Origin of the sequence: Streptomyces sp. NBC_00019, assembly GCF_045041015.1 — a bacterium.
Lineage (GTDB): Bacteria > Actinomycetota > Actinomycetes > Streptomycetales > Streptomycetaceae > Streptomyces.
In genome coordinates this window covers 3,686,379-3,742,370 of the sequence record NZ_CP108302.1, presented here as the reverse complement: position 1 = coordinate 3,742,370, position 55,992 = coordinate 3,686,379, and the positions used below count along the sequence as shown (strand labels likewise).

The 55,992-nt window shown below is 70.2% G+C and carries 52 protein-coding genes and 2 pseudogenes (2 of these 54 running past the window's edge); 29 read left to right on the top strand and 25 right to left on the bottom strand.

Features of this window, described 5'->3' with window-relative positions:
- A protein-coding gene (gene tnpB, locus OHU89_RS17800) for an IS607 family element RNA-guided endonuclease TnpB (protein ID WP_405644093.1) crosses the window boundary here: on the top strand, positions 1–1,399 show its 3' portion. It extends 59 nt beyond the left edge of the window; the window shows 1,399 of its 1,458 coding nt (coding positions 60–1,458); the start codon falls outside the window, past its left edge; its stop codon occupies positions 1,397–1,399.
- 67 nt (positions 1,400–1,466) lie between these two features.
- Positions 1,467–2,429, top strand: coding sequence for a GTPase Era (gene era / locus OHU89_RS17795; protein WP_405644091.1), 963 nt, complete (start codon positions 1,467–1,469; stop codon positions 2,427–2,429).
- Here the strand turns inward: era and OHU89_RS17790 are convergent.
- Entirely contained in the window at positions 2,426–3,277 is an 852-nt protein-coding gene (locus tag OHU89_RS17790; RefSeq protein WP_405644089.1) for a helix-turn-helix transcriptional regulator, read from the bottom strand. The genes era and OHU89_RS17790 overlap by 4 nt on opposite strands.
- Before the next feature lie 119 nt (positions 3,278–3,396).
- Here OHU89_RS17790 and OHU89_RS17785 point away from each other — a divergent pair, with 119 nt between their 5' ends.
- Positions 3,397–4,251 carry an NAD-dependent epimerase/dehydratase family protein gene (locus OHU89_RS17785; protein WP_405644087.1) on the top strand — a complete coding sequence of 285 codons (855 nt, stop codon included), beginning with the start codon at positions 3,397–3,399 and terminating at the stop codon, positions 4,249–4,251.
- 22 nt (positions 4,252–4,273) lie between these two features.
- Here the strand turns inward: OHU89_RS17785 and OHU89_RS17780 are convergent, their stop codons facing one another.
- The 4 genes from OHU89_RS17780 to OHU89_RS17765 form a co-directional block, all read right to left on the bottom strand.
- Positions 4,274–5,512 (bottom strand): MFS transporter, encoded by a 1,239-nt coding sequence (locus OHU89_RS17780; RefSeq protein ID WP_405644085.1) that lies wholly within the window; start codon positions 5,510–5,512, stop codon positions 4,274–4,276.
- Positions 5,509–6,843, bottom strand: coding sequence for a GH1 family beta-glucosidase (locus OHU89_RS17775; protein WP_405644084.1), 1,335 nt, complete (start codon positions 6,841–6,843; stop codon positions 5,509–5,511). The genes OHU89_RS17780 and OHU89_RS17775 overlap by 4 nt, the downstream gene beginning before the upstream one ends.
- A 74-nt stretch (positions 6,844–6,917) precedes the next feature.
- Positions 6,918–7,184, bottom strand: coding sequence for a protealysin inhibitor emfourin (locus OHU89_RS17770; protein ID WP_266892595.1), 267 nt, complete (start codon positions 7,182–7,184; stop codon positions 6,918–6,920).
- 21 nt (positions 7,185–7,205) lie between these two features.
- Positions 7,206–8,276 carry a M4 family metallopeptidase gene (locus OHU89_RS17765; RefSeq protein WP_405644082.1) on the bottom strand — a complete coding sequence of 357 codons (1,071 nt, stop codon included), beginning with the start codon at positions 8,274–8,276 and terminating at the stop codon, positions 7,206–7,208.
- A gap of 319 nt (positions 8,277–8,595) precedes the next feature.
- On the opposite strand from OHU89_RS17765, the gene leuA reads away from it, so the two are divergent.
- From leuA to OHU89_RS17740, 5 genes are all read left to right on the top strand, one after another.
- Positions 8,596–10,317 carry a 2-isopropylmalate synthase gene (gene leuA, locus OHU89_RS17760; RefSeq protein ID WP_405644080.1) on the top strand — a complete coding sequence of 574 codons (1,722 nt, stop codon included), beginning with the start codon at positions 8,596–8,598 and terminating at the stop codon, positions 10,315–10,317.
- Positions 10,318–10,594: 277 nt separating this feature from the next.
- On the top strand, positions 10,595–11,290 hold the full coding sequence (locus OHU89_RS17755) for a TerB family tellurite resistance protein (protein WP_405644078.1): 696 nt from the start codon (positions 10,595–10,597) through the stop codon (positions 11,288–11,290).
- A 175-nt stretch (positions 11,291–11,465) separates the two neighbouring features.
- On the top strand, positions 11,466–13,592 hold the full coding sequence (locus OHU89_RS17750) for an MMPL family transporter (RefSeq protein ID WP_405644076.1): 2,127 nt from the start codon (positions 11,466–11,468) through the stop codon (positions 13,590–13,592).
- A gap of 84 nt (positions 13,593–13,676) precedes the next feature.
- Positions 13,677–14,876, top strand: coding sequence for a sensor histidine kinase (locus tag OHU89_RS17745; protein WP_405644074.1), 1,200 nt, complete (start codon positions 13,677–13,679; stop codon positions 14,874–14,876).
- Positions 14,873–15,553 (top strand): response regulator, encoded by a 681-nt coding sequence (locus OHU89_RS17740; protein ID WP_405644073.1) that lies wholly within the window; start codon positions 14,873–14,875, stop codon positions 15,551–15,553. The genes OHU89_RS17745 and OHU89_RS17740 overlap by 4 nt, the downstream gene beginning before the upstream one ends.
- A 14-nt stretch (positions 15,554–15,567) precedes the next feature.
- Here OHU89_RS17740 and OHU89_RS17735 read toward each other — a convergent pair whose 3' ends face one another.
- Positions 15,568–16,503, bottom strand: coding sequence for a dihydrodipicolinate synthase family protein (locus tag OHU89_RS17735; RefSeq protein WP_405644071.1), 936 nt, complete (start codon positions 16,501–16,503; stop codon positions 15,568–15,570).
- Positions 16,504–16,520: 17 nt separating this feature from the next.
- On the opposite strand from OHU89_RS17735, the gene OHU89_RS17730 reads away from it, so the two are divergent.
- Together OHU89_RS17730 and OHU89_RS17725 are read left to right on the top strand one after the other, a co-directional pair.
- Entirely contained in the window at positions 16,521–16,643 is a 123-nt protein-coding gene (locus OHU89_RS17730) for a hypothetical protein (RefSeq protein WP_405644069.1), read from the top strand.
- 41 nt (positions 16,644–16,684) lie between these two features.
- Positions 16,685–17,134: a protein phosphatase gene (locus OHU89_RS17725; RefSeq protein WP_405644067.1), complete on the top strand. Its 450-nt coding sequence runs from the start codon at positions 16,685–16,687 to the stop codon at positions 17,132–17,134.
- Here the strand turns inward: OHU89_RS17725 and OHU89_RS17720 are convergent.
- Positions 17,108–17,680 (bottom strand): class I SAM-dependent methyltransferase, encoded by a 573-nt coding sequence (locus tag OHU89_RS17720; RefSeq protein WP_405644065.1) that lies wholly within the window; start codon positions 17,678–17,680, stop codon positions 17,108–17,110. The genes OHU89_RS17725 and OHU89_RS17720 overlap by 27 nt on opposite strands.
- Before the next feature lie 56 nt (positions 17,681–17,736).
- Here OHU89_RS17720 and OHU89_RS17715 point away from each other — a divergent pair, with 56 nt between their 5' ends.
- Positions 17,737–18,504 carry an AraC family transcriptional regulator gene (locus OHU89_RS17715; protein ID WP_405644064.1) on the top strand — a complete coding sequence of 256 codons (768 nt, stop codon included), beginning with the start codon at positions 17,737–17,739 and terminating at the stop codon, positions 18,502–18,504.
- 4 nt (positions 18,505–18,508) lie between these two features.
- Here the strand turns inward: OHU89_RS17715 and bla are convergent, their stop codons facing one another.
- A complete protein-coding gene (bla, locus tag OHU89_RS17710; protein WP_405644063.1) occupies positions 18,509–19,330 on the bottom strand; it encodes a class A beta-lactamase in 822 nt (273 codons plus the stop codon).
- 194 nt (positions 19,331–19,524) lie between these two features.
- Between bla and OHU89_RS17705 the strand changes: the two genes are divergently transcribed.
- The gene (locus OHU89_RS17705) at positions 19,525–20,673 is read left to right on the top strand and encodes an abortive phage infection protein (protein ID WP_405644061.1); all 1,149 of its coding nucleotides are present in this window, start codon (positions 19,525–19,527) and stop codon (positions 20,671–20,673) included.
- On the opposite strand, the gene OHU89_RS17700 is transcribed toward OHU89_RS17705, so the two are convergent.
- Entirely contained in the window at positions 20,661–22,136 is a 1,476-nt protein-coding gene (locus tag OHU89_RS17700) for an alpha/beta hydrolase (RefSeq protein ID WP_405644059.1), read from the bottom strand. The two genes, OHU89_RS17705 and OHU89_RS17700, sit on opposite strands and share 13 nt — an antisense overlap.
- A gap of 157 nt (positions 22,137–22,293) precedes the next feature.
- Here OHU89_RS17700 and OHU89_RS17695 point away from each other — a divergent pair, with 157 nt between their 5' ends.
- From OHU89_RS17695 to OHU89_RS17670, 6 genes are all read left to right on the top strand, one after another.
- A complete protein-coding gene (locus OHU89_RS17695) occupies positions 22,294–23,175 on the top strand; it encodes a hypothetical protein (RefSeq protein WP_405644058.1) in 882 nt (293 codons plus the stop codon).
- A gap of 338 nt (positions 23,176–23,513) precedes the next feature.
- Positions 23,514–23,729, top strand: coding sequence for a hypothetical protein (locus tag OHU89_RS17690; protein ID WP_266892625.1), 216 nt, complete (start codon positions 23,514–23,516; stop codon positions 23,727–23,729).
- Between the two features lie 25 nt (positions 23,730–23,754).
- Positions 23,755–24,381 (top strand): DUF1266 domain-containing protein, encoded by a 627-nt coding sequence (locus OHU89_RS17685; RefSeq protein ID WP_405644056.1) that lies wholly within the window; start codon positions 23,755–23,757, stop codon positions 24,379–24,381.
- 137 nt (positions 24,382–24,518) lie between these two features.
- A complete protein-coding gene (gene recO / locus OHU89_RS17680; protein ID WP_266892629.1) occupies positions 24,519–25,265 on the top strand; it encodes a DNA repair protein RecO in 747 nt (248 codons plus the stop codon).
- A 23-nt stretch (positions 25,266–25,288) separates the two neighbouring features.
- Complete coding sequence (locus OHU89_RS17675; RefSeq protein WP_405644054.1) at positions 25,289–26,140, top strand: isoprenyl transferase; 852 nt, start codon at positions 25,289–25,291, stop codon at positions 26,138–26,140.
- Between the two features lie 76 nt (positions 26,141–26,216).
- Positions 26,217–27,569, top strand: coding sequence for a histidine-type phosphatase (locus tag OHU89_RS17670; protein ID WP_405644052.1), 1,353 nt, complete (start codon positions 26,217–26,219; stop codon positions 27,567–27,569).
- Here OHU89_RS17670 and OHU89_RS17665 read toward each other — a convergent pair whose 3' ends face one another.
- The 4 genes from OHU89_RS17665 to OHU89_RS17650 are packed head-to-tail and all read right to left on the bottom strand — an operon-like array spanning position 27,570 to position 30,701.
- Positions 27,570–27,983 carry a Fur family transcriptional regulator gene (locus OHU89_RS17665; RefSeq protein ID WP_405644050.1) on the bottom strand — a complete coding sequence of 138 codons (414 nt, stop codon included), beginning with the start codon at positions 27,981–27,983 and terminating at the stop codon, positions 27,570–27,572. It lies immediately after the preceding gene.
- 59 nt (positions 27,984–28,042) lie between these two features.
- Positions 28,043–28,945, bottom strand: coding sequence for a metal ABC transporter permease (locus OHU89_RS17660; RefSeq protein WP_266892637.1), 903 nt, complete (start codon positions 28,943–28,945; stop codon positions 28,043–28,045).
- Positions 28,945–29,691: a metal ABC transporter ATP-binding protein gene (locus tag OHU89_RS17655; protein ID WP_266899629.1), complete on the bottom strand. Its 747-nt coding sequence runs from the start codon at positions 29,689–29,691 to the stop codon at positions 28,945–28,947. The genes OHU89_RS17660 and OHU89_RS17655 overlap by 1 nt, the downstream gene beginning before the upstream one ends.
- A 50-nt stretch (positions 29,692–29,741) precedes the next feature.
- Positions 29,742–30,701 (bottom strand): zinc ABC transporter substrate-binding protein, encoded by a 960-nt coding sequence (locus OHU89_RS17650; RefSeq protein ID WP_405644048.1) that lies wholly within the window; start codon positions 30,699–30,701, stop codon positions 29,742–29,744.
- A gap of 186 nt (positions 30,702–30,887) precedes the next feature.
- Here OHU89_RS17650 and OHU89_RS17645 point away from each other — a divergent pair, with 186 nt between their 5' ends.
- Complete coding sequence (locus OHU89_RS17645; RefSeq protein ID WP_266892641.1) at positions 30,888–32,270, top strand: glycine--tRNA ligase; 1,383 nt, start codon at positions 30,888–30,890, stop codon at positions 32,268–32,270.
- A gap of 103 nt (positions 32,271–32,373) precedes the next feature.
- Here the strand turns inward: OHU89_RS17645 and OHU89_RS17640 are convergent, their stop codons facing one another.
- On the bottom strand, positions 32,374–33,147 hold the full coding sequence (locus tag OHU89_RS17640) for an SDR family NAD(P)-dependent oxidoreductase (protein WP_405644046.1): 774 nt from the start codon (positions 33,145–33,147) through the stop codon (positions 32,374–32,376).
- Positions 33,148–33,285: 138 nt separating this feature from the next.
- Between OHU89_RS17640 and OHU89_RS17635 the strand changes: the two genes are divergently transcribed.
- The 3 genes from OHU89_RS17635 (at position 33,286) to OHU89_RS17625 (ending at position 35,610) form a co-directional block, all read left to right on the top strand.
- Positions 33,286–33,897: a LysE family translocator gene (locus OHU89_RS17635; protein ID WP_266892644.1), complete on the top strand. Its 612-nt coding sequence runs from the start codon at positions 33,286–33,288 to the stop codon at positions 33,895–33,897.
- A gap of 83 nt (positions 33,898–33,980) precedes the next feature.
- Complete coding sequence (locus tag OHU89_RS17630) at positions 33,981–34,994, top strand: aldo/keto reductase (protein WP_405644044.1); 1,014 nt, start codon at positions 33,981–33,983, stop codon at positions 34,992–34,994.
- A 25-nt stretch (positions 34,995–35,019) separates the two neighbouring features.
- On the top strand, positions 35,020–35,610 hold the full coding sequence (locus OHU89_RS17625; protein ID WP_267015936.1) for a TetR family transcriptional regulator: 591 nt from the start codon (positions 35,020–35,022) through the stop codon (positions 35,608–35,610).
- Here the strand turns inward: OHU89_RS17625 and OHU89_RS17620 are convergent.
- The 5 genes from OHU89_RS17620 to OHU89_RS17600 form a co-directional block, all read right to left on the bottom strand.
- Positions 35,607–36,782: a sialidase family protein gene (locus tag OHU89_RS17620; protein WP_405644042.1), complete on the bottom strand. Its 1,176-nt coding sequence runs from the start codon at positions 36,780–36,782 to the stop codon at positions 35,607–35,609. The genes OHU89_RS17625 and OHU89_RS17620 overlap by 4 nt on opposite strands.
- The gene (locus OHU89_RS17615; RefSeq protein WP_405644040.1) at positions 36,770–37,324 is read right to left on the bottom strand and encodes an RICIN domain-containing protein; all 555 of its coding nucleotides are present in this window, start codon (positions 37,322–37,324) and stop codon (positions 36,770–36,772) included. Before OHU89_RS17615 ends, OHU89_RS17620 begins: the two co-directional genes overlap by 13 nt.
- A gap of 112 nt (positions 37,325–37,436) precedes the next feature.
- The gene (locus OHU89_RS17610; protein WP_405644038.1) at positions 37,437–38,444 is read right to left on the bottom strand and encodes an AraC family transcriptional regulator; all 1,008 of its coding nucleotides are present in this window, start codon (positions 38,442–38,444) and stop codon (positions 37,437–37,439) included.
- Complete coding sequence (locus OHU89_RS17605; RefSeq protein WP_405644036.1) at positions 38,441–38,638, bottom strand: hypothetical protein; 198 nt, start codon at positions 38,636–38,638, stop codon at positions 38,441–38,443. The genes OHU89_RS17610 and OHU89_RS17605 overlap by 4 nt, the downstream gene beginning before the upstream one ends.
- 9 nt (positions 38,639–38,647) lie before the next feature.
- Positions 38,648–38,854, bottom strand: a complete 207-nt coding sequence (locus tag OHU89_RS17600) for a hypothetical protein (protein ID WP_046262677.1) — start codon at positions 38,852–38,854, stop codon at positions 38,648–38,650.
- A 263-nt stretch (positions 38,855–39,117) separates the two neighbouring features.
- On the opposite strand from OHU89_RS17600, the pseudogene OHU89_RS17595 reads away from it, so the two are divergent.
- Positions 39,118–39,714 (top strand): annotated as a pseudogene (locus OHU89_RS17595) (RNA-guided endonuclease InsQ/TnpB family protein); the annotation flags it as partial.
- A gap of 298 nt (positions 39,715–40,012) precedes the next feature.
- Here OHU89_RS17595 and OHU89_RS17590 read toward each other — a convergent pair.
- Entirely contained in the window at positions 40,013–41,458 is a 1,446-nt protein-coding gene (locus tag OHU89_RS17590; protein ID WP_405644034.1) for an MFS transporter, read from the bottom strand.
- A gap of 97 nt (positions 41,459–41,555) precedes the next feature.
- On the opposite strand from OHU89_RS17590, the gene dusB reads away from it, so the two are divergent.
- The gene (gene dusB, locus OHU89_RS17585) at positions 41,556–42,710 is read left to right on the top strand and encodes a tRNA dihydrouridine synthase DusB (protein WP_405644032.1); all 1,155 of its coding nucleotides are present in this window, start codon (positions 41,556–41,558) and stop codon (positions 42,708–42,710) included.
- A 70-nt stretch (positions 42,711–42,780) separates the two neighbouring features.
- Positions 42,781–43,125 (top strand): annotated as a pseudogene (locus OHU89_RS17580) (helix-turn-helix domain-containing protein); the annotation flags it as partial.
- 15 nt (positions 43,126–43,140) lie between these two features.
- Here the strand turns inward: OHU89_RS17580 and OHU89_RS17575 are convergent.
- The 3 genes from OHU89_RS17575 to OHU89_RS17565 all read right to left on the bottom strand — a co-directional run bounded on the left by OHU89_RS17575 (position 43,141) and on the right by OHU89_RS17565 (position 48,363).
- Positions 43,141–44,796 carry a CDP-alcohol phosphatidyltransferase gene (locus OHU89_RS17575; protein WP_405654535.1) on the bottom strand — a complete coding sequence of 552 codons (1,656 nt, stop codon included), beginning with the start codon at positions 44,794–44,796 and terminating at the stop codon, positions 43,141–43,143.
- A 217-nt stretch (positions 44,797–45,013) separates the two neighbouring features.
- A complete protein-coding gene (locus OHU89_RS17570; protein ID WP_405644030.1) occupies positions 45,014–46,957 on the bottom strand; it encodes a glycogen debranching N-terminal domain-containing protein in 1,944 nt (647 codons plus the stop codon).
- Entirely contained in the window at positions 46,954–48,363 is a 1,410-nt protein-coding gene (locus tag OHU89_RS17565) for an MGH1-like glycoside hydrolase domain-containing protein (RefSeq protein WP_405644028.1), read from the bottom strand. The genes OHU89_RS17570 and OHU89_RS17565 overlap by 4 nt, the downstream gene beginning before the upstream one ends.
- A 120-nt stretch (positions 48,364–48,483) precedes the next feature.
- On the opposite strand from OHU89_RS17565, the gene OHU89_RS17560 reads away from it, so the two are divergent.
- Positions 48,484–49,680: an ROK family protein gene (locus tag OHU89_RS17560; RefSeq protein ID WP_405644026.1), complete on the top strand. Its 1,197-nt coding sequence runs from the start codon at positions 48,484–48,486 to the stop codon at positions 49,678–49,680.
- 406 nt (positions 49,681–50,086) lie between these two features.
- A complete protein-coding gene (ppdK, locus tag OHU89_RS17555; RefSeq protein WP_405644024.1) occupies positions 50,087–52,807 on the top strand; it encodes a pyruvate, phosphate dikinase in 2,721 nt (906 codons plus the stop codon).
- Positions 52,808–52,933: 126 nt separating this feature from the next.
- On the opposite strand, the gene OHU89_RS17550 is transcribed toward ppdK, so the two are convergent.
- On the bottom strand, positions 52,934–53,323 hold the full coding sequence (locus OHU89_RS17550) for an excalibur calcium-binding domain-containing protein (RefSeq protein ID WP_405644022.1): 390 nt from the start codon (positions 53,321–53,323) through the stop codon (positions 52,934–52,936).
- Positions 53,324–53,582: 259 nt separating this feature from the next.
- Positions 53,583–54,743, bottom strand: coding sequence for an alkaline phosphatase PhoX (locus OHU89_RS17545; protein ID WP_405644020.1), 1,161 nt, complete (start codon positions 54,741–54,743; stop codon positions 53,583–53,585).
- 233 nt (positions 54,744–54,976) lie between these two features.
- On the opposite strand from OHU89_RS17545, the gene OHU89_RS17540 reads away from it, so the two are divergent.
- Positions 54,977–55,906, top strand: a complete 930-nt coding sequence (locus OHU89_RS17540; RefSeq protein ID WP_405644018.1) for an oxidoreductase — start codon at positions 54,977–54,979, stop codon at positions 55,904–55,906.
- An 11-nt stretch (positions 55,907–55,917) separates the two neighbouring features.
- A protein-coding gene (locus OHU89_RS17535; RefSeq protein ID WP_405644016.1) for a hypothetical protein crosses the window boundary here: on the top strand, positions 55,918–55,992 show its 5' end (the start). Its footprint extends 366 nt past the window's final position; only the first 75 of its 441 coding nucleotides appear in the window; the start codon lies at positions 55,918–55,920; its stop codon lies off the right edge, out of view.

Sequence of the window (55,992 nt, the reverse complement as noted above, 5' to 3'; positions counted from 1 at the left end):
GGATCCGAATGCAGGGCAAGAGCGGGCGTTGCGGTCGCATTGCGGTGCTTCCCGAGCCGCCTACAACTGGGCTGTGTCGTGGGTGACCGCCTCGTGGTGGCAGCGCAAGGCCGAAGCCTCGTACGGCATTGGTGAAGATGGGCTCACGCCCTGGCGGCCGTGGGCGCTGCCCTCGCTGCGCAAGGAGTTCAACAGGATCAAGGCCTCCGACGCCAGGTTCTCCGACTGGTGGGAGGAGAACTCCAAGGAGGCTTACAGCACCGGGCTGGCGAACGCGGCAACGGCGTTCGACAACTACGCCAGGTCCAAGCAGGGAAAGCGCAAAGGACCCAGGATGGGGGTGCCGCGACGGAAGCAGAAGCGCAAGGCCCGCCTGTCATGCCGGTTCACCACAGGCACGATTCGCGCCGAACCGGACGGTCGGCACGTCACGCTGCCGCGACTGGGCACGATCCGCGTCCACGAACCCACCGGGAAGTTCCTCGCCAAGATCAAGTCCGGGTCTGTGCGCATCTTGTCCGCGACGGTCCGACACGAGCGTGGGCGCTGGTTCGTCTCCTTCCAGGTCGAAGCCAGGAATGAGATAGCCCGCGTTGCCCGACCCGATGTGGCGGTAGGCATCGATCTTGGTGTCAAGCACCTCGCGGTCCTGGCCGACAGCGCAGGCCAGGTCCGATACGAGCCCAACCCGAATCATCTGGACGGCGCTCTCAAGCTGCTGAGGTTCCATTCCCGTCGCGTCTCCCGCCGTCAGGGGCCGGACCGCAGGACCGGACAGCAGCCCTCGAAACGGTGGGAGAAAGCCAACCGCGAGCGCAACAAGATCCACCACCGGGTGGCGAACCTGCGCACCGACGCGCTGCACAAGCTCACTACTCGCGTGCGTGCCGAGTACGGCACGGTGGTGGTCGAAGACCTCAACGTCGCCGGAATGCTCCGCAACAGACGGCTTGCTCGTCGAGTGGCCGATGCCGGGTTTGGGGAGATCCGGCGCCAGCTCACCTACAAGGGTCGGCGCAATGCTTGCCGCACCATCGTGGCGGACCGCTGGTATCCCTCCTCGAAGACCTGCTCGAAGTGCGGCGCGGTGAAAGCCAAGCTGCCGCTGCACGTCCGAGTCTTCACCTGCGATGCCTGCGGCCTGGTCCTGGACCGGGATGAGAACGCAGCCCGCAATCTGGTCGTCCTCGCGGCGGCCTGCACCGCTGGTACCGGAGTGGCCGGAGACCAGGACACGTCCCGTGTGTCGAAGCCTCGTGGAGCCGACCGTAAGACCCGCCGTCAACGCCCCGACCGGAACGCCGGCCGGGGCGGGCGGGCAGGTGGCGCAGCTCTGCCGCACCAGCGGCAGAAGGAAGCGAGAGACCGTCGTCAAGCCGAAGTCCTCACGCTTTGGTGACGTCACGGACCCTCCCGCCCGAAAGGAACGGGACTGCTGTCGCAGCTATGGCTCGCAGTAACGGAGAATGGGCGCCATGAGCGTTCGTACCCAGTCATCCAAGAAGTCGCCCGAGGCTGCCCACCGGGCCGGCTTCGCCTGTTTCGTGGGCCGCCCCAACGCGGGGAAGTCCACCCTCACGAATGCTCTGGTCGGCCAGAAGGTGGCGATCACCGCGGACCAGCCGCAGACCACGCGGCACACCGTACGGGGGATCGTGCACCGGCCGGACGCGCAGCTGATCCTGGTGGACACGCCTGGGCTGCACAAGCCGCGCACGCTGCTGGGCCAGCGGTTGAACGACATCGTGCGGACGACCTGGGCCGAGGTCGACGTGATCGGGTTCTGTCTTCCCGCGAACGAGAAGCTCGGTCCCGGTGACCGCTTCATCGCGAAGGAGCTGGCGTCGATCAAGAAGACGCCGAAGATCGCGATCGTCACCAAGACGGACCTGGTGGACTCCAAGACGCTGGCCGAGCAGCTCATCGCCATCGACCAGCTCGGCAAGGAGCTCGGGTTCGAGTGGGCCGAGATCGTTCCGGTCTCGGCGGTCGCGGACAAGCAGGTGGATCTGCTGGCCGACCTCATCGTGCCGCTGCTCCCCGAGGGGCCGGCGCTGTATCCCGAGGGTGACCTCACGGACGAGCCCGAGCAGGTCATGATCGCGGAGTTGATCCGCGAGGCGGCCCTTGAGGGTGTCCGCGACGAGCTTCCGCACTCCATCGCGGTCGTGGTGGAGGAGATGCTCCCCCGCGAGGACCGCCCCGCCGACAAGCCCCTCCTCGACATCCACGCCTTCGTCTACATCGAGCGCCCCAGTCAGAAGGGCATCATCATCGGCCCCAAGGGCAAGCGCCTGAAGGAGGTCGGCATCAAGTCCCGCAAGCAGATCGAGGCGCTGTTGGGGACGCCCGTCTTCCTCGACCTCCACGTGAAGGTGGCGAAGGACTGGCAGCGGGATCCCCGGCAGTTGCGGAAGCTGGGGTTCTAAGGAGTTACTCCCCGAGGGGACAGGTCCTGCAAGCCCACCACCCGCAGCAGCTGCAACCGCTCGTGGGACTCCGTGCCTGGGCGGGCTGTGTGGATGACGAGCAGGTGGTGGTCCTGGTTGAGGAGGATCTCGCAGTCCAGTTCCAGGAGGCCCACCGAGGGGTGCAGGAAGCGTTTCGTCGTCTGGCGGCGTACCGCGACCTCGTGGGTGTCCCACAGGCGGGCGAACTCCTCGCTGAATGAGCGGAGTTCGGCCACCAGCCGCGCCGCTTCCGGGTCGTCGGGGCGGGCCGCCGCCACCGCTCGCAGGTTCGCCACGTGGGCGCGGGCGTGGTCGGGCACGTCCTCCGCGGGGAACAGCTCCCGTGCCGCCGGGTCCAGGAAGAAGCGGCGCAGCAGGTTGCGCTCCCGGGGCGGGCGGGCGCACACGTCCCCGCTCAGCGCCCTCGCCATCGCGTTCTGCGCCAGCACCTCGCCGGTGTCGCTCACGACCTGCGCCGGGGTGTCGTGCAGACGGTCCAGAACCAGCAGCAGACCCGGGCGTACATGCGCCGACGTGCCTCCGCGACGCGGCGGCTCCTCGCCCGTCAGATGGAACAGATGGTCCCGTTCGTCGTCCGTCAGGCGCAGCGCGCGGGCCAGCGCGGTCAGCATCTGGCGGGACGGACGCGGGCCCCGGGCCTGTTCCAGGCGCGTGTAGTAGTCCACCGACATGCCCGCCAGTGACGCCACCTCCTCCCGGCGCAGCCCTGGTGTGCGGCGGCGGGCCCCGGGGGGCAGGCCCACGTCGGAGGGTTCCAGGCGGGCGCGGCCACGGCGCAGGAAGTCGGCGAGTTCGGCTCGGTTCACCTCTCCAGGCTGCGGCAGTCCGTCCGGCTTATCCAGGGTCTGCCGATCCCCCGATCGGCAGGTCTCTCCCGCTCCCCGTGGCACCGCCCGAGGCTGGGCCGGGACGAGAGGAGCAGGACATGCTGACGTTGGTGACGGGTACGACAGGACAGGTCGGCCGGCGGTTCGTGCCCAGGCTGCTGGCGCGAAGCCGAGAGTGGGGGAGGGTGCGGGTGCTGGTGAGGGACGCCGAACGGGCGGAGCGGTTCGCCGGGTCGGGCGCCGAGGTCGTGGTCGGGGACCTGCGGGACGACGAGGTGCTCGGCAAGGCGGTCGCCGGGGTGGACGCGGTCGTCAACATCGCGGCCTCCTTCCGCGGGGTCCCGGACGACGAGGCCTGGGCCGTCAACCGGGACGCCGCCGTCGCACTGGGCCGTGCCGCGCTCGCCGCCGGCGTACAGCGCTTCGTGCAGGTCAGCACGGGGCTCGTGTACGGACTCGGACGCGGCCGCCCGCTGACCGAGGAGGACGAGATCCGGCCCGGCGGCGAGATGTGGGGCGCCTACACCGAGTCGAAGGCGGCGGCCGAACGGGAACTGCTCGCCCTGGAGGGTCTGGACGTGCGGGTCGGCCGACTCGTCTTCGTCTACGGCGAGGGCGACCCGCACCTGGCCCAGTCCCTGATGTGGGCCCGGAACTGGGCGTCGGTCCAGCGGTTGCAGATGGTCCATCACGCGGATGTCGCCCAGGGCCTGCTGCGTCTCCTGCACGCCCCGGGGGTCGCCGGCCGGATCTACAACATCTCCGACGACGCCCCCGTCACGGCACTCGAACTGCACGAGCTCAACGGCGTCGAGGCCCCCGCCGAACTCCACGACCGCACGGATCCCGACCCGTGGCTCGGGATCACCTCCACCGAGCGCATCCGCCGGGAGCTCGGCTTCCGCCCGCTGTACCCCAGCGTCTGGTCGGCCCGGGACGCCGGCGCCCTCTGACCGGCCCCAGGGCGGACAGGCCCTAGTCCACCCCTCTGATCCGCCCCACCAGCAGCGCCCCCGCCAGCCCGAGCACCGCGGCCACCAGATACAGCATCCGGTATCCGCCCAGGTGCGTCACGATCGGTGCGGCGAGGGCGGGGGCGGCGACCTGGGGGAGGGCGTTGGCCACGTTGATGACGCCGAGGTCCTTGCCGCGGTCCCCCGCCTTCGGGAGTACGTCCGTCATCAGCGCGAAGTCGACCGACATGAACACCCCGAGGCCCACGCCCAGCAGCGCCGCCACGACGATCGCGCTCGGCCAGGTCTGCCACACGGACAGCAGGGCCGTGGCCGCCGCCATCAGCACTCCGGACCACCGCACGAACGGCTTGCGACGGCCCGACCGGTCCGACCGGACGCCGCCCACCACGACCGTGGCCAGCAGCGTCACGCTGTTCACCGCGGTCAGGATCAGCACGCCCTGCTCGGGGTCGTCGTGGTGCAGACGGTCCCGCAGGTAGTAGAGGAGGTAGAGGATCACCAGCGCGTTGCTGAGGTTGATCAGGAAGCGGGTCAGCCAGGCCCAGCCGAAGTCCGGGTAGCGGCGCGGGCTCAGCCAGAACCCTCGGAGGAAGCTCTTCGCGGACCACGCCGGGCGGTCCGTCACCGGCAGCCGCAGATCCTCGTACCGGAGCACGTACGGCAGTACGCCCGCCAGCGTGAACACCGCACAGGCCACGTACCCCGCCGCGATCCCGCCCGCCGCCGTCGCCAGCCCCGTACCGGCGACCGCCCCGAGGATCTGCGCCGCCCCCAGCCAGCCGCCCACCGCACCCCGCTGCAACCGCGGCACCCGGTCCGGCACCGCCGCGGTCACCGCCGCGAAGGCCGCGTTGAGGGTCAGCTGGACCAGACACCAGCCGAACATCATCAGCCACAGCCCGCCCGCCCCCGCGAGCAGCAGCAGCGACAGCGCGCCGCCCGCCGCACCGGCCACGATCCACGGCGTACGGCGGCCCCGGCGGCTCGTGGTGCGGTCCGACAGCGCGCCGAAGAACGGGTTGGCGGCCAGCGACACCACCGCGCCGACGCCGGTCACCCACGCCAGCAGCGTCTCCTTCGACATCCCGGCGCCGGGCGCGAAGCCCTCCGCCTGCCGGGCCAGCAGGATCTGCAGCGGGCCGTACCAGCCCACCCAGATCGCCACGTTGGCCAGCGAGAGCGCCGTCGTCCAGCCCCGGCCGACCCGGTCGACCGGGTCGGTGAGGGCCGTGGTCATCTCTGGGCCCGGAGCAGCTCCTGGTACCAGCCGTACGAGTCCTTGGGCGTCCGTTCCTGGGTGTCCAGGTTCACGTGCACGAGCCCGAACTGCTGGGCGTAGCCCTCGGCCCACTCGAAGTTGTCCATCAACGACCACACGAAGTAGCCGCGTACGTCCACACCCGCCTCGACCGCCCGGTGCAGTGCGCGGAGATGACCGTCCAGGTAGTCGATCCTGGCCCGGTCGTGGACCCCCTCGTACGAGCAGCCGTTCTCGGTGATGACGACGGGCGGGAGACGGTCGCCGTAGCGCTCACGGAAGCCGGTGAGGAGCTCCGTCAGAGCCTCGGGCACCACCGGCCAGCCGAAGTCGGTCACCGGGACGTCCTCGATCTCCCGCACGGAGAAGGGAAGTTCGGCCGGGATCGTCAGGCCCCCGAACTCGATGTCCGCACCCTGCGGGGCGCCCACTCTGGTCGGCGCGTAGAAGTTGATGCCGTAGAAGTCCAGCGGCTCCCCGATGACCTTCAGGTCGGCCGCCACGTCACCCGGCATCAACTCGCCCAGTCCGGCGGGGTATTCGCCGAGCAGGACCGGGTCCGCGAACAGGCGGTTGAGCAGTACGTCGTAGAAGTCCGCCGCCTCCACGTCGGCGGTCTCCTGGGACGCCGGCCACGTCGGCCCGTGCGAGTTGGCGATGCCGATGTCCGTGGCGCCGGCCGCGCGCAGGGCCTGGACGCCCAGTCCGTGGGCCAGCAGCAGATGGTGGGCGACCGGCAGCGCGTCGAACATCAGCTGCTTGCCGGGTGCGTGGGCGCCCAACGCGTGCCCGAACAGGGTGTGTTCGGCGGGCTCGTTGATGGTGATCCACTTCTTGACGCGGTCACCGAGCCGCTCGGCGACGACCGAGACGTACTCCGCGTACCGCGCCGCGGTGTCCCGCTCCAGCCAGCCGCCCCCCTCCTGAAAAGTCACCGGCAGGTCCCAGTGGAAGAGGGTCGGGACCGGTCGTACGCCCGCCGCGCACAGCTCGTCGACCAGCCGGTCGTAGAAGTCCAGGCCGCCCTCGGCGCGAACCCGAGGCCAGGAGACCGAGAAGCGGTACGCGTCCACGCCCAGGCCGGCCAGGAGCGCCACGTCCTCGCGGTAGTGGTGGTAGTGGTCGACGGCCACCGCCGCCGTCGAGCCGTCCTTCACCCGTCCCGGCTCGGCCGTGAAGGCGTCCCACACGGAGGGCTCGCGCAGCTCCGCCGCGCCCTCGATCTGATGGGCCGAGGTCGAGACGCCCCACAGGAAGCCGGCCGGGAACTGGGGTATCGGGTGCTCTTGATTCGCCATGCGCCGGATCATCCGTACCGCTGGTAACGGAAGTCAACGGGCGGGCGTGAAGAAGGGGTTACGCACCTTCCGTCACGCCCCTGCCCTCACGCCCCTTCCTTCAGGACCCGCGAGATCAGCTTGCGCTGCTCCTCGGTCAGCCGTGGGTCGGCGGCGTACACCGTTCTGCCGTCCACGGTGATCTCGTAGGCGAAACCGTCGGGCACGCCGATGGGCGGCGTGCCCCGGCCGCCGGCGAGCGCCTTCTCGGCCAGGGTGTGCCATTCGTGGGCGTCGGGCCGGCCCGAGGTGTCCACCTCGGCATGACGCTCGATGCCCGCGAATCCACCGGTACGCCTCACTCGAATACGCATGGGACCGTGTCTAGTACGGAACTACGCCGTGCGCACCCCGACCTGCTCCCACGCCTTCAGTACGGCCTGGAGCTCCTCGCCGTCCTTGTAGCGGTCCGTGGCCGCCTCGACCGTCAGGGCGGCGAAGTCCGTGAAGAGGGCGTCCTTCTTCAGCCGGCCGCCGGTCAGGACGTCGTACCAGATCTGTCCGGCCCGCTCCCAGGCGTGGCCGCCGAGGGTGGTGGCGGCGAGGTAGAACGCGTGGTTGGGGATCCCGGAGTTGATGTGGACGCCGCCGTTGTCGCGGCCGGTGCGGACGAAGTCGTCCATGGTCGCGGGCTGCGGGTCCTTGCCGAGGACGTCGTCGTCGTACGCCGTGCCCGGGGCCTTCATGGAACGCAGGGCGGAGCCGGTGACGCGCGGGGCGAGCAGGCCGGCGCCGATGAGCCAGTCGGCCTCGGCGGCGGTCTGGCCGAGGGTGTGCTGCTTGATGAGGGAGCCGAAGACGTCGGACATCGACTCGTTGAGGGCGCCGGGCTGGCCGAAGTAGGTGAGGTTGGCCGTGTACTGCGTGACGCCGTGGGTGAGCTCGTGGCCGATGACGTCGATCGGGATGGTGAAGTCGAGGAAGATCTCGCCGTCGCCGTCGCCGAACACCATCTGCTCGCCGTTCCAGAAGGCGTTGTTGTAGTTCTCCTCGTAGTGGACCGTGGCGTCCAGCGGGAGGCCGCGCGCGTCGATGGAGTCGCGCTGGTACGCCGCCAGGAACAGCTCGAAGGTGGCTCCGAGACCGGCGTAGGCACGGTTGACCGTGGCGTCCTTGCCGGGCTCCGAGCCCTCGGTTCGCACCTTCTTGCCGGGCAGGTCGGTGCGGTGCCGGGCGTCGTAGACGGTGCGGTGCGGCTTGCCGGACTCGGCGCCCGGCGGCGCGGCGATGGAGGGGGCGCCGACGACGGTGGTCAGCCGGCGGTGGGTGCGCTCGAAGGCGTCGCGTTCCAGGGTCCTGCGGGCGGGATCGGCGAGCGCGGGGTCCTCGGCCTGGGCGAGCTTGTCGAGGACGTGCGGTGGTACGACGGTGCAGAAGACGGGCTCAGAGCCCCCGTGGGTCGTCATGCTCGGCACCATTGCACTGTGTTACGCCGCTGTCACTACCCGCAACCATGATTGGTGAAATGTGCGGACAAGGAGCCCGGGTCGCTGCTCCCGAGTGGTATGGCGCACGTTTTGTCCCGTTGGTCCCCCGGGTCCCGCATACTGATACAGCGCCCCGCACGGGCAGCGGCTCGGCTAGCATGCTTCGCATCATGTGTTTCGGGCTGCTTCTTCTTAGCTGCCGCGGCGAGGGCCTGTAGTCCAGGTCGACTCCCTCCCCGCGGAGCTTGGCGTTGCGTCGTCGGCCGTCCTTCCGGACATCCTGAGGAGCCCCCGCATCATGGCGAACCGCCAGCAGCCCAGTGCCATGCCGATCCACAAGTACGGCCAGTACGACCAGGTCGACATCGCGGACCGCACCTGGCCGAACAACCGGATCACCGCCGCCCCCCGCTGGCTCTCCACGGACCTGCGCGACGGCAACCAGGCCCTGATCGACCCGATGTCGCCCGAGCGCAAGCGCCGGATGTTCGACCAGCTGGTCAAGATGGGCTACAAGGAGATCGAGGTCGGCTTCCCGGCCTCGGGGCAGACCGACTTCGACTTCGTACGCTCCATCGTCGAGGAGCCGGGCGCGATCCCCGACGACGTCACCATCTCCGTACTGACCCAGGCCCGCGAGGACCTGATCGAGCGGACCGTCGAGTCGCTGAAGGGCGCCAAGCGGGCGACCGTCCACCTCTACAACGCCACCGCTCCCGTCTTCCGCCGCGTGGTCTTCCGCGGCTCCAAGGACGACATCAAGCAGATCGCCGTCGACGGCACCCGCCTGGTGATGGAGTACGCCGAGAAGCTGCTGGGCCCCGAGACCGAGTTCGGCTACCAGTACAGCCCGGAGATCTTCACCGACACCGAGCTGGACTTCGCGCTGGAGGTCTGTGAGGCGGTGATGGACGTCTACCAGCCCGGTCCGGGCCGCGAGATCATCCTCAACCTGCCCGCCACGGTGGAGCGTTCGACCCCCTCGACGCACGCGGACCGCTTCGAGTGGATGAGCCGCAACATCTCCCGCCGCGAGCACGTCGTCATCTCCGTCCACCCGCACAACGACCGCGGCACCGCCGTCGCCGCCGCCGAGCTGGCGCTGATGGCCGGCGCCGACCGCGTCGAGGGCTGTCTGTTCGGCCAGGGCGAGCGCACCGGCAACGTCGACCTGGTCACCCTGGGCATGAACCTCTTCTCCCAGGGCGTCGACCCGCAGATCGACTTCTCCGACATCGACGAGATCCGTCGCACGTGGGAGTACTGCAACCAGATGGAGGTCCACCCGCGCCACCCGTACGTGGGCGACCTGGTCTACACGTCCTTCTCCGGCTCCCACCAGGACGCCATCAAGAAGGGCTTCGACGCCATGGAGGCCGACGCGGCCGCGAAGGGCGTCACCGTCGACGACATCGAGTGGGCGGTCCCGTACCTGCCGATCGACCCGAAGGACGTCGGCCGCTCCTACGAGGCGGTCATCCGCGTCAACTCGCAGTCCGGCAAGGGCGGTATCGCGTACGTCCTGAAGAACGACCACAAGCTGGACCTGCCGCGCCGGATGCAGATCGAGTTCTCCAAGCTCATCCAGGCCAAGACGGACGCCGAGGGCGGCGAGGTCACCGGCGGCGCCATCTGGGCGACCTTCCAGGACGAGTACCTGCCGAACCCCGAGAACGCGTGGGGTCGCGTCCAGGTCAAGAACAACCAGTCGACGACCGACACCGACGGCGTGGACACGCTCAAGGTGGAGGCCACGGTCGACGGCCAGGACACCGTCCTGACCGGCTCCGGCAACGGTCCGATCTCGGCCTTCTTCGACGCCCTGCAGTCCATCGGGATCGACGTACGCCTGCTGGACTACCAGGAGCACACGATGAGCGAGGGCGCCTCCGCGCAGGCCGCCTCCTACATCGAATGCGCGATCGACGGCAAGATTCTGTGGGGGATCGGTATCGATGCGAACACGACACGTGCGTCGCTGAAGGCGGTCGTCTCGGCCGTCAATCGGGCTGCTCGCTGATGAAACGTCGTTGATCGGCTGCGGCGCCGTCGTGGCTGGTCGCGCCCCGCGGCGGAGCCGCTGATGTCTACAGCCCCGCGCCCCTGAAGGCGTCTCCCGCACCGGCGTTCGCAGGCCCCGCCCGCTGTAATACAGCGGGCGGGGCCTGTCTATTTCCGGCCATCGGCCTGTGCAGGTCACGGAGAGGTCTCGTCGGGGGTGCTGACTCCGGGTGCGTGATGTGGCTAACATCACGCCAGCACGGCGATGTTGCCGTGCCGTTACGCGGAGGTGCGACGTGCTGCCAGGACGGGGACGAAACGGCCAGGCCGTCAGGGCTGCGCGCCTGCTGGGCACCCGCACCGCGTGGACGCCCGTGGGCGACGGGGAGTTCTTCTGCCCGGGCTGCGGCGGCGACCGCAACTACCAGCGGCTGACCGGCAGGCGCCGCTTCACCCTCCTCGGCATGCCCGTGCTGCCGCGCGGCGAGACCGGACCGGTCGTGGAGTGCGCCGCCTGCAAGCGCCACTTCGGCACCGACGTCCTCGACCACCCGACCACCACCCGCTTCTCCGCGATGCTCCGCGACGCCGTCCACACCGTCGCCCTCGCGGTGCTCGCCGCGGGCGGCACCTGCTCCCGTACGGCCCTGGAGGCGGCCGCCTGCACGGTTCGTGCCGCCGGCTTCGACGACTGCACGGAGGACCAGCTCGGGGCGCTGGTCGAGGCGCTGGCCGCGGACACCGGACGGGTCTTCGGCGAGCCCTGCGGGGCAGGCCTGGCCATAGAGCTCCACGAGGCGCTGGACCCGCTGGCCCCGCACCTCGCCCCCGCCGGCCGTGAGTCGATCCTCCTCCAGGGCGCACGGATCGCCCTCGCCGACGGGCCCTACACCCCCGCGGAGCGGGACGCCCTCGCCACGGTCGGCGCCGCGCTCACCATCTGCGCGGACGATGTGACACGGCTGCTGGTGGCGGCGCGCACCCCGTCGTAGAAGGCGGGCGGCGGCGCCGCCGTCGTACAACCGCCGCTACTCCCCAGGGAGTAGCGGCACCCGAAGGACACCCTCCGCAGTACTCCCCAACTCGCCCTGCCGCCCGACGAATCGGCCCCCGGCCGCCGGGAGTCTGGAACCGAACCAGACATCCGACCGAGGGGAGGCCCGACTCATGGGGGCCGCAACGACAACCATTCGGGGACGGCGTGCCGTGCCCTGGCTCGTGCTCGGGCTGTGGATCGCCGTGCTGGCGCTCACCTCGCCGTTCGCGTCGAAGCTCTCGGACGTGCAGCGCGACCGGGCCGTCGACTATCTGCCGGCGAGCGCCGACTCCACCCAGGTCGCCAAGATCCAGGACCGGTTGCCGGGCGGCGAGACGACCCAGATGGTCGTCGTCTACCACCGAGACGGCGGACTGACCGCGGCGGACCGGACGACGGCCGCCGACCAGATCGGCGAGATCGCGAGCGCGCATACGCTCACCGCGCGGCCGGAGGGCGTCCCGTCCAAGGACGGCACCACCCTGATGTACCCGGTGGCCAGCACCGAGCCGGGCACGGACGAGGAGAAGCGCGACCAACTCGTCAACGACGTAAGGGACATCGCCAAGAGCGAGGACGGCCTGAGCGTCGAGGTCGGTGGGGAAGGCGCGCTCGCGACGGACGCCAGTGAGGTCTACAACTCGCTCGACGGGCCCCTGCTCTACACCACCGCCGCCGTCGTGGCGCTCCTGCTGATCCTCATCTACCGCAGCCCGTTCCTGTGGCTGGTGCCGCTAGCCGTCGCGGGCATCGCCGACTATCTGTCCATGGGGGTCGCCTACGGGCTGAACCAGGGGTTCGGGACGTCCGTGTCCGGCCAGAGCTCCGGCATCATGACGATCCTCGTGTTCGGCGCGGGCACCGACTACGCACTGCTGCTCGTCTCCCGGTACCGCGAGGAGCTGCGGCGCATCGAGCGGCCCTACGACGCGATGGCCGCCGCGCTGAAGGGCTGTGGACCGGCGGTGCTGGCCTCCTCCGGGACGGTCGCCGCGGGCCTGTTCTGCCTCCTCGCCGCCGATCTCAACTCCAGCCGCGGCATGGGTCCGCTGGGCACGGTCGGCATCCTGTGCGCGCTTGCCGCCATGATGACCCTGCTGCCCGCGATCCTCGTCCTGCTCGGCCGCCGCGTCTTCTGGCCGCTGGTGCCGCGCTACGGCAGCACGCCCAAGGTCCGCCGGTCGCTGTTCGCCGCGATGGGCAGCTCCGCCGGACGCCGGCCGCTGACGGTCCTCGCGGGCGGCGCGGTGCTGCTCGGCGCGCTGGCGCTCGGGGCGCTGAACCTCCCCGGCAGCCTCAAGCAGGAGGACTCCTTCACCAGCAAGCCCGAGGCGGTCGCCGCCATGGAGACCCTGGGGAAGGCCTATCCGGAGCGCGGCACCCAGCCGATCTCCGTCATCGCCCCCACCGACCGTGCCGACGCCGCCCTGGCCGAGGCCCGGGACACCCCGGGCGTCGACAGCGCGACCCGTGGCCGCAGCGGATGGGGGTCCCCCCGCTCGAGCGAAGCCGAGAGTGGGGGAGGCTGGACGGAGATCTCCGTCATCGCCGGCTCCGCACCCCAGTCGGCGGGGGAGACCGCCACCATCGAGGATCTGCGCGACCGCCTCGACGGCTCCTACGTCGGCGGCCCCAGCGCCGAGCAGCTCGACCTGAAGGACACCAACGCCCGGGACCGGCTGGTCGTCGTACCGCTCGTCCTCGCCTCCGTGCTGCTGATCCTGATCGCCCTGCTGCGGTCGGTCGTCGCGCCGCTGATCCTGGTGGCGGCCGTGGTCGCGGTGTGGGGCGCGGCGCTCGGCATCGGGGGACTGGTCTTCGGCCCGGTCTTCGGCTTCGAGGGCACGGATCCGGGGCTCGGCCTGCTGTCCTTCGTCTTCCTGGTCGCCCTGGGCGTCGACTACGGCATCTTCCTGATGCACCGCATGCGCGAGGAGTCCCTGAAGGGCACCGAACCGGCGCAGGCCGCGCTGATCGCGCTGCGCACGACGGGCGGGGTCATCGCCTCGGCGGGCCTGGTCCTGGCGGCGACGTTCGCGGTGCTGACCAGCATGCCGATGCTGCAGCTGGTGGAGCTGGGCTTCGTCATCGCGGTCGGCGTGCTGCTGGACACCTTCCTGGTCCGCACGTATCTGGTCACCAGCGCGAGCGTGGCGCTGCGGCGCAAGGTGTGGTGGCCGGGCGCGCTGTCGAAGGAACCGGCAGTGGGTGGCGGCGAGTCGCCCGAGCCGGTCGCGGAGCCCGCGGGGATGCGCTGAACCGCACGCGCACAGCCGGCCGGACCTCCGGGCTCACGCCCAGGGGTCCGGCCCGGGGCCGAATCGGGGAGGATGGAGCACGTGGTGACCACCCAGGAGCAACTCGCCCACCCCGGCAGGCGGCTCGTCCGGCCCGCCCCGCGCGACTGGCTGATCGCGGTGGGGGTCGGGCTGGCGTCGGTGCCGCTGGCGTTCGTGGCGCAGGGCTCCGACGCGCACACGCCGGACGTCGTCGGATGGACGCTGTTCGGCCTCTCGGCGCTGACGCTCGCCTGGCGGCGGCACTATCCGATGGGGGTGCTCCTCGCGCTCATCGGCGTGGAGGGCACCTACCACTCACTGGGGAACGCCCACTCCGGGCTGATCGCGGTGTCGATGGTCGCCATCTACTCGCTCGCGGTGGCCGGGCCGCGGCGCCGGACCCTGACCGTGGTGCCGACCCTGCTCGTCATCAGCGTGATCATGCTGCTCAGCATCAATCCGGACCGGGGCGTCGAGCTGATCCGCATCTCCGGCTGGATCCTGGCGTGCGCGATCACGGGCGAAGCGGTCCGCGTGCACCGCAACTACATCGGCGCGATCGTGGAACGCGCCGAACGTGCCGAACGCACCCGCGAGGAGGAGGCACGGCGCAGGGTGGCGGAGGAACGTCTGCGGATCGCCCGGGACCTGCACGATCTGCTCGCCCACAGCATCACCCTGATCGGCGTGCAGACCTCGGTGGCCGCGCACGTGCTGTCCACGGACCCCGAACGCCTCGACCGCGAGACGGTCGCCAAGTCGTTGGAGGACATCGCGGAGACGTGCCGTTCGGCCCGCGGAGAGTTGCGTACGACGCTGGAGGTGCTGCGCGAACAGGGCGCCGTCGGGGACGTCCGCGGCCCGCTGCCCGGCCTCGACGGTCTGTCCGACCTCGTGGAGACGGCCCGCCAGACAGGGGCACGGGTCGAGCGGACGGTACGGATCCGCGAGGCGCCCCCCGCCGTCGGCGCGGCGGCCTACCGCATCGTCCAGGAGGCCCTGACGAACGCGGTCCGGCACGCGGGACCCGAACCGGCGATCTCCGTCGAGCTCTACGAGGATCAGAGTGCCCTGCGGCTGTCGGTGACCGACGACGGCACGGGCCCGGTGGCCGGTTCCGAAGGCGCCGGCTTCGGGCTCGTCGGCATGCGGGAGAGGGCCCGCAGCGTGGGTGGCACACTCGACGCGGGGCCGCGGCCGGAAGGTGGGTTCGCGGTGACGGCAGTACTGCCGTTGACGACTGCGCTGGAGAGGGCCGTATGACGATCCGTGTACTGCTTGCCGACGACCAGACCCTCGTACGGGCCGCGTTCGCGATGCTCGTCGAGTCGGCACGGGACATGGAGGTGGTGGGGGAGGCGGCGACCGGCCGGGAGGCGCTGGACCTGGCGCGGCGCGCACGGCCCGACCTCGTCGTCATGGACATCCGGATGCCCGACCTCGACGGCATCGAGGCGACCCGGCTGATCGCGGCGGACGAGGAACTGGCCGGGGTGAAGGTGCTGGTCCTGACGACGTACGAAACCGACGAGTACATCATCGAGGCGTTGCGTGCGGGCGCGTCGGGGTTCCTGGTGAAGGACACCAGACCGGCGGAGCTCCTGGACGCGATCCGTACGGTGGCGGCTGGGGAGTCGCTGTTGTCACCGGGCCCGACGGCACGCCTGATCGCCCGGCTGCTGAGCCACACACCGGCGTCGGCACCGGCGCTCTCAGGTGGCCCGGAGTGCTTGTCGGAACGGGAGTGCGAGGTGCTCGTGCTGGTCGGACGGGGGCTCAACAACGCCGAGATCGCCGAGGCCTTGGGGTTGAGTCCATTGACCGCGAAGACCCATGTCAGCCGGATCATGGGGAAGTTGGGGGCCCGTGACCGGGCGCAGTTGGTGATCGTGGCGTACGAGTCGGGGATGGTCACGCCGGGGCGTGTGCGCGAGGGCTAGCCACCCGCGACCTCTCACAGCAGCCCCGCCGCCGCCAAGAACTTCCCCACCCCCTCGACGTCCCTCTCCGACAACGGAACCTGCGGCTCAGCCGTGACCGGGCACCCGATGACGCCCCGCAGATACAGCGCCGCCTTGAACGCCCCCAACGCCGCCGAACTGCCCCCCATCCGACCCGGATCCCCCACCCGCACCATCCCGAACAGCGCGCACAACCGCTCCTGCTCCACCCGGGCCCGCTCCCAGTCGCCCACCCGGCAGAGCCGGTCCAGCCGCACATACCCCTCCGGATCGACGTTCGCGAGCCCCGGTACCGCCCCGTCCGCTCCCGCCGCCAGCGCCGCGTCCACGAAAAGCTCGGACCCCGTCAGCACGCTGAAGCCGTTGATGTCACCCCGGGTCCTGGCCCCGACGACGACCTCGCGGAACGCCCCCAGGTCCCCGCTGGAGTCCTTGAGACCCGCCAGCACCCCCTCGGCCGCGAGCGACAGCACCAACTCCGCGGGGAGCTTGGTGTGGACGGCACCGGGGAGGTCGTAGGCCAGGACGGGCACCGGACTCGCAGCGGCCACCAGGCGGTAGTGGCGGGCGATCTCCGCGGGGTGCGTACTCGTGTAGAACGGCGAGATCACGACCACCGCATCGGCCCCCGCCGCCGTCACGGAAGCCACGTGGTCCAGGACCCGCGGCGTCGTCATGTCGATCGCACCCGCCAGCACCGGGAGCTGGCCACTCACATGGCCCGTCACCGTCTCCACCACCAACCGACGCTGCGCGTCCGTCAGATACGCAGCCTCCGACGACGTACCGAGCACGAACAGCCCGTGCACCCCGCCCCCCACCAGATGGTCGACCAGACGGAGCAGCGACGGGACGTCCACCTCGCGTGACGGTGTCAGGGGGGTGCAGACGGGCGGGACGACACCGGTCAGCGGCGCGGGGATCGTCATCAAGGCTCCCTGTTCTCGTGGTTCTCGCGTACGGGTACCAGGCCGAGGGCCTGCTCACCCTCCTCCCCCGGATGGTGGCAGCGGAAGCGGTGTCCGGGCGGGAGCCGACGCTGCTCATGGGCGTGCCGCGCGTCCCCTGATACCTGAGCGGGCCGCGGCCGGGGCATGGTCGAATGGGGCCGTGGAGCACTGGGGCGAGAACACCGCGGGAGTACTGCGACTGCCGTCGGGCAGGCTGGTGCGGGGCCGTGGCCTCAGGTACCCGCACGCACCGGGGGCGCCGACCCCTTCGTACGCCCTCTACCTCCTGGGCCACCAACCGCCCGCGGTCCCCTGGGAGTTCCACTGGATCCGCCGGCCCGACTTCCGCCTCCCGGCGGACCGGCCGGCCGCTCGCGCGGCGCTGAGCGAGGCCTGGGAGCGGGCCGCGGGCGAGCGCGTCGAGGTCGCCTGCGGGGGCGGACGCGGGCGTACGGGGACGGCGCTGGCCTGTCTCGCGGTCCTGGACGGCGTACCGGCGGACGAGGCCGTCGGGTATGTGCGGGCGCACTACCACCGGCGGGCGGTGGAGACGCCGTGGCAGCGGCGGTATGTGCGGCGGTTCTCAGGGGCGGCGGGCGCGGAAGCGTAGGCTGCCGGACTTCTGGTGGACGTCCACGGCCACCTCGCCGAAGCCGGCCCGCTCCAGACGGGCCGGAAGGCTCGCGGGGTCCAGGGTGTTCATCGTGTCCCGCAGGTGGAGAAGCCGGAAGCCGAAGCTCGGTTGGCTGTCGCTGCCGGCGAAGGTGCCGCCGGGGCGCAGGACGCGGAACGCCTCGGCGAAGATACGGTCCTGGTGGGCGGCCGTGGGCACGTGGTGGAGCATGGTGAAGCAGACGACGGAGTCGAACGCCTCGTCCTCCACCGGCAGTTGGGCGCCGTCGGCGTGGAGGATGCGGGCGCGGTCGCCCCACCGTTCCGTGAGGAGGCGGGCCGTGTCCGCGTCGATCTCGGCGGCCGTCAGCCTCGGGACCTGCTCCACCAGGACACGGAGGTTGGCGCCGTAGCCCGGCCCGATCTCCAGCACGTCCTCGCCGAGGTCCACCTGCTTCAGGGCCCAGGGCAGGATGCGGTCCTTCGTCGTCTGCGCCCACACCTCGGAGCTGCACAGTCTCCGGTGGGCTCGGTTCATCGGCATGGGTCCGACGCTAGGCGGGGTCCTGGGCTGTCCACTACGGGCTAGGCTGCCGTCCCATGTCGCCGAACGGACAGTACGGCCCGTACCCTCCGGCCGACACCGCGGTCTTCGTCGGCCGTTTCACGATGCCCCGGGGCAGCTTCTTCGGCACCCACCGGCACGACCACCACCAACTCGCCTGGTCCGTGCGGGGATTGCTCCGGGTCCGCAGCGAACAGGGTGTGTGGCTGCTGCCGCCGTCGCTGGCCCTGTGGATCCCCGCGGGCGTTCCGCACGCCACCGGGTCGGAGGGCGGTGCGCTCCTGCGCAGCCCCTACGTCGACCCCGCGTGCTGCCCGCACATCGGGTGGACCGAGCCGACCGTCGTGCAGGTCACCGCGCTGCTGCGAGCGCTCGTCGACCATCTCGTCCGGACGGACCTCGCCCCACGGGCCCGCTCGCGCGCGGAGGCGGTGCTGCTCGACGAGCTGCGTCCGGTGCCGGTGACCAGTGTCTCGGTCCCCTCGCCCCGAGATCCGCGGGCCCTGGCCGTGGCCGGGGCACTGACGGCCGACCCCGCGGACGCGCGCACTCTGGCCGACTGGGGTGCCCAAGTCGGCGCGAGCGCCAGGACGTTGGCCCGCCTCTTCGTCGCCGAGACCGGCCTGGCCTTCGGGCAGTGGCGGGAACGGCTGCGGATGCAGGCCGCGATGCCGCACCTGGCGGCGGGCCTCCCGGTCGAACCGGTGGCCCACCGCGTCGGCTATGCCTCGGCCAGCTCCTTCACCGCCGCCTTCCATCGCGTGGTGGGGGTGACGCCGAGGCAGTACTTTCCCGTCGGCTGAGCCGTCAACCAAGCGCCTCCGACAGCGCCTTGGCCGTGTCGGCGACCAGCAGGTCGTCGCGGGCGGCGGACTGCTCCGGCATCGTCGTCAGGACGGCCAGCACGAGCGGGGTGCCCTCCGGCGTCCAGGCGATGCCCACGTTGTTGTTGGTGCCGTAGGAACCGCCGCCCGTCTTGTCGGCGACCGTCCACGTCTTCGGCAGCCCTGCGCGCAGCCGGGTCCCGCTCGTGGTGTTGTTCAGCAGCCAGTGCGTGAGGAGCTCGCGGTCGCGACGGTTCAGGGCGTCGCCGAGGACCAGTCGGCCGTACGTCCGGCCGATCGCGTACGGGCTCGTCGTGTCCGTGATCCGCCAGGGCTCCGCCGAGTTGAGCTCGGTCTCCCAGCGGTCCAGGCGGGTCACCGGGTCGCCGAGGGAGCGGGCGAAGCGGGTGATGGCGGTGGGGCCGCCGAGCTCACGCAGCAGGAGGTTGCCGGCGCCGTTGTCGCTGAACGTGATGGCGACCTCGGCGAGTTCGGCGACCGTCATGCCGTCGGCCAGGTGCTCCCGGGTCTTGTCGGAGCCCTCCTTCGGCAGATCGGCGTCCGTGTAGTGGATCCGGCGGGACAGGAACTCGCCGTCGCGGTCCAGATCGCGCAGTACGGCCGCGGACGCCAGGGTCTTGAACAGCGAGCACATCGGGAACAGCTCGTCGGCGCGGTGCCGGACGGTCCGGCCGGTGCCGAGGTTGCGAGCGAACACGCCCAGGCGGGCGCCGTGTTGCCGCTCCAGCTCGCGGAGGCGTTCGGTGACGCGGGAGGTGGTGGCGTGCGCGGGGGCGGCCGCCACGAGAGTGGCGGCAGAGGCGGCGAGAAGGGTACGGCGGGCTAAGATCGCGCTCTCCTTCGTTCGGTGGACGCGCCTTTGCCAGGCGCGCGTGGACGATCTCCTCAGTAGATCGACGCCGGAACTCATTCCTTGGTTGCGGGGCCGTAGACCATCGGCGGACGGCGGGGCGGGCGCGGGCTCGCCAGAGTGGCCGTATGGAGAAGACCAAGGGGATCAACCGGGCACAGTTCCTGGCCGGGGCGGCGGCGGTCGGGGTGGCGGGGGCGGTGCTGCCCGCGGGCGGGGCCGGGGCGGCCGGGCGGGGTGAGGCCGCCGGCCGGGGCGGGCTGACCCGCCGGGGTGTCGTCTACACCCTCGTCGCCGGTGAGACGCCGGCCACCGAGTGGAGCGCCGACCGGATGCGGGCGGACCTCCGCACCATCCGCGACGACCTGCACGCCGACACCGTCGACGTCACCGGCGACGGCGTCGAACGCCTCACCGCCACCGCCGCCGAGGCGGCCGAGCTCGGACTGCACATCTGGCTCCAGCCCACCCTCGGCGACGTCCCGGAACGGGACATCCTCGACCACCTCGCCGAGACCGGCCGGTTCGCGGAGCGGCTGCGTCGGCAGGGCGCGAGCGTCGAGTTCAGCGTGGGCTGCGAGTTCTGGCTGTTCGTGCCCGGGATCATCCCGGGGGACACGGTCTTCGAGCGCATCGAGAACCTCCAGAACGGCACCGTCGACTGGGCGCAGATGCAGCGCCGCCTGGCCCGCTTCACGGCGAAGGCGGCGGCGCTCGGCCGCAGGGTCTTCCACGGCCGGCTGAGCTACGCCTCCGCCCCGGAGATCGACAACGTCGACTGGAACCTCTTCGACGTGGTGGGCATCGACTACTACTCGTACTTCCCGCAACGAAAGGACTACGTCAGGGAGTTGAAGCAGCACCTGCGCTGGGGCAAGCCCGTCGCCATCACCGAGTTCGGCACCTGCACCTACCGCGGCGCCCCCGAGGCGGGCGGCATGGGCTGGGACATCGTCGACTACGGCAAGACACCGCCGGAGATCATGGGCGACCCGCCCCCGGTCCGCAGCGAACGCACCCAGGCGGCCTACCTCGTCGACCTCCTGGGCGTCTTCGAGTCGATGAACCTGTACGCGGCGATGGTGTTCGAGTTCCTCACCGCGGACGCCCCGCACCGCCCCGACGACCCCCGCCATGACCTCGACATGGCCAGCTACGGCATCGCCAAGGCGATCCAGGACCGCCCCGGCGACCCGGACACGGGCTGGCACCGGGAGCCCAAGGAGGCGTTCCACGCGGTGGCCCGTGCCTACCGCAGGGCCGGTCAGCGGCAGTAGGTGTCGGCGGCGGGACGCTGACCGGTGGCGAGGAACCTCGACACGATCTCGTCCCCGCACGCGTTGCCGTTACGGAGATAGGAGCCGTGGCCCGTGGAGTTCACGGTGACCATGACAGCGCGCCGACCGAGGGCCTCGCGGAGCTTGAGGGCGCCGCTCACGGGGGTGGCGACGTCCCGTTCGTTCTGCACCAGCAGGATGTTGGAGGGCCCTCGGTCGGTGATCCGTACCGGCGTCTCCCGCGGCCGGTACGGCCAGGCGGCGCACATCATCGCGTTCCTCGGCATGCCGGCGGTGAGGGGGTACTTGGCCCGGCTCTCCGCGACGCCCTTCTCGTACACGGCGGCATCCCTCGGCCACACGGCGTCGTTGCAGATGGTGCCGGCGCCGACGGCGGCGCCGTTCTGCAGGACCGGCTCCGGCGGGGCGGCGGGCGCGGGCGGCACCGTGCCCTGTTGCGCGGCCAGCATCAGCTTCGCCAGGGTCGGATAGTTGTCGGTGTCGTAGAGGCTGTCCAGCATGGTCTGGCGCAGGACGTTGCCGTTCAGCTCCTCCGGATTGGCTCCGGGCCACGGGATCGGCTCACGGTCCAGACGGGCGGCGAGCCGCAGGAAGAGCGCGCGCACCTCGGTGGCCGTGCCGGCCAGGCGGTCCGGGTTGCCGGGCGTGGACGCCCACTTGGCGAACTCGGGGAAGTTGTCCTCGACGCCGACCTCGTAGATCTGGAGCCAGGAGCGTTCCGCCCGGACCGGGTCGGGGTTGTCGTTGCTGTCCAGCACGAAGCGGTCCGTGCGGTGCGGGAACATCTCGGCGTAGGCGGCGCCGACGTACGTGCCGTACGAGACGCCCCACCCGGACACCTTGCGTTCGCCGAGCGCGGCCCTCAGCCGATCGAGGTCACGGGCGTTGTTCTTGGTGCTGATGTGCCGTATCAGCTCACCACCGTTCCGTGCGCAGGCATCCGACATGCGCTGGGCGGTGGCCATGTTCTCGGCGACGGAGCCGTCCGGGGCGGGCCAGGGGCGGGATTTGGTGAGGGCGAGATCGGAGTGCTGGAGGTCGCAGCTGACCGAGGTCGAGGGTGCGAGCCCCCGAGGTGCGAACCCGATCAGGTCGTAGGCGCCCCGCACCTCCTGCGGCAGCTTCTGCCCCTTCCCGGAAGGGTCGTTGAGACTCGAACCACCCGGACCGCCGGGGATCAGGAACAGCGCCCCACGCCGGGCGTCCGGGTTCTCGCTCGGAATCCGGGAGACGGCGATCCCGATCTTCCGGCCGCCCGGGTGGGCGTAGTCCATGGGCACCTCGAGGGTGGCGCACTGCTGACGGGGGTCGAGGGTGGAGCCGGCGCACTTCTTCCAGTCGAGGGCGGGCGCCTTCTCCACCGCGACGGCCAGCGGAGTGACCATCCCGAGGGCGACGGCGGTGACGGCTACGAGGGCGGCGTTGCGCTTGATCTGCGTCATGGGACCGAGCCTCGCGGATCTCCTTCACGACCCCCATCCGGTCAACTCCCTTGTTGATCGGGGGGTTTACCCCAGTTGTGCCCGGGACCCGGATCCGTCCCACCTCCCCACCGAAAATCCCCGCGCCCCCGAAGCGACCCCATGGAACCCTGCCCCCATGACCCAGCACTCCTCCCCGCCCCCCACCCCCTACGACGAAGACCGAGCCGCCTACTCCCACCAAGACCTCGCCCGCCTGGCCCTCTCCGCGCAAGCCGTGGACGTCGCGGCTGCCGCTCAGGCGCTCGTGGGGACGCGGAGTGACGTGGATACCGGGCTCGGGGGGCGGGTCAGTGAGGGGGTGCGGGTGGTGGAGGTCGCGGAGGGGGTGTTGGCGCGGGCTGTCGTGTACGAGAGGGAGCGCGGCGCGTCCTGGGAGGACATCGGGCGGTATCTCGGAGTCGACGCCGGGGTCGCCGAGGAGCGGTACGCGCCCGAACTCGAGCGTTGGAACACCGCGTTCCAGGTTCCGTACCGACTGGACCCCACCGGACGCAAACGCATCCCCCAGCTCCCCCAGGCCGCCTACGACCCCAGGAGTTCCGTCCGGCAGCTCGACCTCTGGGCCGGGCTGCACGTGACCACCGGCGACTGGCATGCCGTGAGCGGGGGGCTCGGGGGGCTCGGGGGGCCGGCGGCCGGTCCGGCCGTTCCGCACGAACTCGACGGGTCCATCCGCAGCGAGAACCTCCGCACCTTCCTGGAGCTGCTCTCCGAGTACGTCCACTACGACTTCGACGACACCGACTGGGACACCATCGCTCTCGGGATCGAGGAGACGGACGCCGAGGACGACCCCGCCGCCTGGTACGCCTATCCGCTCCATGGCGGTCTCCACGCCGCGCAGGTCCGTCTCGCGTACTCCCGGCCCTATCCGGAGGACGACGACGGCGAGCCCGACACCGTGTCCGTCCTCGTCACCGGCGCGCACTCCCGCGACCTGCGGCTACGGATCGACACCCTGATCGCGGCGCTGGGTCACCATCCGCAGTTCCCGTGAACTCGAATTCACTCGAATGAAGTCGAACCAATCCGCATGGCGTAGGGAAGCGATATCCGCCGCACAATTCCCCGACCGCTTTCCCGCCACGGCTTTCCGGTCATGGCTTTCCGTCGTGCCTTCGCAGCGCCTGCTCGAACTGCCCCATATAAAGGCCGTATACGAAAGCCCGGGAGTCATGTGAACCCTTGGCCACGGTTCAACGCCCCTGCGCCACCCCACCCTTGGCGTGCACAGACTCCTGCCGAGTGTAGGAGCACAGCGGGCCGCCGCAGGTGAAAAGCGTGAAACTCAAAAAGGCGGGGGATCCACGTGACGGTGAAGAAAGAGGAGCGGAAATGAAACCCCCCGTCGGAAGCCACGTCGTGGACACCCGGAGCGGAAAGGTCGGCATCGTCATGGGGCACGAAGGGCCGTACGTACAACTCAGACCGTACGGCGGCGGAAAGGAGTGGGACGCGGCCCCGGACACCGTCCGCCGGGCCACCCCCGCCGAGCGGCTCAGCGCGGCGACCGCGTACGCCAACGCCCGCAGCCGGGGTGAGGTGCCTTGACGCCGGTGTCGTAGGGTGCGGGCGCATGGGCCTGTGGAGCATACGCAGATGGACGAGAGCGAGGCGGAAGGCCACCGACCGTCCTCCCGTGCCGCCGCTCACCACGCACCAACTCTGGATGGTGTCGCTGAGCGCGCCCGTGAGCCGGGACCGGGGCGCCTCGCGGACCACCCTGTACCCGTTCACGCGGACCGACGACGACGGTGCCCGGCGCTGGCTGGCCGAGCAGTGGGAGATCACCTCGCGGGACGAGCTGGCCGACCGGCTCGACGAGCTGGCCCGCTCCGGATACCGGGCCCGGGCCCAGCGCGTCCTCGGTGTCTCACCGCTCGCCTGGGACGCCGCCCTGTACGTCGACATCTCCCGGCGCGGGTTCGCCGGCGGGATGATCACCGAGGGCGAGGCCTGGACCGCCCTGAAGAACATCGTGCCGGCGGTGGTGTCGGCGTACGCCTCCTGGCAGGAGTACGCCGACGACTATCTGCTGGGCCGGAAGGTGTGGAAGGACGGGCTGGACGGCACCCCCGACGCCCCCGCCCCGCAGACGACCGCCGACGCCCACCTCCGCTCCCTCCTCGACCCCGCCAACAGGGACAGCCCCTGGAACCTGGCCCCCTGGGACACCATCAGCCACCCCGACCGTGCCCCCTGACCCCCGCGCGTACGGGAGAATGGACCCATGAGCCTGTTCCGCGACGACGGCATCGTGCTGCGCACCCAGAGGCTGGGTGAGGCGGACCGGATCATGCTGCGCGCACCCAGGGAGCACACCACCCCGGGAGCCGCCCGATGAGCCTCTTCCGTGACGACGGCGTCGTGCTGCGCACCCAGAAACTCGGCGAAGCCGACCGCATCATCACCCTGCTCACCCGTGGTCACGGACGGGTGCGGGCCGTGGCCCGCGGTGTCCGGCGCACCAAGTCCAAGTTCGGGGCGCGGCTCGAACCCTTCTCCCACGTCGACGTGCAGTTCTTCGCGCGCGGCAGCGAGCTCGTCGGGCGCGGGCTGCCGCTGTGCACCCAGAGCGAGACCATCGCGCCGTACGGCGGCGGCATCGTCACCGACTACGCGCGGTACACCGCCGGGACGGCCATGCTGGAGACGGCCGAGCGGTTCACCGACCACGAGGGCGAGCCGGCCGTCCAGCAGTACCTGCTGCTCGTCGGCGCCCTGCGGACGCTCTCCCGGGGCGAGCACGCCCCGAACCTGGTGCTCGACGCCTTCCTGCTGCGTTCCCTCGCCGTCAACGGATACGCCCCGAGCTTCAGCGGCTGCGCCAAGTGCGGTCTGCCGGGTCCGAACCGGTTCTTCTCGGTCGGTTCGGGCGGTTCCGTCTGCGTGGACTGCCGGGTGGCGGGGAGCGTCGTACCCTCGCCGCAGACCCTGGAACTCCTCGGCGCGCTGCTTACGGGAGACTGGGAGACCGCGGACGCGAGCGAGCCGCGGCACGTCCGGGAGGGCAGCGGGCTGGTCTCCGCCTACCTGCACTGGCATCTGGAACGCGGGCTCCGCTCGCTGCGTTACGTAGAGAAGTAAGCCGAAGAGGAATCGAGAAGCACATGGTGGTAGGCCGGCTGTTGGGGCGCCAGCGCCGCGAGTACAAGTCGCCGGAGCCGCACCCGTCCGGCGCCCGTGCGCCGAAGCTGCCCGGCGAGCTCGTCCCCAAGCATGTGGCGATCGTCATGGACGGGAACGGCCGATGGGCCAAGGAGCGCGGGCTGCCGCGCACCGAGGGTCACAAGGTCGGTGCCGAGCGCGTTCTCGACGTGCTTCAGGGCGGGGTCGAGATCGGCGTCGGCGCCATCTCGCTGTACGCCTTCTCCACCGAGAACTGGAAGCGCTCGCCCGACGAGGTGCGCTTCCTGATGAACTTCAACCGTGACTTCATCCGCAAGACCCGTGACACCCTCGACGAGCTCGGTATCCGGGTGCGCTGGGTGGGCCGGATGCCCAAGCTGTGGAAGTCGGTCGCCAAGGAGCTCCAGATCGCCCAGGAGCAGACCAAGGACAACGACAAGCTCACCCTGTACTTCTGCATGAACTACGGCGGCCGTGCCGAGATCGCCGACGCGGCGCAGGCCCTCGCCGAGGACATCCGCGCCGGGCGGCTCGACCCGTCGAAGGTCAACGAGAAGACCTTCGCGAAGTACCTCTACTACCCGGACATGCCGGACGTGGACCTGTTCCTGCGCCCCAGCGGCGAGCAGCGCACCTCCAACTACCTGCTGTGGCAGAGCGCGTACGCCGAGATGGTCTTCCAGGACGTCCTGTGGCCGGACTTCGACCGCCGCGACCTGTGGCGGGCGTGTGTGGAGTTCGCCTCCCGGGACCGCCGCTTCGGTGGCGCGATCCCGAATGAGGAACTCTTGGCCATGCGGGGAAGGACTCCTGACCAGCAGGCCACCTCGTAGCCGCCGCGCGTTCACCCGGGCCGTCGACGCTGCGGGAGATCACCCACGGTCTCCCGCTCGTTGAAACGGCCCGCACATGAACCGCCTCGGACTCACCCCCGCCCTCGCCCTCGGCGCCCTGGTCCTCACCGCGCTGCCCGCCCACGCGGACGCAGCCGCCCCCGGGGCACACCTGGCGCACCGGGACAGCTACGGCACGAAGGCCACCTACGCGCCCGGGCAGAGCGCGCACTCCTACGGGCGGCCGCCCGCCGGCTTCACCCCCGTCTTCACGGAGAACGTCTCCCGGCACGGCTCCCGCTCCGCCACCGACAGCGAGGACGGCGATCTGATCCTCGCGCTGTGGGACAAGGCGCAGACGGCGGGCGAACTCACCGGAAAGGGCGAGGAGTTCGGCCCGAAGGTGCGGGCCCTGCAGGCTGCCATGGCGAAGGTCGGCTACGGCGATCTGAGCGGGCGCGGCAAGGAGGAGATCCACGACACGGCCGTCCGCATGGCCGAGCGTCTCCCGTCCCTGTTCTCGAAGATCGCCGCCGGCGGGGAGAAGATCGACGTCGTCAGCTCCGGACAGGGCCGGGCCGTCGACAGCGCGAACATCTACGCGTGCGCCCTGGCCGACACCGACCCGTCGCTCACGTCCCTCATCGGCGCGACCCGCACCGACAAGGACCTGCTCTACTTCCACAAGGCGGACGGCGGCGCCGCGTACCGCGACTACATCGCGAACGACCAGCGGCTGGCGAGCACCCTCGAGTCGATCACCGACCAGCCGAAGACCCACAAGGCCGCCCGCAGCGTGCTGCGCCGGCTCTTCAAGGCCGACTTCGTGGCCGGGCTCGGCGACAGCGACCAGGTGGCCGCCGCGACCGCCGTCCACAACCTGTACGCCATCGCCCCCGCGATGAGCCAGGAGAGCCCGGACGGCAGGGGCTGGGGCATGGAGCGGTACATCTCGCGCTCCGACGCCGACTGGTTCGGATACCTCAGCGACGCCGAGGACTTCTACGAGAAGGGGCCCGGCTTCGCGGACAGCGACATCACGTACAAGATGGCCGACGTCCTGCTCGACGACTTCTTCCGGCAGGTCGAGGCCAAGAAGGCCGGCACCGGCACCCTCGGTGCCGAACTCCGCTTCACCCACGCCGAGGAGATCATCCCGCTGGCCGCGCTGATGGGCCTGCCGGGCAGCACCCAGGGCGTGACCGAGGCCAAGCCGTACACCTACGCCGACAACCCCTGGCGCGGCGCGTCCGTCGCCCCGCTCGGCTCGAACATCCAGTGGGACGTCTACGAGAAGAACGGCCGCTACCTGGTCCGCATGCTCTACAACGAGAAGGAGACCGCCTTCAAGGCGAACTGCGAGCCGATCGCCAAGGGCAGCAAGTTCTACGACCTGGACGAACTGGAGCGCTGCTTCGGGCGGGCGTAGCTACTTCGTCGCCGCGCAGTCTGCGCATGTGCCGAAGATCTCCACGGTGTGCGCCACATTGACGTAGCCGTGCTCCGCCGCGATCGCCTCGGCCCACTTCTCCACCGCCGGGCCCTCGACCTCGACGGCCTTGCCGCACACCCGGCACACCAGGTGGTGATGGTGGTCGCCGGTGGAGCAGCGGCGGTAGACGGACTCGCCGTCGGAGGTGCGCAGGACGTCGACCTCGCCCGCGTCGGCGAGGTTCTGGAGCGTGCGGTAGACCGTGGTCAGGCCGACCGAGTCGCCCTTGTGCTTGAGCATGTCGTGGAGTTCCTGCGCACTGCGGAACTCGTCGACCTCGTCGAGCGCCGCCGCCACGGCGGCCCGCTGTCGGGTCGCGCGGCCCTTTACGGGCGGTCCAGCGGTCGTCACCGGTTGCCTCCTCACGTCTGCACTTGCCGGGCCATTGTGCCAGCCCGGTCTGTGCGGAGTCAGACGCCGACCTTCCCGGTCGCCTCCCGGCTGGCCGGAATCGTGCACTCCGCCGGGTCGCCGCCGGGCTGCGCCGCGGCCGCCTGACGGGCTCGGCGCCGGGCCAGCGGGGTCGCAAGCACGGTCAGCACGATGAACGCGCCGATGGTCAGCAGCACGATCGTCGCTCCGGGCGGGACGTCCTGGTAGTACGACGTCACCGTGCCGCCGATGGTCACGCTGACGCCGATGGCCACGGCGATGGCGAAGGTCGCCGCGAAGCTACGGGTGAGCTGCTGCGCCGCCGCCACGGGCACCACCATCAGGGCCGACACCAGGAGCAGGCCGACCACGCGCATGGCGACCGTGACCGTCACGGCCGCCGTGATCGCGGTCAGCAGGTTCAGGGCGCGCACCGGCAGACCCGTGACGCGCGCGAACTCCTCGTCCTGGCTGACCGCGAAGAGCTGCCGGCGCAGGCCCAGGGTGACCAACACCACGAAGGCGGCGAGCACACAGATCGCGGTCACGTCGTCCTGCGAGACCGTCGAGAGCGACCCGAACAGATAGGAAGTCAGGTTCGCGTTGGAGCCCGTCGGCGCGAGGTTGATGAACATCACGCCGCCGGCCATGCCGCCGTAGAAGAGCATCGCGAGGGCGATGTCGCCGCGGGTGCGGCCGAACCAGCGGATCAGCTCCATGAGGACCGCGCCGAGGACCGACACGACGGTCGCCGTCCACACCGGCGACCAGGAGAGCAGGAAGCCGAGGCCGACGCCGGTCATCGCGACGTGGCCGATGCCGTCGCCCATGAGGGCCTGGCGGCGCTGGACCAGGTAGATGCCGATCGCGGGGGCCGTGATGCCGACGAGGACGGCGGCGAGCAGGGCCCGTTGCATGAAGGCGTAGTTCAGGAATTCCATCAGCTCAGCAGCCCCGTCCGGATCGGTTCGGCGTCGTGGGCCGCGTGCGGGTGTACGTGGTCGTGGCCGGGCAGCGCGTGCTGGCCGAGGGCCTTCGGGGGCGGGCCGTCGTGCATCACGCAGCCGTCGCGCAGGACGACCGCGCGGTCGATCAGCGGTTCCAGGGGGCCCAGTTCATGGAGGACGAGGAGGACGGTCGCGCCCTGCGCCACCTGCTCGCGCAGGGTCCGCGCCAGCACCTCCTGGCTGGCCAGGTCGACGCCCGCCATCGGCTCGTCCATGATCAGCAGTTCGGGGTCGGAGGCCAGCGCGCGGGCGATGAGTACGCGCTGGTGCTGGCCGCCGGAGAGGGCGTTCACGGAGTCCTTGGCGCGGTCCGCCATGCCGACCAGCTCCAGGGCATGGCGTACGGCCGCGTGGTCGGCCTTGCGCAGCATGCCGAAGCGGGCCCGGGACAGGCGGCCGGAGGCGACGATCTCGGTCACCGTGGCGGGCACGCCGCCCGCGGCCGTGGTGCGCTGCGGGACGTAGCCCACGCGCGCCCAGTCACGGAACCGGCGGCGCGGGGTGCCGAACAGCTCGATCTCGCCGGCCGCGACCGGCACCTGGCCGATGACGCTGCGCACGGCCGTGGACTTGCCCGAGCCGTTGGCGCCGAGCAGCGCGACGACCTCACCGCGGTGCACGGTGAGGTCGATGCCGCGGAGGACGGGGCGTGAGCCCAGGTCGGCGCGGACACCACGCATCGATATGACGGGCTCGATGACAGGCTCGCTCACGAGGGCCTCCGTAACGATCACTTGGCGCCTAGTGCTGTCTTGAGCGCCGAGAGGTTGGACTCCATGACCTGGAAGTAGTCGTCGCCCTTGGACTTGTCGGTGATCCCCTCGAGCGGGTCGAGGACGTCCGTCTTCAGTCCCGCGTCCGAGGCGAGGGTCTTCGCGGTCTTGTCGGACACCAGTGTCTCGTAGAACACAGTGGTCACACCGTCGGCCTTGGCCTCGGTCTGGAGCTCCTTGATCCGGGCCGGGCTGGGCTCGCTCTCCGGGTCCAGGCCGGAGATGGCCTCCTGGGTGAGGCCGTAGCGCTCGGCGAGGTAGCCGAAGGCGGCGTGGTTGGTGAAGAAGACCTTGGTCGCGCTGTTCTTCAGCCCGTCCTCGTACGCGGTGTCGAGGGTGTCGAGCTTCTTCGTCAGCGCGGAGGCGTTCTTCTTGTAGTCGGCCGCGTGGTCGGGGTCGGCCTTCTCGAAGGCCTTGGCGACGCCCTCGGCGACCTCGCGGTACTTCACCGGGTCGAGCCAGATGTGCGGGTCGAGGGCGTGCTCCTCCTCTTCCTCGGCGTGCTCTTCCTCGGCTCCGTGCTCGTGCTCGACGTCGCCGTGGTCCTCGAGCTTCGTCAGCGAGGCCGCGTCGATCTTGGTCTTGACCTCGGACTGGGAGACGGCCTCGTCGACGGCCGGCTGGAGGGTCTTGAGATAGAGCACCGCGTCCGCCTCGCCCAGCTCGGCGGTCTGCTTGGTGCTGAGCTCGAGGTCGTGCGGCTCCTGGCCGGGCTCGGTGAGCGTGGTGACGTTCACATGGTCCCCGCCGATCTGCTCGGCGAGGTACTGCATCGGGTAGAACGACGCGACGACGTCGAACTTGTCCGTGTTTCCGGCCGCGGCGCTGTCGGTCGAGCAGGCGGACAGGGTTCCGAGGCCGAGGGCAGTGGCCGCCGCGAGCGCGATCCCGGATATGTGGTGTCGTCGTACGTTCATGACAGTCATTTTCAACAAATATGGAAACGGTTGTCAACAAAGCGTGGTAGGAGGCCCGCGGAGGCCCGTAGACCGAACCGATTTGATTGAGGGGCAGGCACCGCCGGTAACCTGAAGCATTCGCTCTGAAGCACTGCTCCATCGCAGAGATGCTTCGTCGCCCGTCGTCGTAATGAAGAGAGCACCGTGGCCGCCGACAAGATCGACACCATCGTCAGCCTGAGCAAGCGCCGTGGCTTCGTATTCCCCTGCAGTGAGATCTACGGCGGCCAGAAGGCCGCCTGGGACTACGGACCGCTGGGTGTCGAGCTCAAGGAGAACCTGAAGCGCCAGTGGTGGCGCTACATGGTGACCTCGCGCGAGGACGTCGTCGGTATCGACTCGTCCGTGATCCTGGCCCCCGAGGTCTGGGTGGCCTCCGGCCACGTCGCCACGTTCTCCGACCCGCTGACCGAGTGCACCTCCTGCCACAAGCGGTTCCGCGCGGACCACCTGGAGGAGGAGTACGAGGCCAAGAAGGGCCGCCTCCCGGAGAACGGCCTCGCGGACATCAACTGCCCGCACTGCGGCAACAAGGGCCAGTTCACCGAGCCCAAGCAGTTCTCGGGTCTGCTCTCCACGCACCTCGGCCCGACGCAGGACACGGGCTCGATCGCGTACCTGCGCCCCGAGACCGCGCAGGGCATCTTCACCAACTTCTCCCAGGTGCAGACCACTTCGCGCAAGAAGCCCCCGTTCGGCATCGCGCAGATGGGCAAGTCCTTCCGCAACGAGATCACGCCCGGCAACTTCATCTTCCGCACCCGCGAGTTCGAGCAGATGGAGATGGAGTTCTTCGTCAAGCCGGGCGAGGACGAGAAGTGGCAGGAGTACTGGATGGAGCAGCGCTGGAACTGGTACACCGGTCTCGGCATGCGCGAGGAGAACATGCGGTGGTACGACCACCCGCAGGAGAAGCTCTCCCACTACTCCAAGCGCACCGCTGACATCGAGTACCGCTTCCAGTTCGGCGGCAACGAGTGGGGCGAGCTCGAGGGTGTGGCCAACCGCACCGACTACGACCTCAACGCCCATTCCAAGGCCTCCGGCCAGGACCTCTTCTACTACGACCAGGAGGCCCAGGAGCGCTGGACGCCGTACGTCATCGAGCCCGCGGCCGGTGTCGGCCGCGCGATGCTGGCGTTCCTCCTCGACGCCTACGTCGAGGACGAGGCCCCCAACGCCAAGGGCAAGCTGGAGAAGCGCACCGTGCTGCGACTGGACCACCGGCTGGCCCCGGTGAAGGTCGCGGTGCTGCCGCTGTCCCGCAACCCGGAGCTGTCCCCGAAGGCCAAGGGCCTGGCCCAGGCGCTGCGGCAGAACTGGAACATCGAGTTCGACGACGCCGGCGCCATCGGCCGCCGCTACCGTCGCCAGGACGAGATCGGTACGCCGTTCTGCGTCACGGTCGACTTCGACACGCTCGAGGACAACGCGGTCACCGTCCGCGAGCGTGACTCGATGAAGCAGGAGCGCGTGTCGCTGGACCAGATCGAGGGCTACCTGGCGAGCCGACTGATCGGCTGCTGACGCCGTTCGCGGTCTCGCTCGACCGCGCTCGGCAGCGGGCATCCGAAGCCCCCGCGTCCTCGACGGATGCGGGGGCTTCGGCGTATCCGGGCCAGGGCCCAGGTCAGTTGGCGGTGTGGCCGCCGTCCACCGCGAGGGCGGCGCCCGTGGCGAAGGAGGCGCGGTCGCTGAGCAGCCACAGCGCCGCCTCGGCGATCTCGGCGGGTTCGGCCATCCGCTTCTGCATCTGCCGGGCGACGAAGTGCTCCGCGAGCTCCGGACGGCCCTCGGCGGCCTGGGCGATCATCTCGGTACGGGTCGTGCCCACCAGGAGGGTGTCGATCCGGATACCGCGCTCGGCGTACTCCGCCGCTGCCGCCCGGGTCAGACCGAGCACCGCGTGCTTGGCGGCGACATAGGGCACCGGGGCGCCGGTCGCACCCATCGCGGCCGTGCTGGCGGTGTTGACGACGGCACCCCCGCCGGCCGCCAGCATCACCGGGATCTGGGCGCGCAGACAGTTCCAGGTGCCGCGCACGTTGACGTCCATGACACGGTCGAAGTGGGCCTCGTCGAGTTCATGCAGGGGAGCGATCTTATCGCCGGCGTATCCGGCGTTGTTGAACGCCCCGTCCAGCGCCCCGAACCGCTCCGTCGCGGTGGCCACCGCGCGCCGGACGTCCCCGGCGTCCGCGACGTCGCCCGCGCTGACCGCCGCCCGGCCGCCCGCCGCGGCGATCTCCTCGGCGAGTTGGTCCAGGGTCTTCTCGCGCCGGGCCATGAGGACCACGGCCGCCCCCTCCGCCGCGAACAGCCGGGCGGCGGCCTCGCCGATCCCGCTGGACGCGCCGGTGATCATCACGACTTTGCCGGCGAGTACTCCGTTCCTGTCAGTCATCCGATCAGTAAATCCCGGAGTGCCAGGTTCCGGGTAAGTCCCTTTGCTCCCAATTCGGTTGGCGCCTGCGATTGGTCCGCCATGGAGCCGCGCGATTGGCCCTGTGGGGCGATCACCGGCCGCGGCAGGGTGGTCCGCATGAGTCTCGCGTTCCTGCTGACCACCCTCGTCGTGGTCGCCACTCCTGGTACCGGTGTCGTCTACACGCTCGCGGCGGGGCTGTCGCGGGGGCGGCGCGCGAGCGTCGTCGCGGCGTTCGGCTGCACCCTGGGGATCGTGCCGCACATGGTGGCGGCGATCACCGGGGTGGCGGCGCTGCTGCACGCCAGCGCGACGGCGTTCCAGGTCCTGAAGTACGCCGGTGTCGCGTATCTGCTGTGGATGGCGTGGGCGACGCTGCGGGACCGGGAGGCGATCGCCGTGGAGCGGGACGCCGCTCCCGTCTCCGCGGGGCGGGTCGTCGTCCGGGCCGTGCTGATCAACGTCCTCAATCCGAAGCTGACGATCTTCTTCTTCGCGTTCCTGCCGCAGTTCGTGCCGTCGGGGGAGTCGGGCGCGTTGCTGCGGATGCTGGTGCTGAGCGGGGTGTTCATGCTGGCCACCTTTGTGGTGTTCGCCGCGTACGGGGTGCTGGCGGCGTCGGTCCGCCGTCATGTGATCGGGCGGCCGAGGGTGATGGCGTGGCTGCGACGGAGTTTCGCGGGGTCGTTCGTACTGCTCGGGGCCAAGCTGGCCACGACGGACGGGTGACAGACAGCAGCTGACGGATAGCAGATGACACATGACAGCTGACAGATATTGAAATCTGTCAGCTGTCATGTCAGGGTGAGGGCATGACGACACAGACCCCCCGCACCCTCGGAACCACCGGCCCTCAGGTCTCCGCCCTCGGCCTCGGCTGCATGGGCATGTCCGGCGCGTACGGCGAGTCGGACCGCGCCGAGTCCATCGCCACCGTCCACGCCGCCCTGGAAGCCGGCGTGACCCTGCTCGACACCGGCGACTTCTACGGCATGGGCCACAACGAACTGCTGATCGCCGAGGCCCTGCGCACCGCCCCGGCCGCCCTTCGGGAGAACGCGCTGACCAGCGTGAAGTTCGGCGCCCTGCGCGGCCCGGACGACGGCTGGTACGGCTTCGACGGCCGCCCGGCCGCCGTCAAGAACTTCGCCGCGTACTCCCTCCAGCGCCTCGGCGTCGACCACATCGACGTCTACCGCCCCGCCCGGCTCGACCCGGACGTGCCGATCGAGGAGACCGTCGGCGCGATAGCGGAACTGGTCGAGAAGGGATACGTCCGCCACATCGGGCTCAGCGAGGTCGGCGCCGACACCATCCGCCGGGCCGCCGCCACCGCCCCGATCGTCGACCTCCAGATCGAGTACGCACTCATCTCCCGCGGCCCCGAGCGGGAGATCCTGCCCACCCTGCGCGAGCTGGGCATCGCCGTCACCGCGTACGGCGTGCTCTCGCGCGGCCTGATCTCCGGCCATGTCACGCCCGGCCAGGGCTTCGCCGCGAACGACTTCCGCGCCCACTCGCCCCGCTTCCAGGGCGACAACCTCCAGCACAACCTCACGCTCGTCGAGTCCCTGCGCAAGATCGCCGAGCAGAAGGACGTCTCCGTCGCGCAGATCGCCATCGCCTGGGTGGTCTCCCGCGGCGAGGACATCGTGCCGCTGATCGGCGCCCGCACCCGCGAGCGGCTCGGCGAGGCCCTCGGCGCCCTGGACGTGACCCTGGACGCCGCCGACCTCGCCGCCATCGAGGCCGCCGTACCGGCGGACGCGGCGGCCGGTGAGCGGTACGCCCCCGCACAGATGGCCATGCTTGACAGCGAGCGCTGATCGCGGTGCCGGGTACCGTCTACGCATGCCTCCGACCAGCGAGACCCTGACCGCCGAGCGCATCCTCGAGGCCACCGAGGAAGTGCTGCGCCGCCACGGCCCGGCGAAGGCGACCGTGGTCGACGTGGCCCGCGCGCTCGGTGTCAGCCACGGCAGTGTCTACCGGCACTTCCGTACGAAGGCGGCGCTGCGGGAGGCCGTGACGAAGCGGTGGCTGGACCGGACGACGGAGGAACTGGCCGGCATCGTCGCGGCCACCGACCGTGACCCGCAGACCCGGCTCCGCGACTGGCTCGCGGCGCTCCTGGAGGCGAAGCGCCGCAAGGCGGGCGACGACCCCGAACTCTTCGCCACGTACTCGGTGCTGGCCGCGGACGCCGGTGAGGTGGTCGGCGCCCACCTCACCGAGCTGACCGACCAGCTGACCGAGATCGTGCGGGCCGGCGTCGCGGCGGGCACCTTCACCACCCCCGACCCGGCCACCACGGCCCGCGCCCTCTTCCACGCCACCGGCCGCTTCCACGACCCCGGTTACGCCCGGGAGTGGGAGCGGCCGGAGGTGTGGGACGACTTCGCGGCGGTGGTGGATGTGCTCGTGCGGGGGCTGCGGGCCTAGAGGTCCGAGATGTCGAGCTTGGCCACCTTGATGCGCGAGGTGTCGTACTCCCAGACGACATAGAACTTGCCCGGCGCGTACTCGTCGGCCATGGGGTAGGCGTCCCAGCCGGAGCCGTCGCTCGTGGTGTCCGCGGGGCCGTCGGCGAACGGCTTGGCGGTCAGCCAGGACTTACCGACGGGCTTGACCTTGTAGTTCAGGGCGAGCCGGTTCTTGGCGCTGTTGTAGATGGTCAGATACCGGCCGGCGCTGTCCTTGGTGAAGTACCCCTTGGAGTCGTTGCTGGGCACGGTGGTGCTCAGCTGGAAGTCGGTCCAGTTGTTGCCTTCGCCTTCGTCGGTGGTGGTGGCCGTCATCGCGAACGATGTCGTTCCGGTCGCCGGGGTGTTGCGGGCGACCAGGAGCAGTTCGTCCGGGTCGTCCTGCGAGACGACGAGCTGCGGTTCGCCGGGCTGGTCGGCGAGCGGGTTGTTCACGGGGGCGCGCCGTTCCCAGTTGACGAGGTCCGTGGAGTACAGCAGGCCGTTCCTCCGCTTCGTCTCCCAGTACGGCATGACGTAGCGGTTGACGCCCAGTTGGAGCGGGCGTCCGGCCAGGGCCAGGTTGTAGCCGGGCGCGTCCTGGACGAGGGAGAGCGGCATGTTGAGGGCGACGTCCTGCCAGGTGTGCCCCTCGTCGGTGCTCTTCTTGGCGACGATGGCGTTGATCGGCAGACCCGTGCGGTTCGCGGGCGACGTCCGCCCGAGGTACGCGTAGATCGCGCCGCCCGTCTCGAAGAGGGTGACGTAGTGCCAGGAGTACTCGCTGGTCTCCTGCGCCAAGGTCTGCGGGCGGCTCCAGCTCGTGCCGCCGTTGGTGGTGTACGAGTACCGGATGTACCCGTGGTCGAACACCTTTGCGCCTACGTCGGGGAGCACGTTGGCGGTGGTGCCCTCCCGCCAGACCACGACCGCGTTGGTCTCGCTGGTGCTGATGATGTCGGGCACCCGGGTGCCGTCGCCCTCGGTCACCCTGTTGGTGTGCACGACCGACTCGCCGGAGATGCCGGCGGCCGACGCCCGGTCAGGTGCGACGAGCAGGGTCACGAGCAGCACGGCGACGAGGCCGAGGAGTGCCGCGAGGTGGGCCGGGCGGGGCCGGCGCGAGGAGCGCTGTTCCGTTACCAGAGCCATTGCTGATCCTCACTCCCGCCGCAGGTCCACTGGGCGGCGTTGGCTCCGTTGACCGTCGAGGTGTCGAGGATGGCCAGGCAGAACTTGCTGTTGAAGTTCATCAGCCGGTCGTTGGCGTCCTGCGCCCAGACCTGCTCACCGCCGTCGCCGCCGTCGCACGGCCACTGGATGGGGTTGGCGCCGTGCACCTTGGTGCTGCTTGCCATGGCGAGGCACATGCCGCTTGCCAGGTTCTTCACCTGGTAGCCGCCGGTCACCGATTCAAGCGTCCAGTACTGGCTCTCGCTGGTGCTGCACGGCCACTGGATCATCTTGGTGTTTTTGACATCTATGAACTCGCCCGGCACGGCAAGGCACTTCCCCGTGCCCTGGTTGTACAGCCGGCCGTAGACCGGGTCCCCGGCGGCCTCGGCGCCGGCCGCCGCGGTCGTGCCGGTCTCCGCCGCGGTCGCCGTGCCGGTGAGGGCGGAACCGGTCAAAAAGGGCGCGGTCAGGAGGGCGGCGGCCGCCAGGGCGAAGGGGAGACGGAAGGTTCTACCCATGAAGGAGTCCCTCCGATTCGGGTGAAACGTATGTGCTCATCACGTGACCAGAATGCGGAGCGGTTCCTGGGGCTGTCGTTAACAACGGGTCCACAGGGCTTTGACAGAGCGTCTACTCGTCTTCGCACAGGAGGGCCTGGAACCGGTACTCCGTCGGCGAGATCCCGTACGCGGCGCGGAAGGCGCGGGTGAAGTCGGAGGCGCGGGGGATGCCCCAGCGGGCGGCGATGGTGTGGACCGGCGTGGTGTGCAGCGCGGGGTCGGCCAGATCGCGGCGGGCGCCCGCCAGCCGCTGGGCGCGGATCCAGGCGGCCACCGTCTCGCCGGACCCCTCCTCCTGGAAGAGCCGGTGCAGATAGCTGAGGGAGATGTGGTGCGCGGCGGCGATCACGGGCGGCCGCAGCTCGGGGTCGTGCAGGTGCTGCCGGATGAAGGCCCGTATGCGGGTGACGGTGACCCGGCGGTGGCTCTCCGGCGGCAGCGCGCTCTCCACCTCCAGTTCCTGGGCGAGCCAGGCCGCCAGCAGGTCGATCAGGACCGTGCCCAGGCGGGGCGCGTCGGACGGCTGGAGGTGATCGGACTGCCGGTCCAGGCCGGTGAGGAAATCCGTCAGCAAGGCGCCCGTTCCCTGCCGTCCGGACAGCCGTCTGCCCAGCAGTTCCCGGACCCGGGCCGGTGGCAGGGGCAACAAGGCCTTGGGGAACTCCACACCCACCCCGGTGATGAAGGGGAGCTCCAGGCCGGCGGTCGGCCGCATGCCGTAGGGCTGTACGTCGTACGGGTGTGAGGTGTCCGACAGCCACAGGTCGTGCGGGCCGTAGGTGTCGACCCGGCCCACATGGTCGAGGCCCAGCCCGCCGCCGAGCACCAGCGACAGGTGGTACTCCTCGGGGTCGGACCGCCGCACCATCCGCGCGTTCCGCAGGTACCGCGTCGGCAGCACCCGGACCGGCCACACCCGCACCGGCCCCAGTTCGAGCAACCGCTGTTCCGCCCAGAAGTCCGCGGCGTGCTCGCTGCTCATGTCGCTGGGCGCGATCGTCCGCTCCATCAACTGCCGCCAGTACTCGAACCGGTCCGCCACGGGCACGTCCTCGGTCCGGAACGTGGTCCCGATCATTCCGCCCTGTGCACGATCAGCTGGGACTGTCTGCCAGCGAACGCCGCACGGAACGCCCTCGTTCCGACATTGCTCCGGGCGAAGACACCGCGCCTGTCGATGTGGAGGACGATGCGGTCGTAGGAGTCGTCGAAGGTGTCGATCGGGCGGCCCCGCAGGTCGACGACCAGTTCCTTGGGCTCCTTCTTCGGCATGGGCGCAGGTTAGCCCGCGCTCGGGTCCACCGTCGCCTGGTGTTCCTCCGCGAGGTGTTCCTCCGCCTTCAGCCACGGCAGGAACTGCGCGTTCTTGCGCCAGCCGCAGGTGTCGCATCTGATCGTGCGTTGCGCGCCTTTGCGCTGTACCTGGACGACGTGCTCGCGTCCGTGTTGGTCCCAGCGGCTCACTTTGCTCGTGTTGATCTGCAACATGGCCTCGCCTCCGGCTAGGAGTGTGCAGCAAGACCAACATCAACAGGAGCATCTTCACGGCAAGTTCGTCGATCCTTGAACCGCCTCACCCGACCGTCCGCGGCAGCCGCAGGCTCAGCAGCCCGGTCAGGGCCACGCCCACCAGCTGCACCAGGAGTGTCGTCACCAGCGCGTCCCGCATGCCCAACGCCGGTATCAGGAACAGAAATGCAGGGGTAGGCGATCTCTCGGGGGCAAAGCCAGAAGGTGAACGCGCGTTCTTGACCGCCACCACCACCTCCGACGCCCACGACCTCCCCCACGCCCAGCATGGGAAGAAGTCGCAGGCCGAACTATGCCGGTACGACAGGATGACGGCTCGTCGCAAACCGATGAAGGGCCATGCCGCCTCGAAGGGTTACCGGGAGGCGAAGAAGTGGCGGGCGAAGACCTACGCGAAGATCGCCCGACAGCGGCAGGATACCGGTCGCAAGTGGGCCAAGAAGGTTGTGGTCGACCATGACGCCATAGCAGTGGAGGATTTCCGTCCGAAGTTCCTCGCCAAGTCCTCGATGGCGCGTAAGGCGGCGGACGCCGCTATCGGTGCCACAAAGAAGGCCCTGACCGAGATGGGTCGCAAGCATGCGCGGGACGTACGCCTCGTACATCCTGCCCACACCACGATGGACTGCGCAGTCTGCGGAGCGAGAGCCAAGCACGCCCTGCCGCTGTCCGAACGCACCTACACCTGTACTGAGTGCGGAGCTGTCTCCCCCAGAGACAAGAACTCCGCCCGCGTGATGCTTATCCGGGCGGGTCTCAACCCGACTGGCGTCGAGGGTGTAAGACCTCCGGGAGCGCCGCTCCCGCAGGCCGCCTGAGTCAGGAATCCCCCTGCTGCCAGCCGGGGGAGGATTCAAGAACATGAAGCCGTTGAGCAAGCGTGTGCTGGTTGCGACCAGTGGGATCAGCACTCACTCGCTGCGCAGTGATGCCGCCGCGAACTGAGTCGACCGAACTGGCGGTGGCGGTTCCAATGCCCTGCCAGGATCGGAAACGCCGCCAGTCCGAGCTGTGGCAGGGGCGAGACGTGGGGTTGCGGATGGTGATGCATGCGCTGGCGGACGAGGAGTCTGACGCACCGGGCCGACGCGTCACCGGTCGACTCCGGTCGTACGGCTACGCGCCGACCGTCGCCGCTTCGCGCACCTCGACCGACTCCAACCGCTCAGCGGTCCGCTGAGCGGTCCGCCGGGCCCAGGCCCCGCTCGTCACCGCGCCCAGCACCAGTACCGCGAGCCCGCACCCGGCGATGATCCACCAGGCCGGCACCGAGGCGGAGACGAACGTGTCGGCGTACGAGGACGACCCCACGCCCGCCACCAGCACGGCCCCCACCACGGCGACCCCCAGCGTCTGCCCCAGCTGCCGGCTCGTGGAAGCCACCGCCGCGGCGACGCCCGCCTGCGACCGAGGCATCCCCGACACCGCCGTGTTCGTGATCGGCGCGTTCACGAAACCGAAGCCGACGCCGAACAGCACGTACCCGATCAGCAGGGTGACGTTGGACGTCTCCGCGTCGAACGCGGCGAACAGCACCCCGCTCGCGGTGATCGAGACGCCGGCGACCAGCAGCGGCAGCCGCGGTCCGTGCCGGCCGACCAGCCGTCCGGACAGCGGGGCGCAGAGGAACGCGGGGGCCGCGATCGGCAGCATCCACAGGCCGGCGTGCATCGCGTCGAGACCGCGGACGTTCTGCAGGTACAGCGTCGACAGGAACAGGAACCCGCCCAGCGCCGCGAACGCGCTGACCGCGATCACCGTGGCCCCGCTGAACGGCGCCGACCGGAAGAACCGCAGATCGATCAGCGGCTCGGCACGCCGGGGCTCGTACACCAGCAGCCCGATCAGCGCGGCCACCGCCAGCACGGCGTACGGCAGGACCGAGCCGAACCCGGTGTTCGGCGCCTCGATGATCGCGTACGTCATCGAGCCGAACAGCGCGATCACCAGGAACTGGCCGACCGGGTCCGCGCGGCGGGCCTTGGGGGCGCGGGACTCGGGGACGAAGCGGAGGGTGAGCAGCAGGGCGGCGAGACCGACCGGGACGTTGATCCAGAAGATCGAGCGCCAGCCGACGGTGTCCACGAGCAGGCCGCCCACCAGCGGTCCTGCCGCCATGGAGATACCGACGACCGCGCCCCACGCCCCGATCGCGCTGGCCCGCTCACGGGGGTCGGTGAAGGTGTTGGTGATGATCGACATGGCGACCGGGTTGAGCATCGAGCCGCCCACCGCCTGCACCATGCGGAAGGCGACCAGCGCCTCCAGGTTCGGGGCCAGCGAGCACAGCACCGAGCCGATCGTGAAGACGACCAGGCCCGCGACGAAGACCCTCTTGCGGCCGATCCGGTCGGCCGTGGAGCCGGCCAGCATCAGCAGTGAGGCGAGCACCAGCGTGTACGCGTCGATGGTCCACTGCAGTCCCGACGTGGTGGTGTCGAGATCGTGCTGCATGGACGGCAGGGCGACGTTCAGCACCGTGTTGTCGAGGCTCACGATCAGCAGGCTCATACAGCAGATCGCGAGGACCAGCAGACGTCGGCGGAAGCTGGGCTCGGGCATGCGCTTCATCGTACGCCGATATCGATAGTGCGTCTAACTAATGGTAGGTACAAGATCGGTCGGCCGAGCACGGGTCGCCGTACGCGACAATGGGGGAATGTCCACGACCGTGACCACCTCGAACACGACCCTGCAGATCGGGCCGCACACCGTGCAGCCGCCCGTCGTCCTGGCCCCCATGGCCGGGATCACCAACGCGCCCTTCCGCACCCTGTGCAGGGAGTTCAGCGGTGGCAAGGGGCTGTTCGTGAGCGAGATGATCACGACCCGGGCGCTGGTCGAGCGCAACGAGAAGACCATGCAGCTGATCCACTTCGACGCGACCGAGAAGCCGCGCTCGATCCAGCTGTACGGCGTCGACCCGGCGACCGTCGGCAAGGCCGTCCGCATGATCGCGGAGGAGGGCCTCGCCGACCACATCGACCTGAACTTCGGCTGCCCGGTCCCGAAGGTGACGCGCAAGGGCGGCGGCTCGGCACTGCCGTACAAGCGGAATCTGCTGCGCGCGATCCTGCGCGAGGCGGTGAGCGGGGCCGGTGACCTCCCCGTCACGATGAAGATGCGCAAGGGCATCGACGACGACCACATCACCTACCTCGACGCCGGCCGTATCGCCGTGGAGGAGGGCGTGACGGCCATCGCGCTGCACGGCCGCACCGCCGCCCAGCACTACGGCGGCACCGCGGACTGGGACGCGATCGCCCGGCTCAAGGAGCATGTGCCGGAGATCCCCGTCCTCGGCAACGGCGACATCTGGTCGGCCGAGGACGCGGTGCGGATGGTGCGGGAGACGGGTTGCGACGGAGTGGTGGTCGGTCGCGGGTGCCTGGGGCGGCCGTGGCTCTTCTCCGACCTCGTGGCCGTCTTCGAAGGCCGTACGGAGGACATCGCGCGTCCCGCCCTGCGTGAGGTCGCCGACGTGATGGTCCGTCACGCCACGTTCCTCGGCGAGTGGATCGGCGACGAGGCCCGCGGTGTCATCGACTTCCGCAAGCACGTGGCCTGGTACCTCAAGGGCTTCGCGGTCGGCTCGGAGATGCGCAAGCGCCTCGCCATCACCTCCTCCCTGGAGGAACTCCGGTCCGGCCTCGACGAGTTGGACCTCGACCAGCCCTGGCCGACGGGCGCCGACGGGCCGCGTGGACGTACGTCGGGGAACAACCGGGTTGTCCTGCCGGACGGTTGGCTCAAGGACCCGTACGACTGCGCGGGGATCGGCGAGGAAGCGGAACTGGACACCTCGGGCGGCTGAGGCGGGCGGAACTCGACGCAACGCCTGCCGACTGTGCTGCAGACCTCCGCGGAGCACCGAGGAGGCCCCGATGCCGGGAGGCGGGCTCACCCAGCAGGAACGTCAGCAGATCGCGCTGGGGCTGACCGACGGCCTCGCCTACGCGGAGATCGCCCGGCGCCTGGAGCGTCCGACCTCGACGGTCACGCGTGAAGTCATGCGCAACGGCGGCCCGAGCGCCTACCGCGCCGAGGTGGCCCATCGCGCCACCGAACGCCGCGCCCATCGGCGCAGGCGGACCACGCCCCGGGATGCGCAGGCGCCAGAGCAGGCCTATGGGCGTGATGCCGAGGCGGTGCGTGAATACGTCTCCAAGGCGATCACCTTCCTGGGGGTCTGGGGGCGGCAGCCCCCAGGGATGGGACGGGTAGGGGCGGCGGGGGCGAAATCATCAGTCCTTCGACGGGTGCGGGGTCGAGCCGTACGCCGTCAGGAAGCGGTCGCGGAAGGAGCTCATTTTCCAGACCGGGGCGTTGTGGGAGGGGCGTAGGCCGTCGGTCCAGTTCCAGTTCGCGATCTTGTCCAGGATCTTGGGGTCCTTGGCCACGATCGAGACCGGGACGTCCCGGCTGGCGTGGTCGCCGCTGACGCGGGCGATGGGCTGGTGGTCGCCGAGGAAGACGAGAACGGTGTCGTCGGTGCCGTAGCGCTCCAGCCACTGGGTGAGGGCCGTCACCGAGTACTGGATCGACTTGCCGTACTCCTCACGGGACTTGGTCGAGTCCGTGACGATGTCGCCGGGCTTCTCGCCGGCCTTCTGGATCGCGTCGAAGACCGAGCCGTCACCGAGCCGGTCCCAGTCCACCAGCTTCGGGATCGGCGCCCACGGCTGATGGCTCGACGTCAGGATGACCTCCGACATCAGCGGCTTGTCCCGCTTCTTGCCGTGGACGAGGCGCTGGAAGGCCTCCAGCGCATACTGGTCCGGCATCGTCGACCAGCTGAACTTCGGCCCCTGATAACCGAGTTGGAAGGCGTTGTACACCTTGTCCAGGCCGTAGTACTTCGCCTCCGGCCAGCCCTTCTGGATACCCGGCATCACCCCGACCGTGTCCCAGTCACCGGTCTTCTGGAACGCCTTGGTGAGGGTCAGATGCTCCCCGGAGGTCACCGTGCGATACCGCTGCTGGTTGTCGATCCACAGCCCCGACAGAAACGTCGAGTGCCCCAGCCAACTGCTGCCCCCGTACGTCGCCGACGTCAGCCACCCGCTCTTGGCATGGAACCCCGCCTTGTCCAGCGCCTTCGTCCGCGCCGCCAGCGTCGAGTCCACCCCCGGCGCCATGACCGGATCCTCGATCGCGCTACGGCCGTAACTCTCGATGAACGTGAAGATCACGTCCTTGCCCCGCAGATCCGGCACCAACTGCGCACCCGGCGTCGCCCCGAACGTGTCCGCCTTCGCCTCCTTCGCGAACGCCGCCTCGTCCCGGACCGTGTCCGCCACCCGCCGCGCCTGGATCTTCAGCGCGTCGGCGGCCCGGTCGGAGGCGATGGGCGTACCGGCGATCTGCAGCCCGAGCGCGTAACAGGTGATCCACGCCAGGGCCGCGATGAGCGTGCCCCGCGCGGCGACCGGTCTGCTCGCAACCAAGGCGTTGCTCAGCCGCACCATCGCCAGCGCCATGACCCCCACCAGCACCAGCACCAGCACGACCGCCCCGATGGCGGCCAGCACCGCGAACGTCCCGCCCATCGAATCCGCGACATACGACTGCGCGTCGTCCAGCAACTCCCAGTCGAGCACCAGGTTGAAGCCCCGCCCCAGATACTCCCGGAACCCCATGTCGAGCACGTTCAGCACGGTCAGCACCCCGAGCCCCACCCCGGCCACCACCGCCACGACCACCCGAGGCCGCCGCGGCAACCACAACGCCACGGCCGCCCCGAGGATCGCCTCGGCGGGGATACGGGTGAACCGGTTCGGCTTCAGCGCGCCCAGGGCGTTCGGCAACAGCAGTGCGCCGAGGACGAGCAGGGCGGCGAGAGCGGTGACCGTCCACCGGAGGATCGGCGGACGCGCAGAAGGCGCGGGTGTGTCCGGCAGTTGCCGCGTGCGCAGAGTGACGGCCACCCGAGGGTCCTTCCGTACGGAACTTGGCACATTCCCGTACGGCTCGCTCTCAAGAGCCGTTCACAGCACTGGGCAAACAGGCAGCAAACACCTGGCCAAGGGCGACTGCACCCACCTAAAGGGGCGCGGGGAACTGCGCGACAAGCCACGAAGCACCCGCACCCGAAATCCGGCCCTCCCAGCGGAGCGTTTACGCACCCCCGACCGCGGTCAACAAAGCAAGAGGCGCCGCCGCGGACCGAGACTCCCGCACACACGCATGCGGATACGGCACCGGCTCCGAATGCGAGTCCCGCCCATACCCCGCAAGAACCTCCGGCAGCCGATGCCCCGTGGCCGTCGCCGCATCCACCAACGCATGCGCGACCACCCGCGCCTCGTCATGCAGCCCGTACCGGGCCAACCCCAACGTGATCAGCGCGTTGTCATGCGGCCACACCGACCCCCGGTGATACGAGAGCGGGTGATACGCCGACTGCCCGGCCGCCACCGTCCGCACCCCCCACCCGGAGAAGAAGTCCGGTTCCAGCAACCGCCGCCCCACCGCCTCCCCGTACTCCTTGTCCAGCAGCCCGGACCACAGCAGATGCCCGGCATCCGAGGCCAGCGCGTCCACCTGCTGTCCCTCGCCGTCCAGCGCCAGCGCCGGGAACGTCCGGTCCGGCATCCAGAAGTCCCGCTGGAAACGGTCCCGCAGATCACCCGCGGCCTGCTCGAGGAGCGCCGCGTACGTCTCGTCCGCCCAGACCGTCCGTGCCACCCACGCCGTACGCCGCAGCGCGTCGTAGGCGTACCCCTGCGCCCCGGCCGCCATCACCGCCCCGCTCGCCCGTGTCCCGTCGGCCCAGCAGATCGCCCCGGGGGAGTCCTTCCAGTTCTGGTTGGCGAGCCCGCCCTGGTCGGCGCGGTACACGAGGTATCCGCGCGAGGTCAGCCCGCCGTGGTCCAGCATCCAGCCGATCGCCGCCCGGGCATGGGACTCGAGACGCCGGGCCATCGCGACGTCCCCGGTCTGCTCCACATACGCCCCGAGCAGCACGAGGAACAACGGCGTCGCGTCCACCGAGCCGTAGTAACGCCCGTACGGCACCTGGCCGAAGTGCGCCAGCTCCCCGTGCCGCACCTCGTGCACGATCTTTCCGGGCTGTGCCACCGAGTCCGCGCCGACCTCCGTGGCCTGCGCCGCGGCGAGCGCGGGGAGGGTGGCGGCGGCCAGTTGGGGACGGTAGGGGAGGGCGAACAGCGAGGTGAGCAGTGCGTCGCGGCCCAGCAGGGTCAGGAACCAGGGTGCGCCGGCGGCCGGGACGCGCAGTTCCTCGCCGTCCGGTCCGGTCGCCGGGACCTGGAGCGAGGCGAGGTCGGCGAGGCCACGGGCGCACGCGGCGGCCAGTTCGGGCCAGCCGGTCGGGAAGGCGACGCCCTCCACGAACTCGCCCTCCAGAGCGAGGAGTTGTGCGTTCAGTGCGGCCGGTGACTGGGGTACCCGCAGGGCCCGTTTGTCGCCGTGCGGCCGTGCCATCACCCGTAGCGTCAGCTCCGCCGTGCCGTGCGGCTCCAGTTCCAGCGTCCAGACGAGGCGCCGGGCTCCGGTGCCCGTCTCCTCGACGCCGTCAGGAGCGGGCTCCGCCGTCACCGTCGTACAGGAACGCCATTCGCCGCGCTGGTAGGTGAACTCGACGCCCGCGTCGAGGACTTCGCGGGAGCGGGTGGCTCCTGTTTTCGGGTAGGTGCGGTAGTCGGAGCGGAGTTCGAACTGGTCGGTGAAGTCGGCGTCGGCGGTCACCGCGAGCCGGACCGTGGCCGGCGCCGGGCGGTTGCTGGTGACACGGAGGGACTCGATGAACGAGCCGTCGCCCACGGCCTGTTCGCGGAAGATCGTGTACGCGGGCGGCTCCTGGCGGCCGCCGCGCGGGACGAGGACACAACGCGCGGTGTCGCCGTCGGCGACGGGGGTGAGGGCCTCGGGCACGGCGCCGTCGACCGTCAGCTGCCAGCGGCTGAGGTGGCGGGCGTCGCGTACGAACAAGCCTTCCGGGGACGGGGATGCGCCGCCCCGGACCCCGCTGATGTCTCCGCCGTCGCCCACAGCTGCGAACGTCCCGCCGTGCACGAGCAGATGATGCCGGTCCGTCATTGCAGGTCCCCTCCCTTGGCTGTGCCGGTGTGCAGCAGGTCGAGCGTGAGCGCGGCGGTCCAGCCGAAGCCGGTCGCGCCGCAGGCCTCGCCGGTGTACGGGTCGACGTACTCGGCGAAGCCGGAGGTGTCCGCGATGTCGAGGACGGCCCGGCGCAGGGCGTCGGCGCGGCCTCGCTCACCATGGGTGCGCAGGCCCCGCTCCATCAGCCAGCCGGTGTTGAACCAGGCCGGGCCCCGCCAGTAGCGGTGCGGGTCGAAGGCCTCGCCGAGAAGGTCGTAGCTGGGGACGAGGCGGGTGGTGCCGCCCAGGCCGAAGTGCTTGGAGGCGGTCGTACGGACGAGGGCCTCGACGATGTCCCGGGGGAGCGTCGGCAGCAGGAGCGGGATGAGCCCGGACACGCTGCGCTCGGGGATCAGGCCCCCGCCCCGGACGTCCCGGGAGAAGAACATGCCCTCGGCCGGGTCCCACAGCCGGTCGATCAGCGCCGCCGTCAGACGCTCCGCACGCGCGTGCCGGGCCGTGCCGGTCGCGCCCAGCTCCTGCGCGATACGGGCGAGGGCGTGCTCGGAGGCGATGAGCAGGGCGTTGAAGGAGGGGTCCTCGACGGCGAATTCGCTGCGACCGCCCCCTTGTCTCCCGTCCAGCCCGTCCCTGTACTCCCCGTCCCTGTAGTCCGCCGCCAGCCGCACATACCGCCCGTAGTCCAGATCCGTCGGCCGGTCCTCCGCCGCCCCGTGGTCGAGGTCGGCGCGCCGGAAGGAGCGGGCCGGGGCGGGGGTGACGCGGGAGAGCGGCAGGTCCCAGCAGGGGCTGTTGTCCATTCCCTGTTCCCAGGGGTGCACGACGGACGCCAGCGATCCCCCGCCCAGGTCGCGCCGGTGCAGCAGATAGCGGTGCCAGGCCGCCAGCCGGGGATACATCCGGGTGAGGAAGCCGCGCGCCCGTGACAGACCCGGGTCCGCGCAGTGCACCAGCCACGCGGCCAGCGCGTGCACCGGTGGCTGCACGATGCCCGAGGTCTGTACGGTGCGCGGGGCGCCCGCAGCGCGCCCCGCGGTCGAGGAGCGCCAGAAGTCGGGGCTCGGGAAGTACGCGTCGAGCGGCACGGAGGGGTTGAAGACGATGTGCGGGATGCGCCCGTCGCCCCACTGGGCGGCGAGGAGTGTCTCCAGTTCCGTCTGCGCCCTGAGCGGCGACAGATGCCGCAGGCCGATCGCGATGAACGCCGAGTCCCACGACCACTGGTGCGGATACAGGCCGCGCGAGGGCACTGTGGAGGTGCCGGTCCAGTTGTCCTCCAGTACCCGGGCTGCCCTGCTGTGCAGCGAACTCCGGGTCGGGGGTGGATCGTATACAAACTCACGTTCTGTGAGACGGGCTGTGAGCTGGGCAGTGCGATCCACTCGGGGCTCCCCGAAAGACGTCCGGCCGACCGGTTCGGTCGTGGCTACCGTAGGGTTACGTCTATTTAACACGCAAAACTCAATATGTAATGCAGAGTTGAGAAACACAAGGGGGTGCGCATGACCGGACGGGGTCAGGGAAGCGCCGGCGATCTGCTCGAACTGGTACGAAGCGGGCGCGCGATCACGCGCGGCGCGCTGCAGCAGGCCACCGGGCTGTCCCGTGCCACCGTCGGCCAGCGCCTGGACCGTCTCTTCCGCGCGGGCTGGCTGCGCGAGGGCGCCGGCGGTCCTGTGGACTCCCCACTCGGCGGGCGCCCCTCCATCACGCTGGAGTTCGACGACGCCCATGCCGTCGTCCTCGTCGCCGACCTGGACACCCGGCACGCCCGCGCGGCCGTCCTGTCGCTGACCGGGGAGCTTCTCGCCGAGCACAGCGGCACGCTCGTCATCGAGGACGGGCCGGACGTGGTGCTGGGGGAGCTGGGCCGCTGGTTCGCCGAGCTGCTGGAGAAGGCGGGCCATCGCGCGGACGAGGTCTGCGGGATCGGGCTCGCGGTGCCGGGGCCGGTCGACAGCGAGAGTGGCCGAGTGGTCCAGCCACCGATGATGCCGGGCTGGGACGGTTACGACATAAGAGGCCGCCTCGCCCGCTCCTTCACCGAGCACACGGGGGCGGCCGCGGTGCCGGTCCTGGTCGACAACGACGCGAACCTCATGGCGTACGGCGAACAGCGCACGTCCTGTCCCGACTGCTCGGCGTTCGTGCTGGTCAAGGTCTCGACCGGCATCGGTGCCGGGGTTGTCGTCGGCGGCTCGATCTTCCGGGGCATCGACGGGGGCGCCGGGGACATCGGCCATATCCGGGTGGGCGCGGACGCGCTGTGCCGGTGCGGTTCCCGCGGCTGTCTGGCCGCCGTCGCCAGTGGTGGCGCCGTGGCGCGGCGGCTGGCCGAGGCCGGGGTGCCCGCGGCCTCCGGATCGGATGTGCGGGACCTGCTGACCGCCGGTCATCCGGAGGCGGCCGCGCTCGCCCGGGAGGCGGGGCGGCAGGTCGGGGACGTCCTGGCGACCGTGGTGACCCTGCTGAATCCCGGGGTTCTGATGATCGCCGGTGATTTGGCCGGAACTCCCTTTCTCACCGGTGTGCGGGAACTGCTGTACCAGCGGGCGCTGCCGCGCTCGACCGCTCATCTGGACGTCGTGACGTCACGGCTGGGGGAGCGGGCCGGGCTGGTGGGGGCGGGTGCGCTGGTCGTGGAGCACCTCTATGCCGCTGAGCGGGTCGAGGAGCGGTTGGCCGCGCTCGGCGTGTGACCGGCATATTTCGGTCCCAACACCCGTCCGCATGGTGAAATCCGGGCGCCTGTGGCAGCGTGATTCTCGCCACCCTTGATAGGGGTAGCGCTCAGATGAGCGGATCTTGAGCGACTGCACTTCTCCAAGGGGTGGCACTCGGTGCCACCCTTTGATCGTTCATCGATCGAAATCAGACGTGCTGAATGCCGCTCAGGTGAGCGATATGCCGCCACTTCGACGGTTCCTGCGTTCAAGAAGTGAAAACACCTGGGCGCAGTCGCTTGCCAAGCTTTGACTTTCAATCCGCTGGCGGACGAGTGGTTACAGGCACATGACGCGCAAGTGGACCTCCCCAGACGCCTTCGATCTGGGTATGTTCCCCGTCGTCAGGGCAGCCACCGCGTCCTCGAGGGAGTCGAGAACCGTGTCGGAAAACAAAGAACCCCACGTAGCGAAGTTCGTTTACGACTTCACCGAGGGAAACAAGGACCTCAAGGACCTCCTGGGTGGCAAGGGCGCGAACCTCGCCGAGATGACCAACCTGGGACTCCCCGTTCCTCCCGGCTTCACCATCACGACCGAAGCCTGCAAGGTCTACCTGGACAGCGGCGTGGAGCCCGTGGCACTGCGTGACGAGGTGAGTGCGCACCTCGACGCCCTCGAGACACAGATGAGCAAGAAGCTCGGCCAGGCCGACAACCCGCTCCTCGTCTCGGTCCGGTCCGGCGCCAAGTTCTCCATGCCCGGCATGATGGACACGGTCCTGAACATCGGCCTCTCCGACAGGTCCGTGAAGGGCCTCGCCGAGCAGGCGGGCGACGAGCGGTTCGCCTGGGACTCCTACCGCCGTCTCATCCAGATGTTCGGCAAGACGGTCCTCGGCGTCGACGGCGAGCTCTTCGAGGAGGCGCTGGAGGCGGCGAAGGCGGCCAAGAAGGTCCACGTCGACACGGACCTGGAGGCGGCCGACCTCAAGAAGCTCGTCACCAAGTTCAAGAAGATCGTCAAGACCGAGGCCGGGCGGGACTTCCCGCAGGACCCGCGCGAACAGATGGACCTCGCCATCGAGGCGGTCTTCAACTCCTGGAACACCGACCGTGCCAAGCTCTACCGCCGCCAGGAGCGCATCCCCGGCGACCTGGGCACGGCCGTCAACGTCTGTTCGATGGTCTTCGGCAACCTCGGCCCCGACTCGGGCACCGGCGTCGCCTTCACCCGCGACCCGGCCAGCGGCCACCAGGGCGTGTACGGCGACTACCTCCAGAACGCGCAGGGCGAGGACGTCGTCGCCGGTATCCGCAACACGGTCCCGCTCGCGGAGCTGGAGTCGATCGACAAGAAGTCGTACGACCAGCTGATGCAGATCATGGAGACCCTGGAGAACCACTACAAGGATCTCTGCGACATCGAGTTCACCATCGAGCGCGGCCAGCTCTGGATGCTCCAGACCCGCGTCGGCAAGCGCACGGCGGGCGCGGCCTTCCGTATCGCCACGCAGCTCGTGGACCAGGGTCTGATCGACGAGGCCGAGGCGCTCCAGCGCGTCAGCGGCGCCCAGCTGGCCCAGCTGATGTTCCCGCGCTTCGACGAGGACGCGAAGGTCCAGCAGGTCGGCCGGGGCATCGCGGCGTCGCCCGGTGCGGCGGTCGGCAAGGCGGTCTTCGACTCGTACACCGCGGTGAAGTGGTCGCGCTCCGGCGAGAAGGTCATCCTGGTCCGCCGGGAGACCAACCCCGACGACCTGGACGGCATGATCGCCGCCGAGGGCATCCTGACCTCGCGCGGCGGCAAGACCTCGCACGCGGCCGTGGTCGCGCGCGGCATGGGCAAGACCTGTGTCTGCGGTGCCGAGGAGCTCGAGGTCGACACCAAGCGGCGGCGGATGACGGTGCCCGGCGGCCATGTGGTCGAGGAGGGCGACGTCATCTCCATCGACGGGTCGAGCGGCAAGGTGTACCTCGGGGAGGTGCCCGTCGTCCCCTCCCCGGTCGTGGAGTACTTCGAGGGCCGGATGCACGCGGGTGCGCAGGACGCCGACGAGCTGGTCGAGGCCGTGCACCGGATCATGGCGTTCGCCGACCGCAAGCGCCGGCTGCGGGTGCGGGCCAATGCGGACAACGCCGAGGACGCCATGCGCGCCCGTCGCTTCGGCGCCCAGGGCATCGGCCTGTGCCGCACCGAGCACATGTTCCTCGGCGACCGGCGTGAACTGGTCGAGCGCCTCATCCTGGCCGACACGGAGACCGAGCGCGAGGAGTCGCTGAAGCAGCTGCTCCCGCTCCAGAAGCAGGACTTCGTGGAGCTGTTCGCGGCGATGGACGGCCTGCCGGTGACGGTCCGTCTCCTGGACCCGCCGCTGCACGAGTTCCTGCCCGACATCACCGAGCTGTCGGTGCGTGTGGCGCTCGCGGAGTCCCGCCAGGAGCCGCACGAGAACGAGCTGCGGCTGCTCCAGGCGGTCCACCGGCTGCACGAGCAGAACCCGATGCTGGGTCTGCGCGGCGTACGCCTCGGTCTGGTCATCCCGGGCCTGTTCACGATGCAGGTACGGGCGATCGCCGAGGCCGCGGCCGAGCGCAAGGCGGCCAAGGGCGACCCGCGCGCGGAGATCATGATCCCGCTCGTCGGCACCGTCCAGGAGCTGGAGATCGTCCGCGAGGAGGCCGACCAGGTCATCGCGGAGGTCGAGGCGGCGACGGGTGCGCAGCTCAAGCTGACCATCGGCACGATGATCGAGCTCCCGCGCGCCGCGCTGACCGCGGGTCAGATCGCGGAGGCGGCGGAGTTCTTCTCCTTCGGCACGAACGACCTCACCCAGACGGTGTGGGGCTTCAGCCGGGACGACGTGGAGGCCTCCTTCTTCACGGCGTACCTGGAGAAGGGCATCTTCGGCGTCAGCCCGTTCGAGACGATCGACAGGGACGGCGTCGGCTCCCTGGTCAAGCTGGCCGCGGAGGCGGGCCGCAAGACCCGCCCCGACCTCAAGCTCGGCGTCTGCGGCGAGCACGGCGGTGACCCGGAGTCGGTCCACTTCTTCCACGACGTCGGCCTGGACTACGTCTCCTGCTCGCCCTTCCGTATCCCGGTAGCGCGCCTGGAAGCGGGCCGCGCGGCCTCGGAGTCGGCGGGCAGCGACCACCGCTAGGCCCTACGGGCCACCGAACCCCGGAACCGACGCCTGTCCCCGACCCTCAGTACCGATGGGCGTCGGTTCCGGATCACCAGGAAGGGGCGGCACCCTGTGCGGGGGTACCGCCCCTTCGGTCTGCGTTCAGTGGTCGGCGCGCCGCCTGTTCACGACGACCAGGAGGCCCGCGCCGGCGAGCATGACGGACATGCCGGCGGCCGCGAAGTACGGGGTGTTGTCGTCGCCGCCGGTCTCGGCGAGGTCCGTGTCCTTCGGGGCCGCGGCGTCCGCCTCCTGGTCCTCGGCGGGGGTGAAGTCCGCGGGCGGGCTGTCGCAGCCGATGCCGTCGCCGTCGCGGTCCAGATGGGTGCCGTAGTGCTCGTCGCCCTCGGGCATGTTCGCGTAGCCGTTCTCGTACGCCTCGGTGCAGTTGGCGAACGGGTGGTCGCCGTCGTGCGCCTGGGCGGCTGAGGGCAGGACGGCGAGGGCCAGCGCGGCGACGACGATGGCGCCGGGCTTGCGGAGCAGGTTCACGGCGGGTCCTTACGGGGTTCGTGGTGACAAGAGGTGCCCGAAGGTAGTGCGAGACCGTGTTGGTGGAAGTGGTGTGAAGAACCCGTGACGCGAACGTGACGCGACCGGACGGAAGCGCACAGTGATCGCTCAAGTGCGGTCGCACGTAAGGGCATTGTGGTCCGCATGGTGAAGTCAGCTGTCGCAGTCGACCCCGCACCGCTTCCGGGCCCACTTGGGGGCGGGTCCGGAAGCGGTGGGCGGTGCGGTGTTCACACGTCTACGACCGGAACGGTCCCGTCACCTCGTACGTGATCCCGCCCGACGAACTCCCCGTCGTGCCCCGCTGGCTGGAGAAGTACAGCCGGGTGCCGTTCGGGGAGAATGCCGGGCCGGTGATTTCCGAGGAGGACTGGCCGTCGATTCTCAGGAACGGTGTCACCACGTCGTCCGGGGTGATCAGGCAGATGTCCATGCTGCCGCCGTCCTCGGCGACGTAGAGGTCGCCGGAGGAGGAGCCGGTGATGTTGTCGACGCCGGTGAGCGGGGCCGTTCCCGAGGTGACCAGGGAGTCGTCGTAGGCCAACTCGTAGGTGTTCGAGGTGAGGTCGAGCTGCCAGACGCGGTTGTCGCCCTTGGTCGTGAACCAGACCTTGTCGTCGGCGTAGTGGCAGCCCTCGCCGCCGTTGAAGGACTTGGAGCCGGAGACCTGGGTGCGGGTCGAGGTGGGGGAGCCGTCCGGGTCGGGGACGGTCGTCCAGGTGTAGGAGCCCGAGGTGGCGGTGCCGGCGGCCAGTACCTGGAGGGTGCCGGAGGCGAGGCTGCCCCAAGTCGTCGGTACGAAGCGGTAGAAGCGGCCGTTCGTCTCGTCCTCGGTCAGGTAGATCACCTGGCGGACCGGGTCGGCCGCGGCCGCCTCGTGCTTGAAACGGCCCATCGCCGGCCGCTGCACCGCCGCGTTCGTGCCCCACGGGTCGGTCTCGTAGACGTACCCCCGGTCGACCTCCTCGCAGGACAGCCAGGTGTTCCACGGCGTCCTGCCGCCCGCGCAGTTCTGCCGGGTGCCGGACAGGATGCGGTACGCCGAGGTGATCGCGCCGCTCGACGAGAACCGCACCGCGCTCGCACCGCCGGAGGGGTTGATCTCCGAGTTGGAGACGTAGATCCAGCCCGTGCCGTCCGCGTAGCAGGCGCCGCCGTCCGGGGCGTTGTGCCAGGTGTACGACGTCCCGGTGACCGTCTGGCCCGAGCGGGCGATGACCCGGCTGGTGAAGCCCGAGGGGAGTCTGATGCCGTTGGCGTCCGGGGAGCCGAGCGCTCCGTAGGGGCCCGTGCCGGGCTGGGCCGGCGCGGCGTACGCGGCGCCGCGCCACAGGGTGCCGCCGAAGACGGCGGAGGTGCCGCCGATGGCGGTCGCACGGAGGAAGGTACGACGTTCCACTGTCGCTCCAAGAGGTGCCGTGACCGTCCCGCCACCGGTCGGCGGCGGGAGCGTGCGGGTGGGAACCTAGGGGAACTTGATAGACATGTCATGGACGGGTCATGAACGCGTGGGCTCGGCAGTTCGACGAGGCGGTCGTGCGGGAGAGCGCGTTCCGGTGAGTCCTGTCGACGGCGGGCCATATCGGGGGCAGGCTGGCGACGAGCGCCGAAGCGGCGGGAAGGAGCCCGGGCATGTCCTCCGGCTGGAACGAGCAGAACATCCCCGACCAGCACGGCCGCACCGCCGTCGTCACCGGAGCCAACAGCGGCATCGGCTACGTCACCGCGCGCGAGCTGGCACGCAAGGGCGCCCGGGTGGTGCTCGCCTGCCGGAGCGAGGCGCGCGGGATCGAGGCGGGGGACCGGCTGGCCACCGAAGTGCCGGGCGCACAGGTGGAGTTCGCGCGGCTCGACCTTGGGGACCTCGCCTCCGTACGGGAGTTCGCGCGGACACTGCCGTACGACCGACTCGACCTGCTGATCAACAACGCGGGCGTGATGGCCCTGCCGTACGGCACGACGGCGGACGGCTTCGAGACCCAGTTCGGCGTCAACCACCTGGGCCACTTCGCACTCACCGGGCTGCTGCTGCCCGCGCTGCTCGACACCCCGGGCGCGCGGGTGGTGACCGTCTCCAGCACGACGCACGCCCTGGCCAACATCGACATCAACGATCTCAACAGCGAGCAGCGGTACCGCCGTTGGGTCGCCTACGCCCGTTCCAAGACCGCGAACCTGCTCTTCACCCACGAACTGGCCCGCAGGCTCGCCGCCCACGGCTCGGACGTCGTCGCGGCGGCCGCCCACCCCGGATACGCGGCGACCAACCTCCAGTCGGCCGGACCCCGCATGGCGGGCCGCCGCTTCACCGAGCGCTTCATGGCCGTCGGCAACAGGTTCTTCGCCCAGCCGGCGGAGGCGGGCGCCCTCACCACCCTCTACGCCGCCACCGACCCCGACGTGTCCCCCGACTCCTTCACCGGCCCGGCCCTCGCGGGATGGCGCGGATCGCCGGGACCGTCCTGGCGAGCACCCTGGACACGCAACGACCAGGCGGGCGAGCAGCTTTGGGCCGCATCCGAGCGGCTCACGGGAGTGTCGTACGACCCCCTGAAGGCCTAGGGTCACTCGCCATGCGACCGGACTTACCGACGAGGCTGCCGAAGCATCCCCTCAACACCGCACTGCTGGACCATTTGCGGGAACAG

Coding starts and splice junctions, on each gene's coding strand:
- OHU89_RS17720 (WP_405644065.1), bottom strand. CDS start 17,680: ATGCCGATGAACCGAGCCCACCGGAGACTGTGCAGCTCCGAGGTGTGG.
- OHU89_RS17560 (WP_405644026.1), top strand. CDS start 48,484: ATGACCGGACGGGGTCAGGGAAGCGCCGGCGATCTGCTCGAACTGGTA.
- era (WP_405644091.1), top strand. CDS start 1,467: ATGGGCGCCATGAGCGTTCGTACCCAGTCATCCAAGAAGTCGCCCGAG.
- OHU89_RS17770 (WP_266892595.1), bottom strand. CDS start 7,184: ATGCGTATTCGAGTGAGGCGTACCGGTGGATTCGCGGGCATCGAGCGT.
- dusB (WP_405644032.1), top strand. CDS start 41,556: ATGTCCACGACCGTGACCACCTCGAACACGACCCTGCAGATCGGGCCG.
- OHU89_RS17610 (WP_405644038.1), bottom strand. CDS start 38,444: ATGATCGGGACCACGTTCCGGACCGAGGACGTGCCCGTGGCGGACCGG.
- OHU89_RS17635 (WP_266892644.1), top strand. CDS start 33,286: ATGAGTCTCGCGTTCCTGCTGACCACCCTCGTCGTGGTCGCCACTCCT.
- OHU89_RS17605 (WP_405644036.1), bottom strand. CDS start 38,638: ATGCCGAAGAAGGAGCCCAAGGAACTGGTCGTCGACCTGCGGGGCCGC.
- OHU89_RS17765 (WP_405644082.1), bottom strand. CDS start 8,276: ATGACGACCCACGGGGGCTCTGAGCCCGTCTTCTGCACCGTCGTACCA.
- OHU89_RS17655 (WP_266899629.1), bottom strand. CDS start 29,691: ATGCGTGGTGTCCGCGCCGACCTGGGCTCACGCCCCGTCCTCCGCGGC.
- OHU89_RS17775 (WP_405644084.1), bottom strand. CDS start 6,843: ATGATCCGGCGCATGGCGAATCAAGAGCACCCGATACCCCAGTTCCCG.
- OHU89_RS17650 (WP_405644048.1), bottom strand. CDS start 30,701: ATGAACGTACGACGACACCACATATCCGGGATCGCGCTCGCGGCGGCC.
- OHU89_RS17600 (WP_046262677.1), bottom strand. CDS start 38,854: ATGTTGCAGATCAACACGAGCAAAGTGAGCCGCTGGGACCAACACGGA.
- OHU89_RS17625 (WP_267015936.1), top strand. CDS start 35,020: ATGCCTCCGACCAGCGAGACCCTGACCGCCGAGCGCATCCTCGAGGCC.
- OHU89_RS17590 (WP_405644034.1), bottom strand. CDS start 41,458: ATGCCCGAGCCCAGCTTCCGCCGACGTCTGCTGGTCCTCGCGATCTGC.
- recO (WP_266892629.1), top strand. CDS start 24,519: ATGAGCCTCTTCCGTGACGACGGCGTCGTGCTGCGCACCCAGAAACTC.
- leuA (WP_405644080.1), top strand. CDS start 8,596: ATGGCGAACCGCCAGCAGCCCAGTGCCATGCCGATCCACAAGTACGGC.
- OHU89_RS17705 (WP_405644061.1), top strand. CDS start 19,525: ATGGAGAAGACCAAGGGGATCAACCGGGCACAGTTCCTGGCCGGGGCG.
- OHU89_RS17640 (WP_405644046.1), bottom strand. CDS start 33,147: ATGACTGACAGGAACGGAGTACTCGCCGGCAAAGTCGTGATGATCACC.
- OHU89_RS17660 (WP_266892637.1), bottom strand. CDS start 28,945: ATGGAATTCCTGAACTACGCCTTCATGCAACGGGCCCTGCTCGCCGCC.
- OHU89_RS17780 (WP_405644085.1), bottom strand. CDS start 5,512: ATGACCACGGCCCTCACCGACCCGGTCGACCGGGTCGGCCGGGGCTGG.
- OHU89_RS17620 (WP_405644042.1), bottom strand. CDS start 36,782: ATGGCTCTGGTAACGGAACAGCGCTCCTCGCGCCGGCCCCGCCCGGCC.
- OHU89_RS17570 (WP_405644030.1), bottom strand. CDS start 46,957: ATGACGGACCGGCATCATCTGCTCGTGCACGGCGGGACGTTCGCAGCT.
- OHU89_RS17540 (WP_405644018.1), top strand. CDS start 54,977: ATGTCCTCCGGCTGGAACGAGCAGAACATCCCCGACCAGCACGGCCGC.
- OHU89_RS17785 (WP_405644087.1), top strand. CDS start 3,397: ATGCTGACGTTGGTGACGGGTACGACAGGACAGGTCGGCCGGCGGTTC.
- OHU89_RS17670 (WP_405644052.1), top strand. CDS start 26,217: ATGAACCGCCTCGGACTCACCCCCGCCCTCGCCCTCGGCGCCCTGGTC.
- OHU89_RS17690 (WP_266892625.1), top strand. CDS start 23,514: ATGAAACCCCCCGTCGGAAGCCACGTCGTGGACACCCGGAGCGGAAAG.
- OHU89_RS17695 (WP_405644058.1), top strand. CDS start 22,294: ATGACCCAGCACTCCTCCCCGCCCCCCACCCCCTACGACGAAGACCGA.
- OHU89_RS17735 (WP_405644071.1), bottom strand. CDS start 16,503: ATGACGATCCCCGCGCCGCTGACCGGTGTCGTCCCGCCCGTCTGCACC.
- OHU89_RS17675 (WP_405644054.1), top strand. CDS start 25,289: ATGGTGGTAGGCCGGCTGTTGGGGCGCCAGCGCCGCGAGTACAAGTCG.
- OHU89_RS17685 (WP_405644056.1), top strand. CDS start 23,755: ATGGGCCTGTGGAGCATACGCAGATGGACGAGAGCGAGGCGGAAGGCC.
- OHU89_RS17700 (WP_405644059.1), bottom strand. CDS start 22,136: ATGACGCAGATCAAGCGCAACGCCGCCCTCGTAGCCGTCACCGCCGTC.
- OHU89_RS17615 (WP_405644040.1), bottom strand. CDS start 37,324: ATGGGTAGAACCTTCCGTCTCCCCTTCGCCCTGGCGGCCGCCGCCCTC.
- OHU89_RS17750 (WP_405644076.1), top strand. CDS start 11,466: ATGGGGGCCGCAACGACAACCATTCGGGGACGGCGTGCCGTGCCCTGG.
- OHU89_RS17715 (WP_405644064.1), top strand. CDS start 17,737: ATGTCGCCGAACGGACAGTACGGCCCGTACCCTCCGGCCGACACCGCG.
- OHU89_RS17740 (WP_405644073.1), top strand. CDS start 14,873: ATGACGATCCGTGTACTGCTTGCCGACGACCAGACCCTCGTACGGGCC.
- OHU89_RS17630 (WP_405644044.1), top strand. CDS start 33,981: ATGACGACACAGACCCCCCGCACCCTCGGAACCACCGGCCCTCAGGTC.